The organism is Microbacterium sp. GXS0129, from assembly GCF_044769785.1.
In the GTDB taxonomy this organism is placed as follows: Bacteria; Actinomycetota; Actinomycetes; order Actinomycetales; family Microbacteriaceae; genus Microbacterium; species Microbacterium nymphoidis.
This window is the reverse complement of the sequence record NZ_JBIZVZ010000005.1, coordinates 1-55,738: the sequence shown is the minus strand read 5'-3', so window position 1 is coordinate 55,738 and position 55,738 is coordinate 1. Positions and strand designations below refer to the sequence as shown.

57 protein-coding genes (1 of these 57 cut by a window edge) are annotated in these 55,738 nt (G+C 69.0%); 36 read left to right on the top strand and 21 right to left on the bottom strand.

Going from position 1 to position 55,738, the window contains the following annotated elements:
• The 19 genes from ACIQJ5_RS14590 to ACIQJ5_RS14500 form a co-directional block, all read left to right on the top strand.
• A protein-coding gene (locus tag ACIQJ5_RS14590; protein WP_402844972.1) for a hypothetical protein crosses the window boundary here: on the top strand, positions 1–257 show its 3' portion. 157 nt of this gene lie to the left of the window's left edge; 257 of the gene's 414 nt are visible here — the last part of the coding sequence; its start codon lies off the left edge, out of view; it ends in the stop codon at positions 255–257.
• A gap of 166 nt (positions 258–423) precedes the next feature.
• A complete protein-coding gene (locus ACIQJ5_RS14585) occupies positions 424–2,052 on the top strand; it encodes a DUF5979 domain-containing protein (protein ID WP_402844970.1) in 1,629 nt (542 codons plus the stop codon).
• A 211-nt stretch (positions 2,053–2,263) separates the two neighbouring features.
• On the top strand, positions 2,264–3,883 hold the full coding sequence (locus ACIQJ5_RS14580; protein WP_402844968.1) for a radical SAM protein: 1,620 nt from the start codon (positions 2,264–2,266) through the stop codon (positions 3,881–3,883).
• A 1-nt stretch (position 3,884) separates the two neighbouring features.
• A complete protein-coding gene (locus ACIQJ5_RS14575; RefSeq protein ID WP_231092827.1) occupies positions 3,885–4,202 on the top strand; it encodes a hypothetical protein in 318 nt (105 codons plus the stop codon).
• A 1-nt stretch (position 4,203) separates the two neighbouring features.
• On the top strand, positions 4,204–5,004 hold the full coding sequence (locus ACIQJ5_RS14570; protein ID WP_231092828.1) for a prolipoprotein diacylglyceryl transferase: 801 nt from the start codon (positions 4,204–4,206) through the stop codon (positions 5,002–5,004).
• Positions 4,988–5,602, top strand: a complete 615-nt coding sequence (locus tag ACIQJ5_RS14565; protein WP_231092829.1) for a hypothetical protein — start codon at positions 4,988–4,990, stop codon at positions 5,600–5,602. Before ACIQJ5_RS14570 ends, ACIQJ5_RS14565 begins: the two co-directional genes overlap by 17 nt.
• Before the next feature lie 107 nt (positions 5,603–5,709).
• Positions 5,710–6,774 (top strand): metal ABC transporter solute-binding protein, Zn/Mn family, encoded by a 1,065-nt coding sequence (locus ACIQJ5_RS14560; RefSeq protein ID WP_402844965.1) that lies wholly within the window; start codon positions 5,710–5,712, stop codon positions 6,772–6,774.
• A gap of 50 nt (positions 6,775–6,824) precedes the next feature.
• On the top strand, positions 6,825–7,598 hold the full coding sequence (locus ACIQJ5_RS14555) for a metal ABC transporter ATP-binding protein (protein WP_402845281.1): 774 nt from the start codon (positions 6,825–6,827) through the stop codon (positions 7,596–7,598).
• Complete coding sequence (locus tag ACIQJ5_RS14550) at positions 7,595–8,488, top strand: metal ABC transporter permease (protein WP_231092831.1); 894 nt, start codon at positions 7,595–7,597, stop codon at positions 8,486–8,488. Before ACIQJ5_RS14555 ends, ACIQJ5_RS14550 begins: the two co-directional genes overlap by 4 nt.
• Before the next feature lie 10 nt (positions 8,489–8,498).
• Positions 8,499–9,548: a permease gene (locus tag ACIQJ5_RS14545; protein ID WP_402844963.1), complete on the top strand. Its 1,050-nt coding sequence runs from the start codon at positions 8,499–8,501 to the stop codon at positions 9,546–9,548.
• A complete protein-coding gene (locus ACIQJ5_RS14540; RefSeq protein WP_231092833.1) occupies positions 9,538–10,452 on the top strand; it encodes a TIGR03943 family putative permease subunit in 915 nt (304 codons plus the stop codon). The genes ACIQJ5_RS14545 and ACIQJ5_RS14540 overlap by 11 nt, the downstream gene beginning before the upstream one ends.
• Positions 10,442–11,815: a hypothetical protein gene (locus ACIQJ5_RS14535; protein ID WP_402844960.1), complete on the top strand. Its 1,374-nt coding sequence runs from the start codon at positions 10,442–10,444 to the stop codon at positions 11,813–11,815. The genes ACIQJ5_RS14540 and ACIQJ5_RS14535 overlap by 11 nt, the downstream gene beginning before the upstream one ends.
• 156 nt (positions 11,816–11,971) lie before the next feature.
• Complete coding sequence (locus tag ACIQJ5_RS14530; RefSeq protein ID WP_231092835.1) at positions 11,972–12,409, top strand: Fur family transcriptional regulator; 438 nt, start codon at positions 11,972–11,974, stop codon at positions 12,407–12,409.
• Positions 12,393–13,100, top strand: coding sequence for a DNA-3-methyladenine glycosylase (locus ACIQJ5_RS14525; protein WP_402844958.1), 708 nt, complete (start codon positions 12,393–12,395; stop codon positions 13,098–13,100). The genes ACIQJ5_RS14530 and ACIQJ5_RS14525 overlap by 17 nt, the downstream gene beginning before the upstream one ends.
• Before the next feature lie 105 nt (positions 13,101–13,205).
• Positions 13,206–15,470, top strand: coding sequence for a bifunctional metallophosphatase/5'-nucleotidase (locus tag ACIQJ5_RS14520; protein ID WP_402844956.1), 2,265 nt, complete (start codon positions 13,206–13,208; stop codon positions 15,468–15,470).
• A 230-nt stretch (positions 15,471–15,700) separates the two neighbouring features.
• On the top strand, positions 15,701–15,937 hold the full coding sequence (gene rpmB / locus ACIQJ5_RS14515; protein WP_018187658.1) for a 50S ribosomal protein L28: 237 nt from the start codon (positions 15,701–15,703) through the stop codon (positions 15,935–15,937).
• The gene (gene rpmG / locus ACIQJ5_RS14510) at positions 15,937–16,107 is read left to right on the top strand and encodes a 50S ribosomal protein L33 (protein WP_005051772.1); all 171 of its coding nucleotides are present in this window, start codon (positions 15,937–15,939) and stop codon (positions 16,105–16,107) included. The genes rpmB and rpmG overlap by 1 nt, the downstream gene beginning before the upstream one ends.
• A gap of 3 nt (positions 16,108–16,110) precedes the next feature.
• On the top strand, positions 16,111–16,416 hold the full coding sequence (gene rpsN / locus ACIQJ5_RS14505; RefSeq protein ID WP_231092838.1) for a 30S ribosomal protein S14: 306 nt from the start codon (positions 16,111–16,113) through the stop codon (positions 16,414–16,416).
• A 277-nt stretch (positions 16,417–16,693) separates the two neighbouring features.
• Entirely contained in the window at positions 16,694–17,470 is a 777-nt protein-coding gene (locus tag ACIQJ5_RS14500) for a hypothetical protein (RefSeq protein WP_402844953.1), read from the top strand.
• Positions 17,471–17,482: 12 nt separating this feature from the next.
• Here ACIQJ5_RS14500 and ACIQJ5_RS14495 read toward each other — a convergent pair whose 3' ends face one another.
• Together ACIQJ5_RS14495 and ACIQJ5_RS14490 are read right to left on the bottom strand one after the other, a co-directional pair.
• A complete protein-coding gene (locus ACIQJ5_RS14495; protein WP_402844951.1) occupies positions 17,483–18,529 on the bottom strand; it encodes a hypothetical protein in 1,047 nt (348 codons plus the stop codon).
• Complete coding sequence (locus ACIQJ5_RS14490) at positions 18,517–19,386, bottom strand: DUF1266 domain-containing protein (RefSeq protein WP_402844949.1); 870 nt, start codon at positions 19,384–19,386, stop codon at positions 18,517–18,519. The genes ACIQJ5_RS14495 and ACIQJ5_RS14490 overlap by 13 nt, the downstream gene beginning before the upstream one ends.
• Before the next feature lie 105 nt (positions 19,387–19,491).
• On the opposite strand from ACIQJ5_RS14490, the gene ACIQJ5_RS14485 reads away from it, so the two are divergent.
• Together ACIQJ5_RS14485 and ACIQJ5_RS14480 are read left to right on the top strand one after the other, a co-directional pair.
• Positions 19,492–20,145: a TetR family transcriptional regulator gene (locus tag ACIQJ5_RS14485; RefSeq protein WP_402844947.1), complete on the top strand. Its 654-nt coding sequence runs from the start codon at positions 19,492–19,494 to the stop codon at positions 20,143–20,145.
• 135 nt (positions 20,146–20,280) lie between these two features.
• On the top strand, positions 20,281–21,705 hold the full coding sequence (locus ACIQJ5_RS14480; RefSeq protein ID WP_402844945.1) for a dicarboxylate/amino acid:cation symporter: 1,425 nt from the start codon (positions 20,281–20,283) through the stop codon (positions 21,703–21,705).
• A gap of 61 nt (positions 21,706–21,766) precedes the next feature.
• Here the strand turns inward: ACIQJ5_RS14480 and ACIQJ5_RS14475 are convergent, their stop codons facing one another.
• The 8 genes from ACIQJ5_RS14475 to purL all read right to left on the bottom strand — a co-directional run bounded on the left by ACIQJ5_RS14475 (position 21,767) and on the right by purL (position 29,760).
• Positions 21,767–22,618, bottom strand: a complete 852-nt coding sequence (locus ACIQJ5_RS14475) for a hypothetical protein (RefSeq protein WP_402844943.1) — start codon at positions 22,616–22,618, stop codon at positions 21,767–21,769.
• A 48-nt stretch (positions 22,619–22,666) separates the two neighbouring features.
• On the bottom strand, positions 22,667–23,365 hold the full coding sequence (locus ACIQJ5_RS14470) for a hypothetical protein (RefSeq protein ID WP_402844941.1): 699 nt from the start codon (positions 23,363–23,365) through the stop codon (positions 22,667–22,669).
• The gene (locus ACIQJ5_RS14465; protein ID WP_402844939.1) at positions 23,365–24,243 is read right to left on the bottom strand and encodes an ABC transporter ATP-binding protein; all 879 of its coding nucleotides are present in this window, start codon (positions 24,241–24,243) and stop codon (positions 23,365–23,367) included. Before ACIQJ5_RS14465 ends, ACIQJ5_RS14470 begins: the two co-directional genes overlap by 1 nt.
• Entirely contained in the window at positions 24,240–24,632 is a 393-nt protein-coding gene (locus ACIQJ5_RS14460) for a GntR family transcriptional regulator (RefSeq protein ID WP_231092878.1), read from the bottom strand. The genes ACIQJ5_RS14465 and ACIQJ5_RS14460 overlap by 4 nt, the downstream gene beginning before the upstream one ends.
• Positions 24,633–24,847: 215 nt before the next feature.
• Positions 24,848–25,945, bottom strand: a complete 1,098-nt coding sequence (locus ACIQJ5_RS14455; protein ID WP_402844937.1) for an ROK family protein — start codon at positions 25,943–25,945, stop codon at positions 24,848–24,850.
• 442 nt (positions 25,946–26,387) lie between these two features.
• On the bottom strand, positions 26,388–27,191 hold the full coding sequence (locus ACIQJ5_RS14450; protein ID WP_402844935.1) for an alpha/beta fold hydrolase: 804 nt from the start codon (positions 27,189–27,191) through the stop codon (positions 26,388–26,390).
• A gap of 80 nt (positions 27,192–27,271) precedes the next feature.
• Positions 27,272–27,436 (bottom strand): hypothetical protein, encoded by a 165-nt coding sequence (locus ACIQJ5_RS14445; protein ID WP_231092883.1) that lies wholly within the window; start codon positions 27,434–27,436, stop codon positions 27,272–27,274.
• Complete coding sequence (purL, locus tag ACIQJ5_RS14440) at positions 27,436–29,760, bottom strand: phosphoribosylformylglycinamidine synthase subunit PurL (protein WP_402844933.1); 2,325 nt, start codon at positions 29,758–29,760, stop codon at positions 27,436–27,438. Before purL ends, ACIQJ5_RS14445 begins: the two co-directional genes overlap by 1 nt.
• 143 nt (positions 29,761–29,903) lie before the next feature.
• On the opposite strand from purL, the gene ACIQJ5_RS14435 reads away from it, so the two are divergent.
• Positions 29,904–30,731, top strand: a complete 828-nt coding sequence (locus tag ACIQJ5_RS14435; RefSeq protein ID WP_402844931.1) for a class I SAM-dependent methyltransferase — start codon at positions 29,904–29,906, stop codon at positions 30,729–30,731.
• 9 nt (positions 30,732–30,740) lie between these two features.
• On the opposite strand, the gene ACIQJ5_RS14430 is transcribed toward ACIQJ5_RS14435, so the two are convergent.
• Genes ACIQJ5_RS14430 through ACIQJ5_RS14420 form a run of 3 tightly spaced genes read right to left on the bottom strand, consistent with a single transcriptional unit; the run spans position 30,741 to position 33,297 of the window.
• The gene (locus tag ACIQJ5_RS14430; RefSeq protein WP_402844929.1) at positions 30,741–31,358 is read right to left on the bottom strand and encodes a hypothetical protein; all 618 of its coding nucleotides are present in this window, start codon (positions 31,356–31,358) and stop codon (positions 30,741–30,743) included.
• A 32-nt stretch (positions 31,359–31,390) separates the two neighbouring features.
• Complete coding sequence (locus tag ACIQJ5_RS14425; RefSeq protein ID WP_402844927.1) at positions 31,391–32,542, bottom strand: N-acetylglucosamine-6-phosphate deacetylase; 1,152 nt, start codon at positions 32,540–32,542, stop codon at positions 31,391–31,393.
• Positions 32,539–33,297, bottom strand: coding sequence for a 6-phosphogluconolactonase (locus ACIQJ5_RS14420; protein ID WP_402844925.1), 759 nt, complete (start codon positions 33,295–33,297; stop codon positions 32,539–32,541). The genes ACIQJ5_RS14425 and ACIQJ5_RS14420 overlap by 4 nt, the downstream gene beginning before the upstream one ends.
• 71 nt (positions 33,298–33,368) lie before the next feature.
• Between ACIQJ5_RS14420 and ACIQJ5_RS14415 the strand changes: the two genes are divergently transcribed.
• From ACIQJ5_RS14415 to ACIQJ5_RS14390, 6 genes are all read left to right on the top strand, one after another.
• Entirely contained in the window at positions 33,369–34,379 is a 1,011-nt protein-coding gene (locus ACIQJ5_RS14415; protein WP_231092854.1) for a LacI family DNA-binding transcriptional regulator, read from the top strand.
• A 32-nt stretch (positions 34,380–34,411) separates the two neighbouring features.
• On the top strand, positions 34,412–35,410 hold the full coding sequence (locus tag ACIQJ5_RS14410; RefSeq protein WP_402844923.1) for a Gfo/Idh/MocA family protein: 999 nt from the start codon (positions 34,412–34,414) through the stop codon (positions 35,408–35,410).
• Entirely contained in the window at positions 35,407–36,408 is a 1,002-nt protein-coding gene (locus ACIQJ5_RS14405) for a Gfo/Idh/MocA family protein (protein ID WP_231092856.1), read from the top strand. The genes ACIQJ5_RS14410 and ACIQJ5_RS14405 overlap by 4 nt, the downstream gene beginning before the upstream one ends.
• 70 nt (positions 36,409–36,478) lie before the next feature.
• Entirely contained in the window at positions 36,479–37,786 is a 1,308-nt protein-coding gene (locus tag ACIQJ5_RS14400) for an ABC transporter substrate-binding protein (RefSeq protein WP_231092857.1), read from the top strand.
• Between the two features lie 10 nt (positions 37,787–37,796).
• Entirely contained in the window at positions 37,797–38,720 is a 924-nt protein-coding gene (locus ACIQJ5_RS14395) for a carbohydrate ABC transporter permease (RefSeq protein WP_231092858.1), read from the top strand.
• Positions 38,710–39,636, top strand: a complete 927-nt coding sequence (locus ACIQJ5_RS14390) for a carbohydrate ABC transporter permease (protein WP_402844920.1) — start codon at positions 38,710–38,712, stop codon at positions 39,634–39,636. The genes ACIQJ5_RS14395 and ACIQJ5_RS14390 overlap by 11 nt, the downstream gene beginning before the upstream one ends.
• 19 nt (positions 39,637–39,655) lie before the next feature.
• Here ACIQJ5_RS14390 and ACIQJ5_RS14385 read toward each other — a convergent pair whose 3' ends face one another.
• On the bottom strand, positions 39,656–39,847 hold the full coding sequence (locus ACIQJ5_RS14385; protein WP_402844918.1) for a hypothetical protein: 192 nt from the start codon (positions 39,845–39,847) through the stop codon (positions 39,656–39,658).
• 139 nt (positions 39,848–39,986) lie between these two features.
• Here ACIQJ5_RS14385 and ACIQJ5_RS14380 point away from each other — a divergent pair, with 139 nt between their 5' ends.
• Complete coding sequence (locus ACIQJ5_RS14380) at positions 39,987–41,207, top strand: ATP-binding protein (RefSeq protein ID WP_231092861.1); 1,221 nt, start codon at positions 39,987–39,989, stop codon at positions 41,205–41,207.
• A gap of 69 nt (positions 41,208–41,276) precedes the next feature.
• Here ACIQJ5_RS14380 and ACIQJ5_RS14375 read toward each other — a convergent pair whose 3' ends face one another.
• Genes ACIQJ5_RS14375 through ACIQJ5_RS14355 form a run of 5 tightly spaced genes read right to left on the bottom strand, consistent with a single transcriptional unit; the run spans position 41,277 to position 46,160 of the window.
• Positions 41,277–42,209, bottom strand: coding sequence for a siderophore-interacting protein (locus tag ACIQJ5_RS14375; RefSeq protein WP_402844916.1), 933 nt, complete (start codon positions 42,207–42,209; stop codon positions 41,277–41,279).
• Entirely contained in the window at positions 42,199–42,999 is an 801-nt protein-coding gene (locus ACIQJ5_RS14370; protein WP_231092863.1) for an ABC transporter ATP-binding protein, read from the bottom strand. Before ACIQJ5_RS14370 ends, ACIQJ5_RS14375 begins: the two co-directional genes overlap by 11 nt.
• Complete coding sequence (locus ACIQJ5_RS14365) at positions 42,996–44,054, bottom strand: FecCD family ABC transporter permease (protein ID WP_402845278.1); 1,059 nt, start codon at positions 44,052–44,054, stop codon at positions 42,996–42,998. The genes ACIQJ5_RS14370 and ACIQJ5_RS14365 overlap by 4 nt, the downstream gene beginning before the upstream one ends.
• A 5-nt stretch (positions 44,055–44,059) precedes the next feature.
• Positions 44,060–45,103 (bottom strand): FecCD family ABC transporter permease, encoded by a 1,044-nt coding sequence (locus tag ACIQJ5_RS14360; RefSeq protein WP_372459819.1) that lies wholly within the window; start codon positions 45,101–45,103, stop codon positions 44,060–44,062.
• A gap of 19 nt (positions 45,104–45,122) precedes the next feature.
• Positions 45,123–46,160, bottom strand: a complete 1,038-nt coding sequence (locus tag ACIQJ5_RS14355) for an iron-siderophore ABC transporter substrate-binding protein (RefSeq protein WP_402844914.1) — start codon at positions 46,158–46,160, stop codon at positions 45,123–45,125.
• Positions 46,161–46,307: 147 nt separating this feature from the next.
• Here ACIQJ5_RS14355 and ACIQJ5_RS14350 point away from each other — a divergent pair, with 147 nt between their 5' ends.
• From ACIQJ5_RS14350 to ACIQJ5_RS14340, 3 genes are all read left to right on the top strand, one after another.
• Entirely contained in the window at positions 46,308–46,691 is a 384-nt protein-coding gene (locus ACIQJ5_RS14350) for a hypothetical protein (RefSeq protein WP_402844912.1), read from the top strand.
• A gap of 74 nt (positions 46,692–46,765) precedes the next feature.
• Positions 46,766–48,469, top strand: coding sequence for an ABC-F family ATP-binding cassette domain-containing protein (locus tag ACIQJ5_RS14345; protein WP_231092866.1), 1,704 nt, complete (start codon positions 46,766–46,768; stop codon positions 48,467–48,469).
• 106 nt (positions 48,470–48,575) lie between these two features.
• Entirely contained in the window at positions 48,576–48,854 is a 279-nt protein-coding gene (locus ACIQJ5_RS14340) for a DUF2277 domain-containing protein (RefSeq protein ID WP_402844910.1), read from the top strand.
• Between the two features lie 6 nt (positions 48,855–48,860).
• Here the strand turns inward: ACIQJ5_RS14340 and ACIQJ5_RS14335 are convergent, their stop codons facing one another.
• Positions 48,861–49,508, bottom strand: a complete 648-nt coding sequence (locus ACIQJ5_RS14335; RefSeq protein WP_231092868.1) for a response regulator transcription factor — start codon at positions 49,506–49,508, stop codon at positions 48,861–48,863.
• Positions 49,489–50,793 (bottom strand): sensor histidine kinase, encoded by a 1,305-nt coding sequence (locus ACIQJ5_RS14330; protein ID WP_402844907.1) that lies wholly within the window; start codon positions 50,791–50,793, stop codon positions 49,489–49,491. The genes ACIQJ5_RS14335 and ACIQJ5_RS14330 overlap by 20 nt, the downstream gene beginning before the upstream one ends.
• A 124-nt stretch (positions 50,794–50,917) precedes the next feature.
• Here ACIQJ5_RS14330 and ACIQJ5_RS14325 point away from each other — a divergent pair, with 124 nt between their 5' ends.
• The 4 genes from ACIQJ5_RS14325 (at position 50,918) to ACIQJ5_RS14310 (ending at position 55,386) form a co-directional block, all read left to right on the top strand.
• Entirely contained in the window at positions 50,918–53,014 is a 2,097-nt protein-coding gene (locus ACIQJ5_RS14325; protein ID WP_402844905.1) for an ATP-binding cassette domain-containing protein, read from the top strand.
• A gap of 39 nt (positions 53,015–53,053) precedes the next feature.
• Positions 53,054–54,172 (top strand): GuaB3 family IMP dehydrogenase-related protein, encoded by a 1,119-nt coding sequence (locus ACIQJ5_RS14320; RefSeq protein ID WP_231092881.1) that lies wholly within the window; start codon positions 53,054–53,056, stop codon positions 54,170–54,172.
• A gap of 94 nt (positions 54,173–54,266) precedes the next feature.
• Positions 54,267–55,004, top strand: coding sequence for an SURF1 family cytochrome oxidase biogenesis protein (locus ACIQJ5_RS14315; protein ID WP_402845276.1), 738 nt, complete (start codon positions 54,267–54,269; stop codon positions 55,002–55,004).
• 19 nt (positions 55,005–55,023) lie between these two features.
• The gene (locus ACIQJ5_RS14310) at positions 55,024–55,386 is read left to right on the top strand and encodes a hypothetical protein (RefSeq protein ID WP_402844903.1); all 363 of its coding nucleotides are present in this window, start codon (positions 55,024–55,026) and stop codon (positions 55,384–55,386) included.
• The last annotated feature ends 352 nt before the right edge of the window (positions 55,387–55,738 follow it).

The window sequence follows — 55,738 nt, the reverse complement described above, 5'->3', positions numbered from 1 at the left end:
CGCTCACCGCCCACGCGGTACTCGTCGGCTCCGGATTCTGGTGGTTCGACTCCTACGGTTTCGTGCCTCACGCGCCCGGGACCGCCGGCTGGGAGGGCCACACGCTCGTGCTGGATCGTCACTCCCCGAGAGGCCGCACGGTGATGCGTCTGCGTCCCGAGGGCACCATGCTCGTGGTGGAGCTGGACACGGCCGCGCCGGCCGATGCCGCGTTGGCCCCCGTGATGCGCGCGCGATACTCCCGCGCAGCCGGCTGACGAGCCCGCGTCCTGAGAGACCGGCAGGCGGAGCGGATTCCTTCGCTGACCTGCGGCGGAGCAAAGTCCGGTTAGCATGGGAGCAGCGTTCCGACAACGCGGAAGCAATGCTCATTACAGCGTCGCGGTCCGCGGGCTGCGACGTGAGGACCTTTGGGGGGAACTCGTGTCGAAAACGAAAATCACACATTGGGGGAAAAAGGGGGTAGCGGCGATCATCGCCGCGGGACTGGCGGTTCTGGGCATCAGTGCCACAGCAGCCGCTGCTCCGCCGTACGCGACCACCGGCGTCGTGGAGGACGTGCAGTTCTCGCAGACCACGGTGGAATCAGGCGCGCGCGCCGCGCTGGAGGCGTCATGGTCTCTGCCGGACAACCCGCAGACGCCGGCGGGCTTCAGCATCGCGCTTCCGGAGGGGCTGCGTGGACTCACCGACTCCTTCCCGCTGCTCGCCCCGGACGGGAGCGCCATGGGGCAGTGCACGGTCACGGAGACTCAGCTCTTCTGTGACATCGACCCGGCGTACATCGCCAGTCACCCGCTCAACCTGCACGGAACATTCGAGTTCTGGGTGGAGGTCACGACGACCGTCACGGAGGAGACCGTCGTCGAGTTCGACTTCGGTGAGGTGACCGCCGACGTGCGCGTTACGCCACCTCCCGGTCCCTGCACGGTGAACTGCGAGTTCTCCGGTCGGGACAGTGGCAAGTGGGGCTACTACGACCGCGAGAGCAACCTCATCTACTGGACGGTCGCCGTCAGTGCGCCCCGCGAGGGAATGGCCGGCGGGGAGCAGGTGGTCGTCACCGACATCCCGGGAGCGGGGCAGGAGATCCTGCTGACCGGTGGCGAGACGGGTGACGTCTACCAGACCAACGAGCTGGTGATGATGGACAACGGCGTGGAGTGGCCGGGCAACTGGTCCCTGAAGCCCGCGTCGGAGGTGACCGTCTCCGCCGATGGCTCCACGGTCTCGTTCGTGGCCGAGAAGGGCTACTTCTACGAGGTGAAGTTCACCACCCGTGTCATCGACGGCGGTGCTCAGGAGACCTACGACAACCGCGCCACCGTGGCCATCGGCTCCGAGCGCACCGAGACCGTGAGCTCCACCGTCACGCGTCAGGGCGGCGGCGGGACGGGTCAGGGCGAGAACGCCGGCCGATTCAGCGTCGTGAAGCAGATTTCGGGCAACGGCGCGGAGCTCGTTGCGTCCACGGCCACCTTCGTCATCGACTACTCGTATCCGGCAGGTGATGGCTTCCCCGCGGGGACAGGGTCGCTGACCGTCGCGGCGGACGGCACGGTCGTCACCAGCCCGGACCTTCCGGTGGGCGCCGTACTGACTCTGAGTGAGCGGACTCCGGCGCCGGTCGACGGGGCGACATGGGGTACTCCCGTGATCTCTCCGTCCACCGTTGTGGTGGGTGCCGGAACGACCGTTGCGGTCGTCGTGACGAACCCGCTGGTGACGCCGGCGCCGACGCCGACGCCGACTCCGACTCCGACACCCACGCCCACGCCGACTCCGACGATCACGCCTACGCCTACGCCTACGCCGACTCCGACTCCGACGGTGACGCCGGCGCCGACGACCACGCCGACGACCACTCCCACCGTGACGCCGGCGCCGACGGGTACGCCGACGCACCCTGCACCGTCGTCCACACCGACGACGGCCCCCGGCGGACGGCTCCCCGCCACCGGCGCTGACGTGCCGTTGGGTGCGCTCGTGCTGGGAGGAGTGATCATCGCGCTCGGCGTGACCGTGATGAGACGACGCAGCCGACGGAGCTGATTCCTCGGACGCTCGAGGAATCAGCGATGAGCTGAGTGTGGCCCCGCCCTCCGGACGGGGCCACACTCAGCTGCCGCCGTTCCGCTCCGCTTCGGCCCACGCGCTCGGACCCGCCGGAATCCGAAACCGCCCACAGCCCGTGGCCCTCCTCGCCGGGGCGCTGATAGCGTGCTCGCAGGGCGCTGGCGTGCCCGGCGTAAGGGGGTCATTCATGGCAGAACAGGTTGCCGGACAGCTGCGGGACTATCGCGTCCACCGCTACGTCAATGCGTTCTGCCCGCTGTGCCACGAGGAAGATCCGGACCGCGACCTCGCCGAGGTGAAACGCCTCACCGGCTGGCTCGCCGCATACGAGGACGACTCCGTCTGGCTGGAGCGCGGCTGCGAGGTGCACGGCCTGGTGCGCACGCTCTACGACGAGTCGGCCGAGATGCTCACCTACCTCGAGCAGTGGACTGCTCCCACCAAATGGCACGCCCCCGACACGACGGCCAACTTCAAGCCCGTGCCCAGCGCGTACCTCGACGGAATGCCCGCGATGCAGACGCAGCACACGTGCATCCTGCTGGAGGACCTCACCGACCACTGCAACCTGCGCTGTCCCACGTGTTTCGCCGAATCCGGACCCGCCGCCACGGCGACGGCGCCGCTGGAGGAGGTGCTCGCATCGGTGGACGACCGCCTCGCCAAGGAGAACGGGCGCATCGACGTGCTCATGCTCTCCGGCGGCGAGCCCACCCTCTACCCGTGGCTGGAACAGCTGATCGAGCAGCTCGTCTCCCGCCCCATCGTCCGCGTGCTGCTGAACTCCAACGGCCTGCGGATCGCGAACGACGATGAGTTCGTCGCCTTCCTCAAGAAGCACCGCGAGCGGGTGGAGGTGTACCTGCAGTACGACGGAGAGAAGCCGGAGTCTTCCAAGTTCCATCGGGGCGCCGACATCCGCCGCTTCAAACAGCGCGCCGTTGAGCGTCTGAGCAATGCCGGTGTCTTCATGACGCTGACGATGACGGCCGCAAAGGGCGTGAACGACGACGAGATCGGAGCGGTGATCGCCACCGCGATGAAGACGCCCTACGTGGGCGGAGTGACGATCCAGCCCGTCTTCGGCTCGGGCCGCAACTCCGGGATCGATCCGAACGACCGGCTCACGCACGGTGGCGTGCTGCGCCGGCTGGGTCCGCAGACCGACGGACGGATCACCTGGCGCGACCTCACCGCGCTCCCCTGCTCGCATCCGCACTGCTGCTCGGTCGGCTACTTCCTGCGTGACGATTCGCAGCAGTGGAAGTCGCTCACCGGCATCATGGGCCATGACCGGCTGAAGACTTTCCTGGACCTGAACCCCGACATGCTCGCCAACCGCATCGCGGACAGCGAGATCAACGTGAAGATGAAGGACGCGGTCAAGAACTCGCTGCTGGACCTCTTCAGCGAGCAGTCCAGCCTCACGCACCCGTCGATGGCGAACATCTGGCGGGACATCTGCATGAACTGCGACATCGGCATCGGTACGTTGACACAGCTGACCACGTCGGTGCTCCCCGGTCAGCACAAGCGGCTGCGCAAGATGCTCGCCGAGCGTGTGCTGCGCATCACGGTGAAGCCGTTCATGGACATCAACACGATGATCGAGGAGCGGCTCACCCAGTGCTGCGTGCACGTGGCCACGGTCAATGATGAGACACGCGCGCACCAGTGTGCCCCGTTCTGTGCGCTGCAGGCCTGGGCGCCGCTCGGACGGCAGCGCATCTCGACGGCGACCGCGCGAAACGCGGCGCCGGTGGGGCTCGGACCGGTGATTCCCGTGGGCGCACCGGTGACGGGGTGACATGAGCGCCTCGCCTCCGCTTCGTCAGTACGACGAGAAGGTCGGACTCCCGTTCGATCCCCTTCGGCTCTGTGTGTTCACCACCATCGCGCTGCTGACGTGCGTGTTCGGACCGATCTCCCTCCTCGTCTTCGCCGTCGTCGCGATCCGTGGCTACGACCGGGCCCGGCGGGCGGGGCTCACCCGCTCGCGCTGCAAGCTGGGGGACACCCGCGTGGTGCTCGCCTATTTGATCGCCGTCGCCGTGCTCGCCGTCGTGGCCACCCCGTTCTGGATCTGGGGCTGGATCACCGTGATCCGATCGATGCTCGGCGGCTGAGATGTTCCCCACTCTCGACCAGCTCCTCGGATTCGGGCCCGCGATCGATACGCATGTCGTGTTCGAGGGGATCGGCATGCTCGTGGGCGGGGGCGTCTTCCTGCTGCAGCTGCGCCGGCACAACGTTCGCGATCCGCGGATCTGGGCCCTCGTCGCCGGGGCGATGATGGGAGCGGCCGTCCTCTCGCGATTGGGCACCTGGGCCCAGCACCTGGACCCGTCGCAGAATCTGAGCCTCGTCGAGCAGCTGATGCGCGGAAACGCGTCGATTCTCTCGTCGCTGGTGGGCGCCTGGCTCGGCGTGCACATCGCCAAGCGCCTCGTGCGCTATCCGGACCGCACCGGGGATCTCTTCGCTCCGGCGGTGGCACTCGCCCTCGTGATCGGACGCTTCGGGTGCTTCTTCACCGAACGTCCCGGCACTCCCACCGGCGGGGACTGGGGCATCGTGCTGGACGCCGAGACCGCGGCGAGGCTGGGATCGCCGGCCGGGGTGGGGCTGCACCCGAGCTTCCTGTACGAGATTGCCTTCCATCTCGTCGCCTTCGCGGTGCTGTGGTTCTGGCTCCGCCGCGGCGTGCTGGCACCCGGCGAGATGCTCACGGTGTACATCGGCTCCTACGCCGTCTTCCGGTTCTTCGTGGAGTTCGTACGGGGAAACGACGTGGCGTTCGCCGGGCTCACCCGTCCCCAGCTGTTCCTGCTGTTCACCATTCCCCTGTTCGTGGCGCGCGTCGTGTGGCTCGCCCGCCGCGGACGTCTGTTCCGATCCGTGGAGGTGCGTGATGTCGTCACCGTCTGATCCGTCCGACCCGTCCCGCGAGCCCGATCCGTCCGGGCAGCCGGGACCGCCCGACCCCTCCCCGGCGGAGGTGAGGCCGCCGGATCCGAGCGCGCCGTCCGGACCCGCGCCGTCCTGGCCCGGGGGACAGCCGGCCGCCCCGTATCCGGGTCAGGCCCCGCCCCCTCAGGTCCCGCCGCAGCAGGGCCCACCCCCTCAGGTCGCGCCGCAGCAGCAGGTCCCGCCGCAGCAGGGCTATCCGCCACAGGGCTTCCCGCCGCCGGGGTCGTACGCGCCGCCCGCCGCGGGACCGAATCCGTACATCCAGAACACTCCGTTCACGCCGCCGTACGGTCCGCAGAAGTCCTCGATCACGTCGGGAGGTGTGTTCATCGGCGTCGGCATCTCGGTGCTGGTGATCCTCATCGCGTTCCTGATCCACGACATCCCCGGCGGAACCGGTCCGTTGCGCCTGCTCGTCACCGGTCTGCTGCCCATCGTCGGATGCCTGCTGACGATCAGTCGCAGGACGCGATCAATCGGCTTGGGAATGGTGATCATCGGCGGGGCGTTCTGGGTGACGCTGATCGGACCCTGTTTCGCGCTGTTCATGCCCTAGCCGCGGGGGAGACGGAAACACACCCGCCAGCGGCGCCGCAGGTGCGTTTCCATCTCCCATCGGGCTCGCGAGTTGAGAACGATTCTCATTAGCGATAGTGTGAGGACATGACCTCCCGTCGCGTCCTCCTCATCGCCCCGCTCGCCCTCTCGATCGTCGCCCTCGCGGGCTGCTCGAGTGCCGCCGGATCGGCGGTGTCGACCGACGACGCGACGAACGATCCGCGTCCCCACGTGCTGGCCACCACGAACGTCTACGCCGACATCGTCACCGCGATCGGCGCAGACGACGTGGTGGTCGACGCGATCATCACCAATGCCGCGCAGGATCCCCACGAGTACGAGGTCGCGGTGGGTGACAAGCTGCTGGCCAGCCACGCCGACCTGTTCGTGATGAACGGCGGTGGCTACGACTCCTACATGCCGAGCCTGATCCCCGAGGGTGCGCCGGTGATCGTCGCGGCGGAGTCCGCGTCCGACGCTCCCGATGTGCTCGAGAACGAGCACGACCACTCGGACCACGCCGCCGAGGAGGATCACGATCACGCCACGGAGTCGGCGGACGAGCACGACCACGACCACGCCACCGAGTCCGCGGACGACCACGACCACGCCACGGAAGGCGCGGACGGCGAGGAGACCGCGTTCAACGAGCACGTCTGGTACGACCCGGACATCATGCGTACGGTCGCCGACCAGATCGCCGCGGAGCTCGGCAAGCTCGACCCCGCGCACGCCTCCGACTTCGAGAAGCGGGCCGCGGAGTTCGGTGCCGGCATCGACGAGCTCGACACGCAGCTCGCCGAGGCCCAGGCCCAATACGCGGGCAAGAGCATCTTCGTCACGGAGCCGGTGCCGCTGCGTCTCACCGATCGGATGGGGCTCGTCAACGAGACACCCAGCGCATTCTCCGAGGCCGTCGAGGAAGGGCAGGACGTCCCGCCCGCCACGCTGCTCGCCTCACTGAAGATCATCCAGTCCGGTACTCTCGGCGCTGTTATCGTGAACGCGCAGACCGGCGGATCCGAGACCACCCAGGTGTCGCAGGAAGCCGAGAAGGAGGGCGTCCCCGTGGTGGAGTTCGCCGAGCTGCTGCCGGAAGGGCAGAGCTACCTCACCTGGATGAAGGCCAACATCACCGCCCTCACCACCGACCTGGCCCGCGGCGCGTGAGCGCTGCGTCACCATCGGCGAGCGCACCGCTGCGGATCACCGGCGGCGCGATGCACCGCGCCGGCCGCGAGCTGTGGTCGGGTCTGGATCTCACGGTCGAGCGAGGAGAACTCGTCGCCGTCCTCGGCCCGAGCGGGGCGGGCAAGACCAGCCTGCTGCGAGCCGTGCTCGGCCTCGACGCGCTGAGCCGCGGCACCGTGGAGGTGCTGGGCGAGCGCGTCGTCCGTCACGGCAACCGCAAGGTCGGCTACATCCCGCAGCAGCGACCGCTGCCGGCGGACACGTCGCTGCGGGGCCGCGACCTGGTGGCGCTCGGCGTCAACGGTCATCGCTTCGGCATTCCGCTCCCACGACGCGCCGACCGCCAGCGCGTCGACCGGCTGATCGAGGCCGTGGGGGCGGCGACGTTCGCCGATCGCCCGGTGGGCCTGCTCTCCGGCGGTGAGCAGCAGCGACTGCGGGCGGGTCAGGCGCTCGCGGACGATCCCGGGCTGCTGCTGTGCGACGAACCGCTCACCAGCCTCGATCTGGCCAATCAGCAGGCCGTCGTGTCGCTGATCGACAGTTATCGGCGCGCGCATCAGGCCGGAGTGCTGCTCGTCACCCATGACATCAACCCGGTGCTGGAGCACGTTGATCGCATCCTGTATCTGACGCACGGCGGATTCGTGCTGGGAACGCCGTCGGAGGTGCTCACCTCGCGCACACTGTCGGAGCTCTATGGGGCGCCGGTCACGGTTCTGAACTCGGGCGGCCGCCTGGTGGTCCTCGGGGCGCCGGATGCGGCCGAGGCCGCGCATCATCATCACGAGGACCACGAATGAATTGGGACGACATCAGCGAAGCCCTCTGGGGCGGACTGCCCTTCTACGGTGAGATCCTCGGGCTCGTGGGGAACTCCCTCTGGGCCGGTGCCATCCTCGGCCTCGTGGGTGGCCTCATCGGCATCTTCGTGATGCAGCGCGACATGGCCTTCGCCGTTCACGGCATCAGCGAGCTCTCCTTCGCCGGCGCCGCAGCGGCCCTCCTCATCGGCGCGGATGTGGTCACCGGATCGATCATCGGCTCGGTGGTGGCAGCGGCCATCATCGGTCTGCTGGGGTCGAAGGCGCGCGATCGCAATTCGATCATCGGTGTGCTCATGCCGTTCGGTCTGGGCCTCGGCATCCTGTTCCTCTCGCTGTACAACGGGCGAAGCGCCACCCGGTTCAGCCTCCTCACCGGTCAGATCGTGTCGGTGGATCAGGGGCAGGTGGTGTGGCTGTCGGCCATCGGGCTCGTCGTCCTGGCCGGCCTGGTCCTGATCTGGCGTCCGCTGCGTTTCGACTCCCTGGATCCGCAGTCCGCTGCGGCGCGCGGCGTCCCCACCACCGCGGTGTCCCTCGTCTTCATGCTGCTGCTCGGACTCATCGTCGCCGTCAGCGTGCACATCATCGGGGCGCTGCTCGTGATGGCTCTCGTGGTCACGCCGGCAGCGGCGGCGATGCGCGTGGCCACGGGCCCCATCCTCGTGCCCGTGCTGGCCGCCGGCTTCGGCGTGGTCTCCGCGGTCGGGGGAATCCTCCTCGCCGTGGCCGGAACGCTGCCGGTGAGCCCCTACATCACCACGGTCTCCTTCCTCATCTACCTGGTGTGCCGGATCATCGGCCGCCCCGCTGAGCGACGGGCGCGAATCAGGGCGAACTCCCGAGAGATTGTCGGGGCGGCCGCTTAGGCTCGTCTTCATGACCTCTGCCCCCGTCGGCACCGCGCGTTCCACGGATCGCGCGGTGCGCGATCGTGCGCCGCAGAGCCGCGGGGGAGCCGGATACGCCCTGATCATCGGGCTCGGTGCGGTGGCGGCGCTCCTCATCGTCAACCTGCTCGTGCCGCAGTTCTTCGCCTTTCCGGTGGAACGACGCCTGCAGGACGGACTCACGTTGTCGCTCAGCGTGCTCATCGAGTCGATGCCGTTCGTGCTGCTGGGCGTGCTGTTCTCGATCGTCGTGCAGGTGTGGCTGCCTCCCGGGGCGCTGGAGCGCGTCCTGCCACGGCGGGCGTGGGCCCGGCGGCTCGCTCTGTCGCTGCTCGGCATGATCATCCCGGTGTGCGAGTGCGGCAACGTGCCGTTCGCCCGCGGCCTCCTGCGGCGGGGCTTCGCGCCCGCCGAGACGCTGACGTTCCTGGTGGCTGCGCCCATCGTGAACCCGATCGTCATCATCACCACCCACGCGGCATTCGGCTGGGACGGCGGCATCCTGGTGATGCGCGTGATCGGCGGGTTCGTCATCGCCAACCTCATCGGCTGGCTCTACTCGCGACAGGACGACCCGGACAAGCTGCTCACCGAGCGTTTCCGCCTCGACCAGCGTGCCGAGGAAGCCGTCACCGGGAGCCGGGGCCGCCGCTCCCTCGCGCAGCTGGTGATCGAGCTGCGGGCGGTGATGCCAGCCCTGGTCATCGGCTCCGCCATCGCCGGGGCGGTGCAGGTGCTCATCCCGCGCGACGTGCTGGTTGCCATCGGCTCCAACCCGGTGCTGTCGATCGTGACGATGATCGTGCTGGCCCTCACGGTGGCGCTGTGCTCCAACGTGGATGCGTTCTTCGCACTGTCCATGGCATCGACCTTCTCCACCGGCTCGATCATCGCCTTCCTGCTCGTCGGCCCGATCGTGGACGTCAAGATGCTCGCGCTGATGCGCACCACGTTCACGGTCCGCGCGCTGGCGGGCATCGTGGTGATCGTCATCCTCAGTGCGTTCACGATCGCCCTGGGGGTGAATCTTGTCGGCTGAGCGCTCCCGCGTGCTGCATGCGATCGACTCCCGGTGGCTGGGGGTCGGACTGGCGTCGCTGGTGTGCGTCATCACCGTGGGGCTCGCGGTCACCGGCCGCCTGGCGATGTACGTGAATCCCGACGGCGCGTGGTTCACCGTGGGCATGGCGGTGCTGGGCCTCCTGGCCGCGGCGGGATCCTTCGCCCTGCCGTTGGGCGCCGAGGCGGAACACGGTCACGACCACGGCGACGGGGCTGATCACCATGCGCATGATCACGATCACTCTCACGGCGAGGCTGAACTGCCGGAGCAGGCCGGGGTTCTGACGCGTGCGCAACTGCGCGCGCGACAGCCGCAGTCCGCTCCCCGCCCCGCGCCGTCACCGACCCTGCGTCGCCGCGTATCCGGGGTCGCCGCAGCGACCGGGGGCGTGCTCGCGACGGCCGTGATGGTTCCGGCTCTGCTGCTTCCGCCGGCGGCCCTGTCGGCGGAACTGGCGATGGAGCGCGACCTCGGCGCACCACCGCTGTTCGGCGGCGCCGACGTGGTGGCGCTGGCCACCACCGCGGACGCTGCGAACTTCGGGGTGGGAGACTGGGCCGCCGCCTTCGCCGCCACCTCCAACCCCGCCTCGCTCGCGGGAACACCGGTCAACCTCGTGGGCTTCGTCGCGCCGGCCGCCGACGGCAGCGACGACATCCGGCTCACGCGACTGGTGGTCACGCACTGCGTGATCGATGCCCAGCCCGCCGCGGTCACGGTCGCCGTCTCGGCTGCCACGGCGAGCATCGATGCGGACCTCGCCACCGGACAGTGGGTGGAGGTCACCGGGACGGTGGAGCAGAGCGGCAACGGCGTGCTTCTCGTCCAGCCCACGGCCGTCACCCCGATCGACCAGCCGGCGGACCCGTATGAGTACTGAACGCAGGTCGCGCGGCCGGTTCCTCGTCGCGTTCGCGGGAGTCGTGGTGCTGCTGTCGGTGCTCGTGGCGGCGGGCTCCGTCGTGGCACTCGGACAGGGGCCGCGACAGACCGGCGTCAGCGCCGATCCCGCCGCCGCGATCGACACGGCGGGAGCCCGCGTCATCTTCACGACCGATCAGGCGGTCGCGCCCGTCGATCCCGCCCAGGTGAGCGTGTCGCCGGCCGCGGACTTCACCGTGGACACCTCGGGTCGCAGCATCGGCGTGCGATTCACGGTGCCCCTGGACCAGAACACCGACTACCGCATCACCGTGTCCGACGTCCGCGGCATCGGTGGCGGGCCCACCGCGACGCTCGACACCACGGTCAGCACTCCGAAGGCGCAGATCTACGTCCTCCAGCGCACCACCGGTGCGGACACCATCACGCGCTCGGATGTCGACGGCGAGAACGCGGAGATCGTCTTCCTGCACCCCGCCATCGAGGACTTCCGTGAGCTGGACGGTCAGCTGGTGGTGTCGGTGATGGAGAACGACCGGGCCGCGCTCCTGGTCGTGGACCCTGCCACCGGCGACACGCGTCGCATCACGCTCCCGGGCATCGGCTACCTCGGCCAGCTCCAGGTCTCGGAGCGTTCGGGGCGCATCGGCTTCACATACTCCGATCGCGAGCTCACCGAGACCACGGGTATCAAGAGCCAGCTGTTCCTGACCTCGCTCACCGACGACACCGTCACTGCGGTGGCGGCAGGCGGCGAGGCTCCGAGCGTGGACAACTGGGCGTTCGTGCCGGACTCGGATGCGGTGCTGATGGTTCCCTTCAGCGGCGACCTCATGCTCGTGGATCCGGCGGGGAGATCGGAGCCCGTCCGCTTCGGCACGGCGATCAAGCTCCAGGGGCTGTCCCGAGGCACGTATCAGGCCATCGTCGACAAGGTGGACGGCTGGGTGGCGCTCGACCTTCGCGCCGGCACCGAGGAGCCGCTCAGCCTGCCCGACCTGTCGGGGACGGTGGATGCGATCCTGCCGTTGACTCCCGCCACCACGCTGTGGCACCACACTGAGCGCGACGCCGCCGGCATGCCGACAGCGGGAGTGATTTCGGTATCGGATGCGTCGGGCCAGCTGCGAGAGCTGTACCGCCGGGCGACCGGAGACCCGATCCTGCAGGCCTGCGCATCACCGAGCGGCTCGCAGGTGGCTGCGCTCGTCGCACCGGATTATGCCCGCAATCCGCTGGACGGCGCGTATCGTCCGCTGCCCAGCACCCTGCGCACCGTCATCATCGACGTGGCCAGCGGTGAGGTGGTCGGCAACCTCGCCGGATTCGATCTGTCCTGGTGCGAGCGTGGTCCGTTCTGAGGCCCGTGCGGACGGCAGGGAAGAGGGCGATCGCACGTCCGGTCGCGCTCCGCGGTGCTCTTTCGCTCTTCCCGGAGAGGTCTGCGGCGGCAGCGACGGATTGCGCCGTGGGGGAACGCCGAGCCCACGGGTGACCGGCGGCGATAGGATCTGAGCATGGCTCAGCGGAACACCTGGCAGCGCGAGAGGGTGCGCGAGGCCCTCGGCGATGCGCGGGGGTTCGTCAGCGCTCAGGCCCTGCATGCCACGCTGCGCGATGAGAACACGGGCATCGGCCTGGCCACGGTGTACCGCACACTGGCGGGCCTGGCCACAGCGGGTGAAGCCGATTCCCTGCAGAGCCCCGAGGGTGAGTCGCTCTACCGAGCCTGCTCCTCCTCCGGCCATCACCATCACCTCATCTGCCGCTCCTGCGGTCTCACCGTCGAGATCGCCGCAACCGACGTGGAGCAGTGGGCGAAGAACGTCGCGGCCTCGCACGGGTTTGAGCAGGCCGAGCACGTCGTCGACATCTTCGGCCTGTGCGCGGAGTGCGCCGCTGCGGCGCGAGCAGCAGGGACATCTGCCGACGGGACCGATGACAGCGGTCGCTGACGGCCTGCACCTCGCCACCCGCGAGGAGCTGTCGGGACTGCCGCCGGAGGTTGCCCCCCGGCTCCTCGGCGGCATTCTGCGCGTGGAGACGGCGGAGGGCGCCGTGGCGATCCGCCTCACCGAGGTGGAGGCGTACCACGGCCAGGGCACCGGCGACATCCCGGATCCGGGATCTCACGCCCGCATGGGCCGGACGGATCGCAACGCGACGATGTGGGGCGAGCCGGGTCACCTCTACGTGTACCTCAGTCACGGAATCCACTCCTGCGTCAACGTGGTGTGCGGCCCGGACGGGCTGGCCGGTGGTGTGCTGCTTCGCGGCGGCGAGGTGGTGGAGGGGGCCGACCTGGCACGACATCGCCGCCAGCAGCGCAAACCCGGTCCGGACGGTGCTGTGCGATGCACGCCCGCCATCGCCGATCGCGATCTCGCGCGGGGGCCTGGTCGCTTCGGCCAGGCCATCGGGCTTCGCCATCCGGCCGACGACGGGGTCGATGCCGTGGGCGGCGGACCCGTGTCCCTGCACCTGCGCAATGCCCTGGCCCCGGGGATCGCCGCCGGGCCGCGCGTGGGGGTGGCGGGCATCGCCGGCACCTCGGCGTTCCCGTGGCGGTTCTTCCTGGCCGGCGACCCGACGGTGTCGGTCTTCCGCGCCGGGCGAGGAGCCGTGGAGGCGGCGTCCGCGGGCTGAAATCGGCGGCCTGTGGACAGCCGTTCACAGGAGCGCGCTACGGGGTGCGGGATCGGCTCGGATCTGCAAGAGTGGACCCGTCCGTGCGATTGCTGAGGAGTTCCCGTGAAGAAATCCATCGTCCGTGCGACCGCGATCTCGGCATCAGCCGCCGTCGCCCTCGCCCTCGCTCTGCCTGCGGCTGCATCGGCGAGCGTTGACACGCCGGAGTTGATCACCCCCACCTCGGGAACCACGCAGATCAACCTGATCGGGTTCAACGACTTCCACGGCCGCATCCTGGACGCCGAGCGCTTCGCCGCCACCGTGCTGCAGGCGCAGCAGGGGTTCGGCGAGGACAACTCCCTGGTGCTGTCCAACGGCGACGCGGTGAGCGCCTCCGTCTTCGAGTCGGCCATCCAGAAGGACGCCCCCACCATCGACGCGCTGAACGCGCTCGGGGTCGACAGCTTCACGGTGGGAAACCACGAGTTCGATCACGGCTATGACGACGCCATCGGTCGCATCCAGAACGCCACGAACGGTCCCGACCTGGCTGCCAACGTGACGGACTCGACCGGCGCGCACCCGTTCGAAGAGTACGCGGTCTTCGACGTGAACGGCACGAGCGTGGCCGTGATCGGCGCGGTCACCCAGGAGACGCCCGCGTTGTCCGCCCCCGATTCCGTGGCAGGGCTCACTTTCGGCGACCCTGTGGAGGCGGTGAACCGTGTCGCGGCCCAGCTGACGGACGGTGACCCGGCCAACGGCGAGGCTGATGTCCTCATTGCGTCGTACCACGAGGGCGGTCCGCAGTCCGATGTGCCGCTCGACGAGAACGAGAAGAGTGCGGTGTTCGCTCACATCGTGAACGACACCGACCCCTCGGTCGCGGCCATCTACACGGCCCACACGCACCAGACCTACGCGTACGATGCGCCGATCCCCGGTCAGAGCGGCACCCGCCCCGTCGTGCAGGCGGGCTCGTACGCGGGCTTCATCGGGCAGGTCGTGCTCACCCTCGACGCCGACAAGAAGGTCACCGCTTCCTCGTCGTCCGTCGTGCCGACCCTCGCCGCTGACGCCATCCCCGACGACCTGAAGTCCGACCCGCGCGTTCAGCAGGTGGCACAGATCGTGGCCGACGCCGTGGCGAAGGCCGATGTGCTCGGCAGCGAGGTCGTCGGAACCCAGACGGGTGACATCACGCGAGCCAAGCAGTACGAGGACGGATCGATCACGGTCGACCCGGCTACGGGCGTCACGTCGGGCACCGTCTCGGTTCCTGACGACCGGGCGAACGCGTCCAATCTGAGCGACCTCGTCGCGCAGTCGATGGTCGACGTCATCAACGCCCGCGGAAACGCCCATGCGGATCTCGCCCTCATGAACCCGGGTGGTGTGCGGGCGGACCTGCTCGACGACGACGGCAAGATCACCTACAAGGAAGCCGCCACCGTGGTGCCCTTCGCCAACGACCTCAACGTCGTGACGGTCACCACGGAGACGCTCAAGGCCACCCTTGAGCAGCAGTGGCAGCGCAACGTCGACGGCTCGATCCCCTCACGCCCCTACCTGCAGCTGGGACTGTCGGACGGCTTCACCTACACCTACGACTCCACGCGCCCCGAGGGCGACCGCATCACCGGCATGGCCCTCAACGGGATGCCGCTGGATCCGGGCCTCACCTGGAACGTGGCGATGAGCTCCTTCCTGGCTGCCGGCGGCGACAACTTCCGGGCGCTGCTGGACAACGTGGGCAACCAGAGCGTGGGAATCATCGACACCGATGCCTTCCCCGCGTGGTTCCGCATGGTCTCGGGCGAGACCGGCACCGCGATCGTTCCGGACAACCGTCGTAACGGCATCGAGGTGCAGGGACTCGCCTACCGCGAGCCGCTGGCTTGCATCGGTCAGAGCATCACGGTTGCCGGCTTCGATCTGGCATCGCTCGGCTACGTGCAGAACCAGGCGGTCGACGTGGACCTGTATTACGGGACCACCACGACTGAGCCCACGCAGATCGGGCAGGCGAGCGTCGACCCGGCCGCACCGAACACGGTCGTCGTGCCGCTTACCGTGCCGGCGGGGGCCGTCGGGGCTGCATGGGTGCGCATCACCGTCCAGCCCACGGGCTCCAGCGTGACCATTCCGGTGACCGTGGACTGCCAGGTGGAAGCCACGGTGGCTCCGGAGCCCAGCAACCCGGCGCCCAAGCCCACGCTGGTGGCGACCGGTTCGGACGGCTCGCAGGCTCTGGTGATCGGCATCATCGCCGTCGTGGTGATCGTCGCCGGTGGTGCTGCGCTGCTCGTCGCGCGTCTGCGTCGCGCACGCCGTGAGGCGGACGGCGTGAACGCTGACTCGTCGGGTTCGTCCACCGACGTCTGATCCCGATTCACGCGACGCCGCGAGCCCGGAAGGGGCTCGCGGCGTCGTCGTTTCTCCTGCGGATTCGGCGGGCGTCCGCGCGCATGCTAGGATTGCTCTTTGTCTGCGCGCACTCCAGCACGCAGCTCGTTCCCACTCTTCATTCCGCCCATTCGGGCGGATGCCGGCGTGGGAGCAGACAAGGGATCTTGGGTGAAGCCGTCCGGCTTCACGGTACAGAAGGAGACACCATGGCCGCAGTGTGCCAGGTGACTGGAGCTGTTCCCGGCTTCGGTCACAACATCAGCCACTCGCACCGCCGGACGAAGCGCCGCTTCGACCCGAACGTGCAGAAGAAGACGTACTTCGTCCCGTCGCTGGGTCGTAAGATCACGCTGAACGTGTCCGCCAAGGGCATCAAGGTGATCGACGCCCGTGGCATCGAGTCCGTTGTGAAGGACCTCCTCGCGAAGGGTGTGAAGCTCTAATGGCGAAGAAGGCACAGGACGTACGTCCGATCATCAAGCTCCGTTCGACGGCTGGCACGGGTTACACCTACGTGACTCGCAAGAACCGTCGTAACAACCCCGACCGCATCGTTCTCAAGAAGTACGACCCGGTGATCCGCAAGCACGTCGAATTCCGAGAGGAGCGTTGATCCATGGCTAAGAAGAGCATGATCGCGAAGAACGAGCAGCGTAAGGTCATCGTCGCTCGCTACAACGAGAAGCGTCTGGCGCTGAAGGCGGCCCTCGTGTCGCCGTCGTCGACCGACGAAGAGCGCGAGGCCGCTCGCGTGGGCCTGCAGAAGCTGCCCCGCAACGCTTCGCCGGTGCGCGTTCGCAACCGCGACGTCATCGACGGTCGCCCCCGTGGCCACCTGTCGAAGTTCGGCATCTCGCGTGTTCGCTTCCGCGACATGGCACACCGTGGCGAGCTGCCCGGTGTCACCAAGTCCAGCTGGTAAGCACCCGCAAACGCACGAAGGGCGAGTCCGTCAGGACTCGCCCTTCGTCGTTTCCGCCCGAGGGGCTTTCGTCGTCGTGTGTGAGGAGCTCGTCGATGTGCGTGAGGGGATCCGTCGTCGCCGTGCGGGGACGTCGTTCCGCGCGATGGGTTCGCGACGTGGGCGGCGTCGAATGCGTGCGGTGCACGTCGTTCGCGTAGGGTGGTTCGGCGACGCCCTCATCGGCGGGCGGCGCGAAAGGGGACCGATCTTGAACGCTGTCTGCCCTCCCGGGTTCATGAGCAATCCGGCATTTCCGCTTCTCGTGGGCGTGGCCGCCGTGATCATCGTTCTCGGCATTGTGCTCGCGGTGGTGTCCAAGCGCCGCCGAGGCGGTGCGGGCACCCTGGCGATCGGAGTGCTCCTCCTCGCCGGCGGCAGCATGTTCGCCTCGCCGGCTCCCGCGGCAGCCGCCGATTGCCCGCCGTCGGCCGCGGCCACGGCGCAGCCGAGTGCGGAGGCGACTGAGACGGGCCCCACGGGAACTCTCGCGGTCGACCTCGGCAGCATCCACGACCTGTACAACGCGTATCTGACCGTTCCCACGCAGGTCAAGCTCATCGAGGACAGCGGCAACATCGAACAGGACGTGCCGCTGCAGGACGCGCTGGCCAGCTGCCAGACCGACTACTCCGCCCCCGAGCCCATCACGATCGCTCTGGTGGACGCTGCGACCGGACGGGTCGGCTGGGCCGCGCAGATTCCCGCGGACGGTGAGGATGTCGTGGGTCTGGAAGGTGTTCCGCTCGGCGCGTACACGGTGATCCTGCTGCAGCAGCGCAGCGGCCCCGGCGACCCCGTTCCTGCGGGTGCCTCCACGAGCGTGAGCTTCCAGTGGCAGCGCACGTTCCATGAGTGCACTGTGACCGCGGAGCGCGGGCAGACGCTGACGCATGGGATCTACACCGGCGGAAACCCGGGCACTCTGGTCGCCACAGTCGACGGGACAGGAGCCACGGCCACCTTCACCGAGGCCTCGCCCCAGCAGGTCGTCCGCCTGTCGCTCGGCAGCTGACGGGCGCTCGCGTCAGCCCGTGAAGGTGCGGAGGATGTCGCCGCCGAACAGCGAGAACGCCGTCACTCCCGCCGAGAGCAGCAGTACGCCCACCGTGGCCGCGACCGCCATCACCGACACACCGCTCCCGCCGAGGCGCTGACCGCGCAGACCCACGGCGACCCCCGCCCGTGCAGCCAGCTCGCCGGCCTGATCGTCGCGGTACGACTCGGTGCGCGCCGCGAAACGGCGGTGGAACTCCTCGGCGAGCGTGACCGCCGTGGCCATCGTCTCAGCGCGATCGAAGCGCGTGTTCGCCGGCAGGTAGACGTAGAGGCGATCGGAGACCAGCTCGATCTCCGCGCCGGAGCCGAGATCGATCACCCGGGCCATGAGGTCGGGCGTGAAGATGTAGAGCGCATCGCGCTGGTACCCCTCCGGCACGATGAGCTGGAACACCGACGCGAAGTCGCCCTCCAGGTCCATCCGCGCAGCGCCTCGTCCCAGGCCCAGTGTGGGAATGATGCTGCGTCGACGATTCGCCAGCACGATGTGCGGCACCGGTGCCGGTAGCGGCACCTCGATGAAGCCGAATGGGCGCTGGATCGTGGCGGCTCCCTGGCCGCGCGCCACGGAGTGGTGGATGCCGAGCTCGAACGGCAGGCGCGGATCTGCGCAGGCCACGACCGCGCGTTCCTGACTGTGGGCCACGCGGGCGAACGCGGCCCCGGGCCGGCGGTTGTCCTCCAGTGCGTCGGCGTAGGCCCAGCCATTGGCCCACGCGAAGGCGGCGATCTTCACGCGCCGTGCGAGCAGCACGGTGTGCCAGACGAAGGACAGTGCGGCCAGCACCGTGTAGCCGATGACGAAGAGCCCGAGGATGGGCGCCACCATCAGGAACTCGGAGCGCACCAGCCACCACAAGGCCACGAGCATCGCCGCGGCGAACAGCAGCACTGTGACGAGCAGCACGAGGAACCGGCGATACAGCGGGGTGCGGCAGATCCTCTCGTAGGTGAGGATGTCCCGCAGCCCCGCGCCGTGCCGCAGTGGCTCGAGGTCGACGCTTACAGGCGCCACGGCAGCGTGGCCCACGGCCCGTTGCGCTTCGCGGTGGCCGCAGCCTGGAAGTCGTTGCATCCCTCGAACTTCTCGAAGGCCTTCTCGTCGACGTTTCCGTCGCTCCAGTGCATGACACGGCCCACGTTGTAGCTCAGGCCGAAGTCCGCCCAGGACGAGAACGCAGGACGCGCCTCTTCGTTGATCCGGTGGATGATCTGGCGGGCCTCGGGGATGTCGCCGTGTCCGAGCGCCACTCCCCACGTGGTCATGCCGACCGCCTGACCGATCGCGTAGCCGTCGAGGGTCTTCACGTACAGATCGGGGGTGACGATGTCCTTGCCGACGCGCTTGCGGACCTGAGCCTCGGTGTACTCGATCGCCGTGACGAAGGCGCGTGCATCACGCTTGTCGCCGCCCTCCGCGACGATCGCGTTCAGCCATTCCTTCGCCTTGGGTGCCCGGCCGAGCCGCTCACCCAGCTGTGCGCGCACGGCCAGGTAGAGCACCCACATCTCCCGGCGGCGGCGGACGGTGACCAGGCGCTCGATGTTGTCGAGCCAGTCCTGGCGGCTGTAGACGCCCCACTGCTCGACGAGGACCTTCTTCTCGCGGTCGCCCAGGGCCGAAGCCGTGGGGTCGTTCCAGTGGCCGGACGGCAGGTTCACGATCTGCAGGAAGCCGAGTGCCAGCTCGTTCGCTTCGCGGTCGGTGGTCGAGAAACGCTCGTCCGCCTTGACCTTCGAGGCCGGCAGGATCCAGATCACGATGAAGAACAGCACCACGGCACCGACGATCGCCCACACCCACCACTGGGCGACGAGCCATTCCAGGAGCGAACCGAGATCGTTGAGGTCGAGGCGGGCGGCAGGGCGCATGAATGTCTCCGGAAAGTTTTAGCTTGAACGACTGTTCAGTGATTAATGTATACGGCAGACGTCCGACTGGGAAGTTCGACGCTCGCGTGCAGAGGAGGAGGCCCCATGGCGCGCTCCGAAGAGCACAACCGGCAGGCGCGTGAGCGTGCGCGGGAGGCGCTTCTCGATGCCGCCATCACCCTGTTCGCCGAACGCGGTGTCGCGGGGGCGAGCATCGCCGAGATCACCCGTCTCGCGGGGGTCGCGCAGGGCCTGGTGAGCTATCACTTCGGTGGCAAGGACCAGCTGATCTCCGCCGTGATCGACCGCTGGTTCGAGACGGTGATCGGCATCTCGCGGGTCGAGGGCACCCCCGACGACGCACTCGCCGCCATCATCGACGGCGCCCTGCTCGCCACCGCGTTCGCCGTGCCGCTGCAGCGGGCGGTGCTGGCGATGCAGCTGCAGCCGGCCACGCATCGCCTGTTCGCGGAGTCGGAGCAGCGCCATGCGGCCGGCGTCACCGCGGCTGAGGACGCCGTCCGCGCGCTGTTTCGCGCCCGCGGCGCTGCCGATCCAGGGCTGGAGGAGGTGATGCTGCGCAGCACCCTCGAGGGCGTGTTCGTGAAGTCCGCGGTCTTCGGCGACACGTACCCGCTGGAGGACGCGCGGCGCTGGGTGCGCCGCCTCTACGGCCTTCCGGAACCTCGGGAACCGCTCCCGCTCAGCGGTTCACCGAGCGGCATGGAGCCGAGACCCCGCGCATCGGCTGGCGGCTGATCGAGGCCTCGTGTTTCGGCGGGTGTGACGTGCCGTGACGCCGTGTTGCGCCTCGGCAGACAGGGGTGGCTCGACACTCCTACCGTGGCTGATGCCGCACTTTTCTGCGGCCAGCTCCAGCCGAGAAGGACCCCCATGAGCCAGACCACAGCTCGAACGAAGGCGCCCGATACCCGCGGGCCGGTACGCAAGCTCCTCACGTCGTTCGGATTCCAGATCCTCGTCGCCCTGATCCTCGGCGTCGTCGCCGGACTCATCGGCAAGCAGCTGGGGCCGGATGAGGCGGGCGGCGCGAACGGGCTGGCGGCGACGCTGGCCACGATCGGCTCCTCCTACGTCACCCTCCTGAAAGCAGCGGTCATCCCGCTGGTGTTCACGGCGATCGTGGCGAGCATCTCCAACCTGCGCCGTGTGCAGAACGCCGCACGCCTGGCGGGCCAGACGCTGCTGTGGTTCGCGATCACCGCGTTCATCGCCGTGATCATCGGCATCGTGCTCGGCGTCACCGTGCAGCCGGGAGCTCGGGCCGGCGACGGACTCACCCCGTCCGATCCTTACGCCGTTGGCACCTGGTGGAACTTCCTCACGGGCCTCATCCCGCAGAACTTCCTCGGCCTCACCGCCTCGACGGCGGTGGACTTCGAAGCGCAGAAGGCGACCACCAGCATCGGCTTCAACGTACTGCAGATCATCGTGGTGGCCGTGGCCGTCGGAATCGCGGCGATCAAGGTGGGCCGACGTGCCGAGCCGTTCCTGGCGTTCACCGAGTCGCTGCTGAAGGTGATCCAGCGCGTGCTGTGGTGGATCATCCGCATCGCGCCGATCGGAACCTTCGGCCTCATCGGAAACGCGGTCATCCAGTACGGCTGGGACAAGCTCACCTCCCTCGCCTGGTTCGCCGGTGCCATCTACATCGGCCTCGCCATCGTGCTGTTCGTGGTCTACCCGGTGCTGATCAAGACGCACGGGCTTTCCATCAAGCAGTACTTCACGGGCGTGTGGCCCGCGGTCACGGTCGCGTTCTTCTCCCGCTCGTCCATCGGTACCCTGCCCGTCACCGAGCGTGTGACGGAGCGAAACCTGGGCGTGCCGAGCTCCTACGCCTCCTTCGCCGTGCCCCTCGGCGCGACCACGAAGATGGACGGCTGCGCGGCGATCTATCCGGCCATCGCAGCGATCTTCGTGGCGCAGTTCTACGGCATCGAGCTGTCGTTCGTGCAGTACCTGCTGATCGTGCTGGTGTCGGTGGTCGGCTCCGCAGCGACTGCCGGCACCACCGGCGCCGTCGTCATGCTGACGCTGACCCTGTCGACCCTCGGACTGCCGCTGGACGGCGTGGGCCTGCTGCTGGCGATCGATCCGATCCTCGACATGGGTCGTACCGCGGTGAACGTCGCCGGCCAGGCGCTCGTTCCCACGATCGTCGCGAAGCGGGAGGGCATCCTCGACGTCGACCTGTACAACGCCCAGCGGGAGGGGCTGCCGTTCGCAGACGACAGCGCCGACGAGGAGCCCGAGGCGACGGCGGATGCCGCAGAGGGAGAAGCGGCCCGCGTCTGACGCGGAGGGATATGACGAAGGCCGGGGCAGTGACGCCCCGGCCTTCGTCATGCGGCGCTGCTCACAGCGCGCCGGGCGCAGCCGGTGGCTGGAGCGGGACACGGGTGTGAGTCGCGTTGGCGGTTCCGGTGGCTCCGCTTCCGGTTCCGCTGGCTCCGGTTCCGGTTCCGGCTCCGGTGGTTCCGGTTCCGCTCGTTCCCGCCGCGTCCGGGCCGCTCGTGATCTCCTTGCCCACCCGCGTCTCCAGGATGCTGACCGCGTCGTCCGAGAGCACCAGGAGCCCGTCGAGTTCCTCGCGCACGCGGCGGTACGCCACCTGTCGCTCGGCGGCGGTGGCCGACTTGTCCACCGCGGTTTTTAGCAGCTGCTGAGCGCGCTCCAGACGACGGCGCTCCTCCTCGGTGAAGCCGGTGTCCCGCACACGCCGGGCGTTCTGCTCGGCGACGTCGAACTTCACCGCGAAGTCGGTGACGGCCTCGCGATACTCGGCGAACTGCTCCGGTGTGAGGCGAACATCCGCGGTCACCGGGCGGAGGCGGTCCGCCACCCGCTTGGCTCGCAGGAAGGCCGCCGTCAGGGGCTCTCGACCGTCGCTCATCGCGGGGAAGGCGATGGTCTTCGCCACATCGAGCTCGTAGTCCAGCCACCGGCCGGTGACCTCGTCGTGCTCGTCGATCAGTCGCTGCACGTTCTCACGAGTGGCGTCTTCCGCCGGGCGTGGGGCCGTGGTGCGTGACTCCAGGAACCCGGGCGGGAACTCACCCCGCTTCGCCGCCATGAGCTCGAGTTTGCGCTGATGACGCTCCCGCTCCACCTTCTTGCCTCCGCCGAACGTGTAGTAGACCGCGGTGGCCAGTCCGAACGCCGGGAACGCCATCCACCAGTATTCGGAGATGAAGTCGAACACGTTCATGTGGTCAGCCTAGGTCTCTCTGCTCGGCGGACAAGGGGCAGTGCGATCTCAGGCGATCGAGCGCCGCAGCGGAAGGTAGGACAGCAGGGCCAGCACGGCGGTGACGCCGATGCCGATGAGGGTCCATCCCCAGAGGCCGATCCCCGCGATGGCCTCGAACATCGGTACCCAGAAGCCGAGCTTGATGGCGGCGAATCCGAGCAGGAGAAGTGCGGCGACAATGGCGAAGATCACGATGAGCATCACTGTCCGTCCCCACCGGCGGTAGATGACGGCGAACACGAATCCCAGCGTGAACAACAGCATCATGGCGGTGAAGTAGGTGAGCGTCTGCAGCCAGGGGCTCTCGTCCCAGAGGCCGGGGATGCGGAAGAACCGTCCGTTCAGCCCCCAGCCGTCGAAGGCCTGCTCGAGGTATCCGCCCACCGTGAAGATCAGGGCCATGCCGATGCTGGCGAGCGCGGCGGTGGCCATCGTCCCCAGGTAGAACTCCCGGCGCGTGACGCTCATCGCCTGCGAGAACGGGAACGTCAGCGTGAGGGCGTAGATGCCTGCGCCCATGAAGTACCACATCGGCGCCACGGGCGCGCCGCCGGCGAACTTGTAGCCGAGCGAGGGCGTCACCGGGACCAGCGCGAAGATCAGCAGCGACAGCACGAATGCGCCGCCCAGGATGATCAGCGGGATGCCGATGAAGGTCATCTTGTTGAGGTTCTGCAGGCGCACGACCTTGAGGATGCGATCCATCAGCGCACCTCCTCCTTCTGCGTGAGGCGGACCACGAGCTGCTGCAGCGACACCGGAGCGATGTCGAGCCCTGCAGCGGTGAGGCGATCGCGTTCGGCGGCATCGATCGTGCCGAGTACGGTCGCGGAGGTGACACGTCCGAGGCTCTCGGTGTGCAGCACCTCCCGTCCGCTGGTGAAGCCGGATACGGCGGAGGCGTCGCCCACGACCGTGACGGCGCGGCCGCGAAGATCGTCGGCGGAGGCGTCGATCAGCACGCGACCCTGATCCAGCACGATCACATGTTCGAGGAGGTTCGCGACCTCGTCGATCAGGTGGCTGGACAGCACGATCGTTCGCGGGTGTTCGGCGTAGTCCTCCAGCAGCCGGTCATAGAAGATCTGACGGGCGACGGCGTCCAGGCCGAGGTACGGCTCGTCGAAGAAGGTGATCTCCGCGCGAGCGGCCAGGCCGATGATGACGCCGACCGCGGACAGCTGGCCGCGCGAGAGCTTCTTGATGCGGCGGTTCATGGGAAGCAGGAACGCCTTCACCAGGTCGTCCGCGAGGTCCTGATCCCAGTTCGGGAAGAACATCCGGGCGGCGGCGAAAGCCTGCCCGGGCTTGAAATCGTCGGGGTACTTCTGGCTCTCGCGGACGAAGCACATCCGGCCGAGCACCGCGGCATTCTCGTACGGATCCTCACCGAAGACCCGGACCTCGCCGGTACTGGCGAAGTTCTGAGCGGTGATGATCGACATGAGGGTGGACTTGCCGGCGCCGTTGCGGCCGAGCAGTCCGTAGATCGTGTCCTTCTCGAGGGAGAGGGTGACGTCGGCCAGCGCGACGGTCTCGCGGTAGGTCTTGCCGAGGCCCCGGGTCTCGATGACGACGGTCATCGGGCGGTCCTTTCGTCTGTGCCGGAGGTGTGCTCTCCGGCGCGGGAACGGATGAGTGCGGCCACGTCTGCCGCCGTGAGGCCGAGCTTGTCGGCCTCGGCCAGCAGCGGGCCGATGAATCGGTCGGCGAACGCCGTGCGGCGCTCGGTGAGGAGGGCGTCGCGAGCGCCCTCTGCCACGAACATCCCGACACCGCGGCGCTTGAGGAGCACACCCTTGTCGACGAGCATGTTCACTCCTTTTGCGGCCGTGGCCGGGTTGATCCGGTGGAAGGCGGCGAGTTCGTTCGTCGACGGAGCCTGACTGCCTTCGGGCAGGCTGCCGTCGACGATCGAGTCCTCGACCATCTCGGCGATCTGCACGAAGATCGGCTTCCCGTCGTCGATCACGTCCACCTCCGGTGTGTTGGTTAGTTACTCGACTAATGAACCATGGAAGCCGGGCAATGTCAACACCGGCGTGGGGTGCTCACGAATCACCGGCCTGGTGGAGGAAGTTCAGCGCCCAGCGGCAGAGGAGGAGCGTGATGCGTGAGCGCGACGTCGCGCCCCTCCGGCTCCCAGCAAGCGCAGCGGGACGAGAAGGGTCCCCAGCGAGGCGCGCGTCAGCTGCGCACGATGCCGAGGCGCTCGCGCACCGCATGCTGTGCGGCACCGCGGAAGCGGTCCTCGGGGCTGATCCGCGCGTAGTCCAGCGCGATCGTCGTGGCGCCCACGGGGCTCAGCGACTCGGCGGCGCGACGGACCTTCTCCAGCACCTCGTCACCGAGGCGCGGCAGGGCGCCGCCGAGGACCACCGTCTCGATGTCGAGCACCGCGGAGAGCAGCCGCACATTGTTGGCCAGGCGCAGCGCCATGCGCTCCACGGACCGGGCGTGTGCCGGCTCCTTCGCCAGATCCTCCAGATCGACGGCGTCGAGGTCTTCCTCCAGGGGCAGATCGAACACGAATCTCAGTCCGACGTATCGTTCCAGGCATCCGACCTGACCGCACGGGCACGGCAGGGCGTCGTCGCCGAAGTCCACGCGCACGTGACCGAGCTCGCCGGCGCGGGCGTGTTCGCCGCGGTACAGCGCGCCATCGATCACCATGCCTGCGCCCACGCCATCGCCCACGTTCAGGCACAGCACGTTCGGGGCGTCGATGCTGCGGAACGCGTACTCGCGCAGAGCGTCGGCGTCTGCGTCGTTGATGAGGTACGTCGGCGCGGAGGTGACCCCCGCCGCGATCGCACGCACATCCACGTCCTCCAGTCCCAGCTGGACGCACTGCAGGATGTGGTCGTTGTCCACCGCGCCGGGGACCTCGATGCCGATCGCGAGGAGGTCGGCACCGCCGTCGGCGGCGACCTCCGCGAGCACGGCCCGGAGATCATCGGGAGATCCGACAGCCGGCAGGGACACCGGTTCCGTGAGCGTCTCGCCGATGAGGTTGCTGAACACGAACCTCGACGCGTGACGGGTCAGCACGACGGCGGCGACACGGTGCTGTGCACCGTCCAGCGCCAGGCGCATCGCGGGCTTGCCGCCGGTGCTCTCGGCGAGCCCCGCCTCACGCACGTAGCCCGTCTCGATCAGATCGGCGACGATCGAGGAGACGGTGGCTGCGGTGAGCCCGCTGCGGCGGGACAGGCCCGCGCGGGTCTGCTGTCCGGCGCCGTCGGCGATGAGCTGGAACAGGCGCCGCGTGTTGGCGCGGCGCATCTCCTCGTGGTTGGAGTGCCCGATGATCGCTTCACCTCCGTGACGGCTTGCGTTGATCGGTCGACCTGTCTATCGTAGGGCGCAGACTTTCGTTGTTTAACAAAGAAAGCCGCTGAGCAATCAGCAACGGACGGCCGCGCAGCCGTCCGTCCGAAGGGGAGCGAGCATCACACCCGGTGGGGGTGTGATGCGAGAGCCCCGGGGGAATGATGCGGGGCCGGGGATGAACTCCCGGCCCCGCATTTCTGCTCTTCCCCGTGTGGTCGCCCGGTTGCCCGGCGGACTCGCAGCGGTGTGGTCTCACTTGCTGCTGTGTCGGTCGCCGCCCACCGCACCCTCTGAGACCGCCGAATGGGGGCCGGGGTGCTGAGCACGGGGGCGGGGTCCTCAGGAGGGCCGGAGTGCGCAGGAGCGGGCGGGCCGGCGACGGATGGAGGTGCGCTCAGAGGCCGGAGCGCGCGGCGAGGAACGCCGAACCCTCGGTGCGGAACACCCGCGCACCCGGAGCATGGACATGATCCCGGTCGGGAATCTCCAGGAACGACCCCCGCGGCAGCACGCCGGCGAGGGTGCGCGAGTCGGCCAGGATCGGGTCATCCGTGCCGGTGGCGATGAGCGTGGGCTGCTGGGGCGGACGATCCATCGGCGGCACGTCCTCGTGCAGGCGCAGTCCTTCGGCGAGCGCCAGCAGGGCACGGATGTCGTTGCTCGGCAGACGCTGCGCGAGCGTGACGTAGCGGCGGGTGATGTCGTCGGGAATCGGCGACCCGCTTTCCACGTGAGCGCGGGCCTCATCCAGCTGCAGTCTGCCCAGCGGCCGGCCATCGGGGATGCCGCCGAGCACGCCGTGGGTGATCATCTCAGCGTGGGCGGTCATGAACTGCCAGCCCACGCGCCCTCCGAGGGAGTAGCCGAGGTACGCGGCCTCATCCACCAGGTAGGTGTCGAGGGCGATGAACAGGTCCGCCACCATCGCCGCCATGCTGTACTGATCCGCGTCATGCGGCTTGTCGCTGGCGCCGTGGCCGCGCAGATCCACCCCGATCACGCGGAAGCCGCGGCGCAGGAGCTCTCGGACCCACCCGGTGTCCACCCACGTGTCCCGCATCGACGACGCGAATCCGTGCACGGCGAGCACGGTGGGGCTGGTGTCCTCGCCCCACGAGTAGGTCGCGATGCGATGGCCCTCCCCGCTCATCACGTACTGGGGTGCGGGCATGGGGGTCAGCGGTGCGGGAGTTGTCACCCCTCCATCCTCCACCCGCGCGCACCGGGTACAGCGAAACGGTGGGCCGGGACGAATCCCGACCCACCGTTCTCGGCGTGTCAGCCGAAGATGAGTGCCAGCACCGTGGCGCCGCCACCCGTGAGGATCAGTGCGCCGATGACGATCCACGCCACCAGCCGCGTGCGGTTGAGGCGGCGGTCGCGCTGTCGCATGTCGTCGTCCTCGGCGAACTCCAGCTCCGGTGGGATGGTGTTGTCCGTCATCAGACGCCCTGCGGGATGACCGCGCCGAACGCGTTCGGCAGTGTGGCGCCGTTGGCGGAGCGCAGCTCGTCGACGGAGAAGGTGGCGATGTCCTGGATCTCCAGCGTGGCCTCGGTGTCGGTCACGCCGATGCGCAGCACCGGGTAGCCGCGACCCTCGCAGAGGCCGCGGAACTTCACGTCCTCCTCACGGGGGACGGAGACGATCACGCGGCCGGTGGACTCGGAGAACAGGGCGGTGACGGCATCGACGCCATCGCGCTCCATGATCTCGCTCAGCCAGACCCGCGCTCCCACACCGAAGCGGGTGACCGCGTCGATGAGGGCCTGCGCGAGGCCGCCCTCGGAGAGGTCGTGAGCGGAGGAGACCAGCCCCTGCTCGGCTCCGGCGCGCAGCGTCTCGGCCAGGCGCTTCTCGCCCGCGAGGTCCACCGCCGGCGGGCGTCCGCCGAGGTGCTGGTGGATGGTGGCCGCCCACTCGGAGCCGGACAGCTCATCGCTGGTCACGCCCAGCAGGTACAGGTTCTCGCCCGCATCCTGCCAGCCCGACGGAATGCGGCGGGCGACGTCGTCGATGATGCCCATCACGCCGACCACGGGGGTCGGGAAGATCGGGGTGTCGCCGGTCTGGTTGTAGAAGGACACGTTGCCGCCGGTGACCGGGATGCCCAGCTCCACGCAGCCGTCGGCGAGGCCGTCGGTGGCCTGGCCGAACTGCCACATGACCTCCGGGTTCTCCGGGGACCCGAAGTTGAGGCAGTCGGTGACGGCGGCGGGGACCGCGCCGGTCACGGCCACGTTGCGGAAGGCCTCGGCGAGGGCGAGCTTCGCGCCCTGGTACGGGTCCAGCTGGCAGTAGCGGCCGTTGGCGTCGGTGGCGATGGCGAAGCCCAGGCCCGACTCCTCGTCCACACGGATCATGCCGGCGTCGTCGGGGAAGCTGAGCGCGGTGTTTCCCAGCACGTAATAGTCGTACTGATTGGTGATCCAGCTGGGGTCGGCGAGGTTCGGGGCCGAGGTGACCCGGAGGATCTGCTCGCGGATGGCCTCGGGGGCGTTGTCGCGCGGGAGTGCCGAGGCCGAATCGGCCTGCAGCGCGTCGATCCAGGTGGGGTATGCCACCGGACGCTCGTAGACCGGACCGTCGACGGCCACCGTGGACGGGTCGACGTTGACGATCTCCTCGCCATGCCAGAAGATCTGCAGGCGCCCGTCTCCGGTCACCTCGCCGAGCACCGAGTACTCCACGTTCCACTTGTCGAGCACCGCGACGAACGCGTCGAGCTTGGCCGGGTCGACGATCGCCATCATGCGCTCCTGCGACTCCGACATCAGGATCTCCTCCGGGGTGAGGGAGGAGTCGCGAAGCAGCACGTCGTCGAGGTCCACGCGCATGCCGGATCCGCCGTTGGCGGCCAGCTCGCTGGTGGCGCAGGAGATGCCCGCGGCGCCGAGGTCCTGGATGGCCTCGACCAGCTCGCCCTTGTAGAGCTCGAGGCACGCCTCGATGAGCACCTTCTCGGCGAACGGGTCGCCGACCTGGACGGCGGGGCGCTTGGTGGGCCCGCCATCGGCGAAGGTGTCGGAGGCGAGGATCGACGCGCCACCGATGCCGTCACCACCGGTGCGTGCGCCGAACAGCACCACCTTGTTGCCGGCGCCCGTGGCGTTGGCGAGCTTCAGGTCCTCGTGGCGGAGCACGCCCACGGCCAGGGCGTTCACCAGCGGGTTGCCCTGGTAGACGGCGTCGAAGACGGTCTCGCCGCCGATGTTCGGCAGGCCGAGGCAGTTGCCGTAGAAGGAGATGCCCGACACCACGCCGTGCACGACGCGCGCCGTATCGGGGTTGTCGATGGCGCCGAAGCGGAGCTGATCCATCACCGCGACCGGGCGCGCGCCCATGGAGATGATGTCGCGGACGATGCCGCCGACGCCGGTGGCCGCGCCCTGGAACGGCTCGATGTAGGAGGGGTGGTTGTGCGATTCCACCTTGAAGGTGACCGCCCAGCCCTCGCCGATGTCCACCACGCCGGCGTTCTGTCCCATGCCCACCATGAGACGTTCCTTCATCTCGGGCGTGACCTTCTGACCGAACTTCTTCAGGTAGATCTTCGAGCTCTTGTAGGAGCAGTGCTCCGACCACATCACCGAGTACATGGCCAGCTCACCCGAGGTGGGGCGGCGGCCGAGGATCTCGCGGATCTGGGCGTACTCATCGGGCTTCAGCCCGAGCGCCGCGTACGGCTGTTCCTTCTCCGGCGTCGCGATGGCGTTCTCGACGGTGTCGGCGACGGGGCGGGCGGTGGATTCTGCGGCGGAAGTCACGCGGCTGCACTCCAGATTTCGAGGGTGGGCGAGCAGGTTCAGTCTATCTGGCGTGTCCCGCCTCGTCGGACGGCCCTCGTGCGTCGCTGCGGGCGCGGCTGATAGCCTGATCGGCTCGGCGTGCGCCGGGCGGAAGGACGCACATGAACGAGCTTTTCGACGCGAATCGCGCCAACTGGGACGACCGTGCCGTGCTGCACGCCGCACGCGACGGCAGCGGCTACGGGGTGGGCCGCTTCATCGAGGATCGCGCGCTGCTGAGCGACGTCGTCCGGTTCGACATCCCCCTGCTCCCCGATGTCGACGGACGTCGCGGTGTACATCTGCAGTGCCACATCGGCACCGACACCCTCTCGCTCGCCCGTCGCGGCGCGCGCATGACCGGGCTCGACTTTTCCGGAGAGGCCGTGGACGCGGCCCGCCGCCTGGTGGCGGAGACCGGAGATGACGTCCGCTACGTCGAGGGCAACGTCTACGACGCCGCCACGATCCTCAACGGCGAGAAGTTCGACTTCGTGTTCACCGGTATCGGCGCGCTGGGGTGGCTGCCCGATGTCCGTGGATGGGCTCGTGTCGTGGCGTCGGTGCTCGAACCGGGGGGATTCCTGTTCATCCGCGAAGGGCACCCGGTGCTGTTCGCCGCCGACGAGACCCGCGACGACGACGTGCACTTGCACTATCCGTACTGGGAGCATGACGAGCCGCTGGTGTGGGACGACGCGACCACCTACGTGGACGTCACCGCGCCGATTGCACACACCCGCACCTACGAGTGGAATCACTCGATGGGAGAGATCGTGACTGCTCTCATCGAGGCGGGCATGCGCATCGACCTCCTCGTGGAGCATGACAGCGTGCCGTGGGAGGCGCTCCCCGGACAGATGATCGAGCGCGACAACGGTGAGTTCGCGCTCGCGGACCGGCCGGAGCGGATGCCGCTCAGCTACACCCTCCGGGCCACGCGGACGTGATCACGACGCTCACGCCGCGGTGATCGCGAGCGCGTAGACGATGCTCATCGCGGCACCGAGCGCGGCGCCGGCGGCCAGCTCGCCGAGCGTGTGGGCGCGCAGATGAAAGCGTGCCCACACCACGGCCGCGGGGATCACGAGCGAGACCAGGCCGATCGCGCCGTACAGGCAGACCTGCAGCCCGGCGAAGAACACCGCGAGCGTCGCATGGATGGAGAGCTTCCAGCGCAGGGTCACGATCGAGACGACCGCGAGGGTCACCACCGCCAGGACGGCCAGCGCAAGCAACGGCCGCGGTGCGCCGATGAGTGCCGTGACGACGGCACCCACGACCACGACCACCAGAGTGCCGAGAAGGATCGGGATGCGCTGACGGCGGTTGGATACGAACCTGCCGCTCAGCCTGCCCGCCCGTGCCAGCCAGATGGTCGACGCGTACGGCAGGATCGCCATCGTCACGACCGACACGATGGTCGCGGCGACCGCTCCGCTGGGAAGTCCCACCTGCAGCAGCCCGATCAGCAGCAGCGGGGCGGGACCTGCGATCTCGGAGATGACCTCGGCAAGGCGCGTGAAGCGGGGCCGCGCCGGCTCATCCGCGGTCTGTCCAGGCGAGGAGATCTCCACGCACCCAGTCTGCCGCGGGAGGGCGGACGACGTCAGACCTCCCGCCCGGCGATGTGCACCGATACCGCCCGGATGCGGTCGTCGCCGGGCTTCCACGTGAATCGCAGGACGTCCGCGCGCGCCCCGACACGCCAGGGCGCGGCGCCGTCGAGCACCCGTGCGGGCGCGTCCGCCGCGAGGTCCATCGCCTGCGCGAGGGATGCGGTCAGGCGTGCGATGGTGCCGACTCCCACGTCGAGCGTCTGGATCGAGCCGGCGAGGAACCCGGTGGCGCGATGGCGCAGCGCGCCGTCCGCCGCGATCTCCACGCCGCCGCCGACCGTGGAGACGCCGCCGTCGCGAAGAGCTGCGGGGGTGGCGACCGCATCGCTCACCAGGAACGCGCCGTGTTCGCCGTCGGGACCCGGACGCTTCGCCGCGATCATCGTGCGCAGCGTCGCATCGGGAAGGTGGTGCCCGTCGGCGATGAGTCCCGCTGTCAGACGAGGCTCCGCCAGCTGGCTCCAGAGGTAGTTGGGGTGACGGGGCAGCACCCCGTGCGCTCCGTTTCCGAGGTGGGTGGACAGTGACGCGCCCGCGTCCACCACGGCGCGGATCTGGTCGTCGTCGGCGTGCGTGTGGCCGATGGAGACGCGGACACCGTGCGACACCAGGAAGCGTGTCGCCCCCACGGCGCCCGCGTGGTGGGGTGACAGCGTCACGATGCGGAGGAGGCCGGGTGCCGCATCCAGCCACGACTGCAGTTCATCGATCGTCGGCGGGCGGATGTGCTCGATCGGATGGACGCCCCGGGGGCCGTCCTCGGGTGAGAGGCTGGGGCCCTCCACGTGGATGCCCGCCACCATGTCGGCGGCGAGCGGATCGTCGGTTGCCGCGACCACCGCGTTGATGCGCGCCAGCATGTCCGACGCTGATGCGGTGATGATCGTCGGCAAGAACCGCGTCACACCCACGGCGGCGAGGCTGCGCGCCATCGCTATGATCTGCTCCGGGTCCGGGACGGAGGCGTTGGCGTCCCCCTCGCCGTGTCCGTTCACTTGCAGGTCCACCAGGCCTGGCGCGATCCACGGGCTGTCCGCATCCACGTCACATGCGGTGAGCGCGGCGATGCGATCGCCGACCACCGTCACTGCGACTCCGGCGCCGTCTCGCGGGTCGCGGCCGCGCAGGATCAGCGAGGTCATCCCGCCACCGGGAGGAGAGCCGCGGCGTCCGCATCGACGTGAACCTCGCAGCGGGAATGACGCCGCAGCACGGTGCAGGGCCACGCCGGGTCCACCGGCTCCTCCATCAGCGCACGAACAGCGTCCGCCTTCCGTCGATCCGGCACCGCGCACACGAGGTGGGCACCCGCGAGGAGCGCCGGGATCGTGAGGGTGAGTGCGTGGGTGGGCACATCGCTCAGGGTATCGAAGCACTCGTCGTCGACCTGCTGGATGCGGCTGGCCTCGTCGAGACGGACGGAGCGCACCGCGGCAGGGTCATCGAAGCGCGCCTCCGGCGGGTCGTTGAAGGCGATGTGGCCGTTGACGCCGATGCCGAGGCAGACCAGGTCGATGGGTCCGTCCGCGAGAAGGGCGCTGTAGCTGTCGATGGCCTCGGCCACACCCAGCTCGGGGCGCAGCGGCAGGAAACGGGCATCGCCCACCGCGTCGACGAGATGGGTCCGCAGCCACACGCTGAAGCGCTGCGGCGCCTCCGGGTCCAGCGCCACGTACTCGTCCATGTGCAGGATCGTCACCGCACTCCAGTCGATCCCCGGCTCCGCGGCGAGCGCGCGATAGACGTCCAGCTGGCTGGGCGCGGCGGCGGCGATCATGCGGGCAGACCCGCGTTCGGCGATGGCGGCGCGGAGGGTCGCGGCGGCGGCGGAGGCGGCGGCGGCACCCATGGCGATGCGATCGGGATGGGTGTGCAGGGCGAACGAGGGCGTGCTCATGTCGAGCAAGATTAATGCAACCGCTTGCAAAGTCAAGCCGGGTTTCGTGGGGTCGCCGGTATCGTTGAGCCATGACCTCGAAGCGAAAGGGCCGCGTGACGCTTGCCGACGTCGCGCACGCCGCGGGCGTGTCAGAGTCGACCGCCTCGCGCGCGTTCACCCGACCCGAACTGATCAAGGCCGACAACGTCGATCGCATCCGGCGGATCGCGGCCGAACTCGGCTACTCGGCGGATCCTCGCGCGCGGGCCCTCTCCACGGGGCGCACCTCGAACATCGCCCTGATCGTGCCGGACATCGCGAATCCGTTCTTCCCCCCGCTCGTGCGCGCCGTGGAGAACGGTGCCGAACAGGCCGAGTTCGCGGTCTTCCTCGGCGACTCCGACGAGCGGGCCGAGCGCGAGGGCGTGCTCATCGATCGGTTGGAGCCGCAAGTCGACGGATTTATCCTCGCCTCGTCGCGGCTCGCCGATGAGCGGATCCTCGAACTCTCCGAGCACACGCCCACCGTGCTGATCAATCGCGACGTCCCCGGCGTCCGCCGCGTGCTGGTCGATGCGGCCACCGGCGCGAGGGAGGCGGTGGAACTGCTTGCCGCGATGGGGCACTCCGACATCGCGTACCTCGCGGGCCCACCCGCCACCTGGGCGGATGCGCAGCGCCGCGGCGCGGTGCTGGCGGCGGCCGAGGCCGCGGGATTGAGCGTCTCCGTTCTGGAGCTCGGGCGGCCGAGCTACGAGGCGGGACGCGAGTGCGTGGGATCGCTGATCGCCACGGGCGCCACGGCCGCGGTGGCCTTCGACGACGTGGTGGCGCACGGGGTGCTCGCGGGCTTCACGCTCGTCGGCCTCGAGGTTCCGGCCGACTTCAGCGTCATCGGCTGCGATGACGTGCTGGCTGCCACCACGCTGCCCGCCCTCACCACCATCGCCGGCGGGAGCGCGGCGAGCGGGGCGGTCGCCCTCGAGGCACTGCTCGCGCTGATCCGCGGCGATGCGGACGACGTGGACGAGCGGACCGCGATCGCCGGTCACCTGGTCCACCGTGCCAGCGTCGCACCTGTTCGCTCACGTCATCGTTGACACTGCAAGCGGTTGCATGATTCAATGCCCACATGACAGGCATTGTGATCGCCGGCGTGGCGCACTCCCATGTCGACTACGTGACCGCGGAGATCCGCGAACGGGCCGACATCGAGCTGCGGGGTGTCTTCGACCCCGACGCTGAGGCCGCGCGGCGCATCGCCGCGGAGTTCGGCGCCCCGGTGGCCGAATCACTGGACGAGCTCCCCGGCCTCGGCGCCGACATCGTCGCCTGCGCCGGGGTGTACGCCCAGCGCGCCGACATCGTCCTGGCCGCACTGCACAGCGGCGCGGACGTGCTGTGCGACAAGCCGCTCTGCATCACCCTCGACCAGCTCGAGCGCATCGCGGCGGCTCAGGCCGAGAGCGGTCGGAACATCTCCCTGATGCTGGAGAAGCGCACCTACCCCGAGACGCTGGCCACCGTCGCCGCGGCAGAGGAGCTCGGTCGCCCGGTGGCACTGGCCTCCTGGGCGCCGCACAAGCTGTTGCGGGGCATCCGCGCACCCTGGTTCCTCGACCCCGCCACCTACGGCGGCATCCTCGCCGACCTGCTCGTGCACGACGTGGACATCGCCCTCACCCTCACCGGGGCCACGAGCGGTTCGGTACGGGGATGGACCGGTGCCGAGCTGGAGAGCGGTTTCGCTCTGAACGGCGGAGCCGTCGTCACCCTCGACACCCCGGGCGCATCGTCCGCCGTCCTCACCGCGGAGGTCGATTGGCTGACGCCGAGCGGTTCCGAGATCCACGGCGACTACCGGATGCGCGTCGTCGGCACGCAAGGCACGGCGGAACTGTACTGGGGTCGCGGCGTGCTCGAGCTCACCGCCGTGGACGCGCCGCGCCGCACGGTCGAGCTGGCCCCCGGACGACGACCCGCCGAAGACGCCCTGAACGCGCTGCTGGCGGGCGGATCCGATGCGGCGGGGGCGACCGCCGACGCACTCCTGGTCACTCGCATCGCCCTCCTCGCCGAGGAGAGCGCACGCCGGGGTGGCATCGAGCTCTCCTGGAAGGCATCCGCATGACAGACATCGCCATCGTCGGGGCCGGATTCATCGGCGGCGTGCACGCGCGGCTCATCGATTCGCTCGACGGCGCTCGCGTGAGCGCCGTGGTCGACACGGACGTCGAGAAGGCCGCCCTGCTGGCCGGGCCTCGCGGAGCACGGGTCGCCGGCTCCCTCGACGAGCTCGCCGCCGCCGGGGCTCTTCCCGCCGTCGTCAGCGTCTGCACCGTGAGCGCCGGACATGCCGACCTGGCCGTGCGCGCCCTCGAACTCGGGTGCGACGTGCTGGTGGAGAAGCCGATCGACATCACGCTCGACGCGGCCGCACGGGTGGCCGAGGCCGCGGAACGCACCGGACGGACGGTGGGCGTGGTGAGCCAGCGTCGATTCCTCGACAGTTCCGCCGCGCTCCGGCAGGCCATCGACGCGGGTCGTCTGGGCCACCTCACCGGCGGCACCGTGGAATCCCCCTTCTTCCGTCCGCAGTCCTACTACGACTCCGGCGACTGGCGCGGGACGCGGGACCGCGACGGCGGCGGCGCGCTGATGAACCAGGGCATTCACGCCCTCGATCTGCTCCTCTGGTTCCTGGGCGAGGCGGCTACGGTCACGGCGGCGGCATCCTGCGTCGCGCACGAGCGAATCGAGGTGGAGGACGTCGTCGGCGCCGCCATCGGCTTCGCCTCGGGTGCCGTCGGCACGGTGTTCGCCTCGACCGCGGCGTTCCCCGAGAGCGGCGTTCGCCTGTCGGTCTTCGGAACGGAAGGCTCGGCCACCGTCGCCGACGGCCGCCTCACCCTGCGATTCGCGGATGGTGAGGAGATCGTCGATGACAGCGCACCGGAGGGATGGACCAGCATCGACTGGGCCCATCGCGCCCAGTACGCCGACCTGCTCGATGCCCGCGCCGCCGGTCGCGCCCCCGCGATCGGCCTGCCCGACGGCCGGCGCGCCCTGGCTGCCGTGCTCGGCATCTACGAATCCGCGCGCACCGCTCGGACCGTATCGCTCACCTGATCCACCCCATCGCACACCCGATCCGCGCAACCGACCCCCTCGGGAGCGCGGCTACCAACGGAGGTAGTCCATGAATCGCACCACTCGACTCGCTGCGGCCCTCGCCGCGGCGACCGTCAGCGCCCTCGCGCTCTCGGCCTGCGCGCCCGCCGGTGCTCCCACCGGTGACGGCTCGGCGGCCGCGGGAGATGTCACCATCCGGTTCGCCTGGTGGGGCTCCGATGCTCGGCAGAAGAACACCCAGGCGGCCATCGACGCCTTCGAAGCCGCCAACCCCGGCATCACCGTCGAAGCGGAGTTCGGGGACTGGGCGGGATACTGGGACCGCCTGGCGACGCAGACGGCCGGCGGGAACACGCCCGACGTCATGCAGATGAGCGACGCCTACCTCGCCGAGTACGCGGGGCGAGGAGTCCTCCTGCCGCTCGACGACCAGTCGGGGATCGACCAGTCGCACCTCGACGCGGGTGGCGTGGCGGCCGGAGAGGTCGACGGCACGCTGTACGCGTTGCAGGCGGGCGCGAACTATCCCGCCGTGCTCGCGAACCCCGCGCTGTTCGAGGCGGCGGGCGTCGAGATGCCCGACGACAAGACCTGGACCTGGGACGACTACCTGGCCACGGCGGAGAAGCTCAGCAAGGCCGGCGTGGGCGCGGTGGGAACCGATTCGATCATCGGCGACCCGGTGACCAACGCGTGGCTGGCACAGCACGGCAAGTCGCTCTTCACCGCCGACGGCAAGGTCGGCTTCGGCGAGGGAGATCTGACCGGCTACTTCCAGCTGGTCTCCGACCTCAGCACCTCCGGCGCCGCGCCGGCTGCATCGGTGATCACCGAGCAGATGGTGCTCTCGCCCGACCAGTGGGGAATCGCGACAGGCAAGAGCGCCATGGGCTTCGCCTGGTCGAACCTGCTCACCACGATCGAGGGCACGCTCGGCTCTCCGCTGACCCTGTTGCGCCTGCCCGCCGACAAGGACGCGAAGGCCACGGGTGAGTACCTGCGCGGCGCGATGTACTACTCGGTCGCGAGCACCTCGAAGCATCCGGCCGAAGCCGCCAAGCTGGTGGACTTCCTGCTCAACGACCCGGCCGCGGGGGATGCTCTGCTGGCCGAGCGCGGACTCCCGCTGAACACGGAGATCCGCGAGGGAATCGCTTCGAAGGTGAGTGAGCCCGAACAGCGCCTCATCGCGTTCACCACCGACAACGCCGACGCGTTCGGTGCGGCACCGCCGGTGCCGGCCGTCGGCGGAGGAACCTACGACCAGGTCATCCAGCGCGGGATCTCCGACGTGCTCTTCGGCAAGGCCGACCCGGCGACGGCATCGGCGAACGTGCACCAGGAACTCACCGATCTGCTGGCCGCAGCCGGCTGAGAGACGCACCGTGACCGCTCCGACCCTCACCCGGATCCCCAGCCGCCCGCGCGGGCGGAAGGGGATCCGGGAATCCCTCGCCGCCTACGGCTTCCTCGCGCCCTGGATGATCGGCATGCTCGCCTTCACCCTCGGCCCGGTCGTCGCGTCGTTCTTCCTGTCCTTCACGAAGTACAACCTGCTCCAGCCGCCGACCTGGATCGGCACTCAGAACTACGAGAAGATGCTCACCGACGAGCGGCTGCAGCACGCGCTCGGTGTCACCGTCACCTACGTGGTGGTGGCCGTGCCGTTCCAGCTGGTGGTGGCGCTGGGCCTGGCGATGCTGCTGGATCGCGGCATGCGGGGGATGTCCTTCTACCGCTCCGCCTTCTACCTGCCGTCGATGCTCGGCTCGTCGGTGGCCATCGCCGTGCTGTGGCGCCAGATGTTCGGCGCCGACGGACTCGTCAACCAGGTGCTGGCGATGTTCGGGGTCGAGGGAGCGAGCTGGATCGCGGATCCGGACACGGCGCTCGGCACGCTGATCCTGCTGCACGTGTGGACTTTCGGGTCGCCGCTGGTGATCTTCCTCGCAGGCCTGCGAAACATCCCGCGGATGTACTACGAGGCGGCGCAGGTGGACGGCGCGGGTCCCGTGCGCCGATTCCTCTCGATCACCCTCCCGCTGCTGTCACCGATCATCTTCTTCAACCTCGTGCTCCAGGTGATCGGTGCGTTCCAGACGTTCACCCAGGCGTTCGTCGTCTCCAACGGCACCGGAGGACCGTCCGACGCGACGCTCTTCTTCACCCTGTACCTGTACCAGAAGGCCTTCCCGGGCTTCCAGATGGGGTACGCCTCGGCAATGGCGTGGCTGCTGCTGATCATCATTGCGGCCGTGACCGCGCTCAACTTCTGGCTCTCGAAATGGTGGGTGTTCTATGAGGACTGATCTCGTCGACACGACCGCTGACTCCTCGGTCACCGAGGCGATCATCACCGGCCGCCCTGCGGCGCGGCGTCCTCGCGCAAGCGCATCCCCTGCCGGACGCGTGCGCTCCGTCCTCAAGCACGTGGGCCTGGCCCTGCTCGCCCTGCTCATGCTGTACCCGCTTGTGTGGATGCTCGTCGCCTCCTTCCGCCCGAGCGAGGACGTGTTCACTCCCGGGCTATCGCTGGAAGGCATGACCCTGGAGAACTACACCCTCGGGTGGGATGCGCTCTCGCAGCCGTTCGGGCGGTATTTGCTGAACTCCGCGCTGGTGGTGCTCGGCGCCATCGTCGGAAACCTGGTGTCGTGCTCGTTGGCCGCCTACGCCTTCGCGCGGCTCACCTTCCGCGGCAGCAAGTGGATGTTCGGCCTCATGCTGCTGACCATCATGCTGCCGTTGCAGGTGATCATCGTGCCGCAGTACATCATGTTCAACTCGGTCGGCTGGGTGAACACGGTGCTGCCGCTCATCGTGCCGAAGTTCTTCGCGACGGACGGCTTCTTCATCTTCCTGATGATCCAGTTCATCCGAAGCCTGCCCCGAGAGCTGGATGAGGCGGCGCGCATCGACGGCTGCGGACACTTCCGCACGTTCTCGCAGATCATCCTGCCGCTCATGACACCGGCGCTGGCGACCACGGCGATCTTCACGTTCATCTGGACGTGGAACGACTTCTTCAGCCAGGTCATCTACCTGACCTCGCCGGAGGCCTACACGGTGCAGCCCGCGCTGCGGGCCTTCATCGACTCACAGGGCCAGAGCTCGTGGGGGCCGCTGTTCGCGATGTCGATCATCTCGATCCTGCCGGTCTTCCTGGCATTCCTCTTTGGTCAGAAGTACCTGGTTCGCGGCGTCGCCACCACGGGCCTCAAGTGAGGCCCCGGCGGGCGGCGGCCTACTCGGCGTCGCCCGCCTCGACCTCCACCGTGTAGGCGGACAACTCGATGCCGATGGAGCTCGCGGTCCCGTCGAGCAGCAGCTCGGTGCCGACCGCGGGCTCCAGGTCGGTGTCGTCGCGGCGGACCGGCTCGGAGGGCAGCCCCGCCCACTCGGCGGGCTCCTCCGGCTTCTGCGTGAACATTCCCATGCACACAGTCTGCGCCCTGACGGTGCGGAGGAGGCTTGCGGTGGTCCTGACCCGTGTGGAGTTTTCCCACCTTAGATAACTTTATTGAAAGCTAATAAAGCTCTGATACTGTCATAAACTCACCGAGTAAGAGGTCGACATGGACAGCGTCAGCAACCCGTACACCCCGAACGCCGGTGCTTCCCCGGAGACGATCGCTGGCAGAGACGAGCAGCGGGACGCCTTCACCGCTCTTCTGAAACGCCTCGCTCGTGGCAAGACCAACCAGTCGCTGATCATCACCGGATTGCGCGGCGTGGGTAAGACTGTACTGCTCAACGAGTTCCGCGAGATCGCGGAGGCTGAGCGCTGGGAAGTTCTGGAGATCGAGGCGAGCAAGCACGACGACACCCGATTCCGGCAGAACCTGGCGGGGTTGCTGAAGGCTGCGGTCCTGCGCCTGTCGCCGCGTGCCCGGTGGACGGATCGCGCGCGCCGTGCCGCGTCCGTGATCACCGCCTTCGCCGTCGCGGTTGACCACCAGGGAACATGGTCGCTCTCCTGGGATGTCGAGGCAGCTGAGGGCGCCGCGGACCATGGCGATCTGGCGATGGACCTCACGGATGTCCTGGTCGCCGTGGGCGAGTTCGCGCGCGAGCAGCAACGAGGTGTTGCGATTCTCGTCGATGAGGTCCAGTTCCTCACGAGTCCTCAACTCGAAGCGCTCATTCAAGCGATTCACAAGACGGTGCAGCGGAAGCTGCCGGTGACGTTCGTCGGCGCAGGTCTGCCGCAGATCGCGGAGCTCGCGGGAGACGCAAAGTCATATGCCGAGCGTTTGTTCCAGTTTCCCAAGATCGACTCGCTCAGAGAAGCGGATGCCCGGAAAGCCCTTGTCGAGCCGGCGCTCGCGGAGGGCGTGTCCTACGAGGACGACGCGGTGCGGCTCGCCCTGCAGATCACGCGGGGATATCCATACTTCATCCAAGAGCTGGGGTCTCAGGTATGGGCAATCTCCGAGGGATCGCCGATCCTTCGTCGTGACGTGGAGGCCGCGCGGGAGGCCTACGAGGCGAAACTAGACAGCTCGTTCTTCAGAGTTCGCCTCGATCGCGCCACTCCGTTGCAGACGGCGTACATGCGAGCGATGGCAGAGCTTGGTCCGGAAGCTCAAAAGGCTGCCGATGTGGCCAGGGTTATGGGGCGGGAATCCACCCAACTCGGCCCGACGAGGGCGGAACTCATCAACATGGGGCTTCTCTACACCCCGGAGCATGGCTACGCCGCGTTTACTGTTCCCGACTTCGACAAGTTCATGTTGCGCGCGGTGCCGAAACTGGTGGTACCCGACGTTGAGAAGCGTCGCAAGAAGAGTCGATGAGATGACGCGCTGCCCGGCGAAGCAGAGCCGGCTCGCAGCTGCGGCCACGCTGAGCGTCGGTGCGGGCTCTCAGCCCTTCATCGCCACACCGCGGCGCCAGTAGCCCATGAAAGCCACCTGTGCGCGGTCGATGCCGACGTCCTTGACGAGATGACGACGCAGAGTGGTGACCACGCCGCTCTCGCCCGCGATCCAGAAGTAGCGGTCGGCATGCGGAGCGGACGTATCGAGCTCCTCACCGAGTCCGGAGAAGGTGGGAGTCTCCCACACCGGGTTCTCGGTCTCTACGTCGGTCACCTCCGCGGTGGGCGCGGCGCCGAGGTGGCCGAGCACCGTGGGCAGCAGGAGTGTGCCGTGCGGAGCATCGCCGCGCGGGAGCCAGCACACCTGCACGCCATCCGGCGCGGCGATCGGCAGGGCATCGGCCGGGTCGGGCACCTCGATGAACGCGATGCCGCGGAGGTCCGCGGGGGCGTCCTCCAGGACGCGCGCGATCGCCGGAGCCGCGGTCTCGTCGCCGGCCAGCAGGACCGATGTCGCGTCACCGGGTGCGTACTCGATGCCGCCCCAGTCGTGACCGCGCCGCGGACCCGCGATGATCAGCTCATCGCCCGGTGAGGCCTGGTTCGCCCAGGATGACGCCGGGCCGGTGAGGCCGGGAGCGAGGTGCAGGACGAAGTCCACGTCCATCTCCGTGCCGGCATCGGTCACCCGCAGATCACGGATCGAGTACGTCCGCATGGAGCCGCGCTCGGCCTCATCGACGGCCAGCCACGCCTGATACCAGCCGTCTCGCCCATCCAGCTCGGGCAGCACGCCCGACGCCGGCGGGAAGATCAGCTTGATGCGCAGGTCGAACACCGCGCCGGGGGTGGCGAAGTCGTCGAGGGCCGCGCCGCCGAACGTCACGCGGACGAAGTTCGGCGAGACGCGCTGCACCGCGCGCACCTCGGCCCGGATCACGACGAAGGGCGTCGCCTCGGTGGTGGTCTCAACGGACATGGTGCCTCCCGATGGGCGTGACCATCGGCTTGCCCGAGACGGGGTCGATGGTGATCTGATTGGGCAGCCCGAACACGTCCTCGACGAGTTCGGAGGTGAGGATGTCGGCGGGGGCGCCGGCGGCGTGGACGCGCCCGTCTCGGATGGCGACGAGCTCGTCCGAGTAGCGCGCCGCAAGGTTGAGGTCGTGCAGCACCATGACGATGGTGGTTCCCCGTTCGACCGACAGATCGGTCAGCAAGTCCAGCACCTCCACCTGGTGCGCCACGTCGAGATAGGTGGTCGGCTCGTCGAGCAGCAGGATGTCGGTCTCCTGTGCCAGCGCCATCGCGATCCAGACACGTTGGCGCTGACCGCCGGAGAGCTCGTCCACCGACCGATCCGCCAGGTCCGTGGTGCCCGTCGCCTCCAGAGCGTCGGCCACCACGTCGTAGTCGTGCGCGCTCCACCGGGCCAGCGCTCGCTGGTGGGGGTGTCGGCCACGGCCCACCAGGTCGGCCACGGCGATCCCCTCGGGGGCGGTGGGGCTCTGCGGCAACAGGCCCAGCACGCGCGCCACTTCGCGCGTGGAACGCGTGTGAAGGGCCGCGCCGTCGAGCACCACCTGTCCGCTGACGGGGGAGAGCAGCCGGGACAGCGCGCGCAGCAGGGTCGACTTCCCGCAGCCGTTGGCGCCCACGATCGAGGTCACCCGTCCCGGGGCGATCTGCAGATCCAGGGCGTCGACGATCGTGCGGTCGCCATAGGAGAGGGTGAGTGCGTCTGCGGACAGCGAGTGAGAGACGGTCACAGGGAGCCTCCGGCGCGGTTGGTGCGGATGAGGAGCAGGATCAGATACGGCGCGCCGAGCACTCCGGTCACCACGCCGACGGGGTAGCGCGTGCCGAAGGCGAACTGCCCGATCAGATCGGCGACGATCACGAGGACCGCGCCCACCAGGGCACTGGGCAGCAGCGGAGAGCCTCCGGCGGGCACCAGCCGGGCCGCGATGGGACCCGCCATGAACGCGACGAACGCGACGGGGCCGACGGCGGCGGTCGCGAAGGCGAGCAGCGCCACCGCCCCGAGGATCAGCACGATGCGTGTCGGCTGCACCCGCACGCCGAGGCCGGCCGCCGAGTCGTCGCCGAGTTGCAGGATGCGCAGCGAGCGTCCGGTGGCCAGCATCGTCGGCGCCAGGACCACCCATGCGATCAGAAGCGGGACGACACGCTCCCACGAGGCGCCGTTGAGGCTTCCGGTCAGCCACTGCATCGCCGTCTGGATGTCCCACGACGCGGCGCGGGAGAGCACGAAGGAGACCACCGCGTTGAGCATCGCCGCCAGGCCGATCCCGATGAGGATCAGTCGGGTTCCGGAGAAACCGCCGCGGTGGGACAGCAGATAGATCGCCAGAGCGGTGAGCAGGGCACCGCCCAGGGCGAACAGCGAGACGCCGGTGTCGCTCATACCCAGCAGCACGATGGCGATCACTGCGGCTGCACTCGCGCCGGAGGAGATGCCGATGATGTCCGGTGAGGCGAGAGGGTTGCGCAGCATCGTCTGGAACGTGGCGCCGGCGAGGCCGAATGCGGTCCCGGCGAGAACCGCGGTCACCGTACGGGGAAGGCGCAGCTCGCCCACGGTGAAGGACGCGCCCGGCACGGTCTCGCCGAGGATCACCCGGATCACCTGGGAGGGGGAGTAGAAGGTCTGCCCGATCATCAGGCTCGCGGCCACGGCTGCGACGAGCGCGAGCGCGAGGATGCCGATCACCACGATGCGCCGTCGGTTGCGCGACCGGCGGCCCGCGATGATCGCGGCCCGTGCCGTCGCCGCAGACGAGGTACGGGGCGGGGTCTGCATGACGCTCACAGTTCACGCACCTTCTGACGACGCACGATCCAGATGAAGAACGGCGCTCCGATCACCGCGGTGACCACTCCCACCTGGATCTCGTCGGGGCGGGCGATTACTCGGCCGAGCACATCGCCCGCGACGAGCAGGCACGCACCGGTGAGGGCGGAGAACGGGACGAGCCAGCGATGATCGGTGCCCACGAGCATGCGGCAGACATGGGGAACGACCAGGCCGACGAAGGCGATCGGTCCGGCGATGGCGGTGGCCGCGCCCGCCAGGATGACCGCGCCGACGGTGGTGATGAGCCGGGTCCGGGCGACGCGCACGCCGAGACCGGTGGCCAGATCGTCGCCGAGGGCGAGCGAGTTCATGCCGCGCGAGCTGACCACGCAGATGAGCGCGCCCACGAGGAGCACCGGGGCCAGGATCGCGATGCGATCCCACGTGGCGCCGCCGACCCCGCCGATCTGCCAGGACTGCACCGACTGCAGGATGTCCACGCGCGGTAGCAGGATGGCGCTCACCAGAGAGGTGAGTGCGGCGGTGGTCGCGGCTCCGGCGAGGGCAAGCTTGAGCGGGGTCGCGCCGCCGCGACCGAGTGAGCCGACCACGTAGACGAACGTCGCAGCGAGGGCGGCGCCGATGACGGCCAGCACGATGGAGGCGACCGGATCGGTCGTGCCGGCGAACGCGATGCCGCAGACGACCGCCAGGGCTGCACCGCTGGTGACACCGAGGATTCCGGGATCGGCCACCGGGTTCCGCGTGACCGCTTGCATCCCGGTTCCGGAGATCGCGAGGGCGGCGCCCACCAGGATCGCCAGCACCGTGCGAGGCATGCGCTTGATGACCGCCGCCTGGGCGAGGGTGTCCGACTGGCCCGAGAGCGCGCCGGCGATGTCATTGAGTGTGACCTCGGCCGCGCCGAAGGCCACCGATGCCACGCACAGCAGGGCCAGCAGCACAATGCCGGCGCCGAATGCGAGCAGGCGCACCCGCATCGGTCGCCGGAGCACGTCGGCGACCGATGCGGGTGGCATCAGGGTGGAGGTCACGAGAGCGCAGACTCCCGGATTACTTCTTCAGCGCGTCCGCGAGCAGCGTGAAGTAGTCGTCGATGCCCCACGGGATCGACAGCGGGGAGGGGTTCGCCGACGCCGCGAGGGGGGTGTCGCTCTCCAGCACGGCGACCGCGCCGGCAGCCACCGCGGGGATCTTGCCGATGAGGGGATCGGCCTGCAGCTGCGTGACGAAGTCGGATCCGGCGGCGCCGTAGGTCACGAAGAGATCCACGTCGTCGAACTTCTGCGCCTGCTCGGAGCTGACGGTGAGGTAGAACTGGTCGCTGTCCGCGGACTCCTCCACGATGCCGGGCACGGGAAGACCCAGATCCGCGAGGAATCCGGGGCGGGTGTCGGCCTTCGTGTAGTAGCCGACCTGGCTCATGTCGGCGGCGTCGATGTAGCTGAAGAGGACCTTCTTGTCGCGCAGCGCGGGGTGGGCATCGAGTGAGGTCTGCACCTGCTGCTCGAGGTCGGCGATCAGGGCGTCGCCCTCGGCGGCCAGCCCCAGCGCCTTCGAGTCGAGACGGATCATGTCCTGGTAAGAGGTGCCCCAGGCCACGTCGGGGTAGGCCACCACGGGCGCGATCTTCGACAGGGTGTCGTAGTCCTCCTGGGTCAGGCCGGAGTACGCGGCAAGGATGACGTCGGGCTGCGTGTCCGCCACGGCCTCGAAGTCGATTCCGTCGGTCTCGTCCCACAGCGCCGGGGTCTCGGCACCGAGCTCGGTCAGCTTGTCCTCCACCCAGGGCAGCACGCCGTCCTTGTCGTCGTCACCCCAGGTCACCTTGGCCATCCCCACGGGCACGACGCCGAGCGCGAGCGGCACCTCGGCGTTGCCCCACGCGACCGTCGCCACGCGTTCGGGCTTCTTCTCGATCGTGGTGGTGCCGTACACGTGGTCGATGGTGACCGGGAAGGTGTCCGCGCTCGCGGTACCGGCGGCCGGTGATTCCTCGGACGGGGCGGCGGTGGACGTGGAGCAGGCCGCGAGACTGGCGGTGAGCAGCGCTGCAGTGACGGTGAGGCCGAGTAGACGTGACAGGCGCACGGTTGGTTCCTTCGAGGTGGGAGGGATGCCTTCATATGATGTAGGTGAGGCTTGCCTAAATTAGCATGCCTGCCGCGCTCCGGCGAGCGTCCTCCGGTCACGATGCGACATACTGGGCGGCGGGATTCACGTGGTTCGGAGGTGCGCATGACCCACCGGGACGACTCCCTCCCCGGGGGGCTCGCGTTCGAGACACCGGCAACCTCGCCCCAGCCGGTCGCTCCCCAGACCACGACCGATTCCGGCACGATCCTCGGCATCATCGCACTGGTGCTGAGCGTGACGGTTGCCCCTGCTGGCCTGGTGATGGGCATCGTCGGTGCTGTGCTGTCCCGGCGACGTGGTGTCGGCAACGTCCCCGCGGTGGTGGCCATCGCGCTCGGCGCCGTCATCACGCTGGTGTGGATCGGGCTGATTGCGTTCCTCGTGTTCGGTGTGGCGATCCCGCTCCTGTCCGCGTGCGCGGAATACGGCCCCGGTGTGCACACTCTCGACAACGGCTCCACCCTCTCGTGCTCCGCCCCGGGGTGACCCTCCCGCATTAGGCGACACGCCCGGGTATCGCATAGCCTGGAAGGCTCGGTACACGGGCAGAAGGGTTTCCCGTGGGTTACATCGATATCAATGCCGTCTCGCTCACGCTGCCGGATGGACGTCCGCTGCTCGACGAGGTCACCTTCCGCGTGGGCGAAGGGACCACGACCGCGCTCATCGGCGAGAATGGCGCCGGCAAGTCGACCCTGCTGCGCATCATCCGCGGCGAGCAGAAGCCCGATTCGGGCGCCGTCACCATGGCCGGCGGGCTGGGGGTGATGGATCAGTTCATCGGGCACTCGCGGGAGGCGGATCCGGCCAGTTCCCCGACAGTGCACACGCTGCTCGTCGACGTCGCCCCCGCCGCCATCCGCGCCACGGCGCAGGCCCTCATCGCCGCGGAGCTGGCGCTCATCGAGCACGACACCACCGACACGCAGATGCGCTATGCCACCGCCATCGCGGAGTACGCCGATGCCGGCGGCTACGAGTACGAGACGGTGTGGGATCGTGTCACGATGGCGGCGATGGGGCTGCCGTTCGAACGGGCCCAGTACCGGGAACTCGCCACGCTCTCCGGCGGGGAGCAGAAGCGTCTCGCGCTGGAGGCGCTGCTGGCTGGTCCGGACGAAGTCCTCCTGCTCGACGAGCCCGACAACTACCTTGATGTGCCCGGCAAGCGCTGGCTGGAGGAGCAGCTGCGCGAGACGCGCAAGACCGTGCTGCTGGTCTCGCACGACCGCGAGCTGCTGGCCCGCGCGGCGGATCGCATCGCCACGCTGGAGGTCAGTCCGTCGGGCGCCTCGGTGTGGGTCCATGGCGGATCGTTCGCCACGTATCACGAGGCGCGTGAGGCGCGAATGGACCGGCTCGACGAACTGCGCAGACGCTGGGACGAGCAGCACGAGAAGCTCAAGAAGCTGGTCGCGACGCTGAAGGTCCAGGCGGCGAACAACGCCGACATGGCCTCCCGCTACCACGCGGCCCAGACACGCCTCGCGCGATTCCTGGACGCCGGCCCACCGCAGGAGCGGCCGCGTGATCAGAACCTCGACATGCGTCTGCGGGGTGCCCGCACGGGCAAGCGTTCGGTCATTGCGTCGGATCTGGAGCTCACCGGGCTCATGAAGGCGTTCGACACGGAGATCTGGTTCGGCGACCGCGTGGGCGTGCTCGGCTCCAACGGGTCGGGCAAGAGCCACTTCCTGCGACTGCTGGCACGCGGCGGCACCGACCCCGACGGCACGCTCGGGCACATCACCACAGCGGGGCAGAAGGCGGCTCCCGTCGACCACACCGGCCGCGCGATCCTCGGCGCTCGTGTGGTTCCGGGATGGTTCGCGCAGACGCACGCCCACCCGGAGTGGACGGGGCGCACGCTGCTGGAGATCCTGCATCGCGGCGAGGACGACCGTGAGGGCATGCCGCGGGAGGCTGCCAGCGCCGCGCTGGACCGATACGGGCTGGTGCTGCAGGCCGAGCAGCACTTCGACCGGCTCTCGGGCGGCCAGCAGGCGCGGTTCCAGATCCTGCTCCTGGAGCTGAGCGGTGCCACGCTCCTGCTGCTGGACGAGCCGACCGACAACCTCGATCTGGTCTCGGCGGAGGAGCTGGAAGACGCCCTCCGCCGTTTCGACGGAACCGTCCTCGCGGTGACGCACGATCGCTGGTTCGCCCGCGGCTTCGATCGCTTCCTGGTGTTCGGCTCGGACGGATCGGTCTACGAGACCGAGACGCCGGTGTGGGATGAGGCGCGCGTGGTGCGGGCGCGCTGACCGTTCATCGTGCGCCTGGCTCCTTCGCCGCGGCGTCGGGAGCCCGGTGCGCACGATGAAGCCACACCTCTGGTCAGCGTCGGCAGTCGCGCGTATCGTGCCGGGCATGTGCCGCAACATCCACACCCTTCACAACTTCGAGCCCGCCGCCTCCTCGGAGGAGGTGCACGCCGCCGCGCTGCAGTATGTGCGCAAGATCGCCGGAACGACGAAGCCGTCCCGTGCCAACCAGGAGGCGTTCGATCATGCTGTCGCCGAGATCGCGCACATCACGCAGCATCTGCTGGACGATCTGGTCACCAGTGCGCCGCCGAAGAACCGCGAGGAGGAAGCGGCGAAGGCGCGCGCGCGTGCCGTCGCATCGGGCCGGTACCAGACCGCCTGACGGCGCTCAGCGCGCCTGCAGGTAGGCCAGCACCGCCCGGACCCGGCGGTTCTCCTCCACCGGCGACAGGCCGAGTTTCAGGAAGATGTTGCCGACGTGTTTGCTGACTGCCGCGTCGGAGAGCACGAGCGCCGTGGCGATGTCGGAGTTGGACATCCCGTCGGCCATGAGCGCCAGCACCTGGCGCTCCCGCGGTGTGAGGCCCTCCAGCGGACCCGGCGCTGACCGGGCGAGGAGTGTGCGGACCACCTCGGGATCGATCACCGTCCCGCCGGCGACGATGCCGGAGAGCGCCCGTTCGAAATCGCGCACATGGGCGATGCGGTCCTTGAGCAGGTAGCCGAGCGCACCACCGGGCAGCGTGAGCAGATCCTGGGCGTAGCTCTCCGCGATGTACTGCGACAGCACCAGGACTGGCTGCTCCGGCACCTGTCGACGCAGCTCGATCGCCGCCCGCAGCCCGTCGTCGGTGAGATCGGGCGGCATCCGCACGTCGGTGATCACCAGATCCGGGGCGGGATCCAGCGCGTCGAAGGTGGTGAGGAGCTCCGGTGCCGAGGCGGCGCGCCCGACGATCTGATGGCCCAGTCGCTCCAGTAGCGCGATCAGGGCCTCACGCATCAGAGCCGAGTCCTCAGCCAGCAGGATTCGCATCCCGGCTCCTCTCTGCGTATCCGGGCACCGGGACGCGCATGGACAGCAGCACTCCGGACCGGCGCCCGCTCGTCGTCGACACCGTCAGCGTGCCACCCAGACTCGCGGCCCGCTCACGCAGTCCCGCGACGCCCGTCCCCCGCCCTTCGCTCACCGCGCCGCCGCCGTCGTCGAACACCGTCACCACCAGCTCCTCGAGCTCCACGCGGGCATCCACGGTGACGAGGGATGCCGCAGAGTGCTTCGCAGCATTGCTCAGGGCCTCGGTGACCAGGTAGTACGCGGCGGTCTCGGCGGGGGCGGGCAACCGGGGCACATCGACGTCCAGGTGCAGGGGCACGGGGGCGCGTCCACCGAGCTCCTGCAGTGCAGCCGCCAGTCCCCGATCACTCAGCACCGCCGGATGCAGCCCGCGGACGGTGCGACGCAGCGAATCCAGGGCGGCATCGGCGGCACCCCGAGCCGTGCCGACGGCGTGCAGCAGGGCGGAACCGTCCGGATCGACAGGTCCGGCACCAGCCGTGACGAGAGCGTCTGCCTCGAGCTCGATGATCGCCAGCCGCGCACCCAGGGCCACCAGTTCCTGCTGCACGCCGTCGTGGAGGTCGCGTTCGATGCGCCGTCGTTCCTCATCCAGCGCGCGCACCAGCGTGGCGCGCGCCGCTGTGAGCTGCTCGACGCGTGCCTGCAGCTCGGCATCGCGAGGGGCACAGAGCAGGCGCAGCAGCGACGCCTGCGCGCCGGCGAGCACGGCGTTGGCGTAGGCGCCCACCACCAGTGTCGCGATGAACGCGATCACGAGAATCGGTGTCTTCTCGGGAGTGAGAGCCCAGCTCACGTCACCCCACAGCGTCACCACTCGCCCGGTCTCGGTGAGGGAGAGCCAGACGAAGGTGACGCACAACACCAGGATGGTGATCTCGGTGCCCACGAGGAGAAGAGCGAGAAGGCCGAAGACGAGGTTCGAGAACAACGCCCCCACCTCTCGCCAGGTGGCGGGCTCCAGCAGCCAGATGCTGAGCCAGTGCCGCCGCTCCGAGCGCGGGACCCGCACATGCGGGGACTGCTGGGGAGGAAAGCCCAGCCAGCGTGTCCGTCGTCGCTCGATCGTTCCCACCACCAGAGCCCACAGTGGGATCAGGAGAAGCGTCGTCACCAACAGGAGGAGCCAGAACAGCGCCCACACCACGCTGAACACGAGGTATCCGAGCGAGCGCCACGGCATCGCGCCGAACAGGAACCGGTGCGGCGGCCGCCGCAGCTCGTCCCAGACGGTTGCGCTCATCACTCCACGATAGGGAAGGGGGCGGGCCTCCCATCCGCACGGGGCGAAAGAGTGGAGCCAGCTCTACCTCCGATGGCGACCCCGCCCGCTGTCGCGTGATGCGTTCCAGCGATGAAGTGGAGCAATGTCTTCTGCTGCGCCCGCTCCGGCCCCTGTCGTCGTCGCCCGCGATCTCGTGAAGTCCTACGCGCCTGCTCGCCGCGGCGGCGCCGAGACCGTGGTCCTCACCGGCGTCGACCTGACGGTGGACCCGGGTGAGTTCGTTGCGATCGTCGGGCCCAGCGGATCGGGGAAGTCCACGCTCCTCTACTGTCTCGCCGGCCTCGAGCCGCCGACCCGCGGTCAGGTGCTGCTGCTCGGCGAGGATCCCGCGAGGCTCTCGCGAGGGCGCCTGGCCCGGCTGCGCCGTCGTGATGTGGGCTTCGTCTTCCAGTCGTTCAACCTCATCCCTTCGCTGTCGGCACGCCAGAACGTCGCATTGCCGGCTCGGCTGTCCGGACGCCGTGTGCACTCGGCGGATGTCACCGCAGCGCTGGCAGCGGTCGGCTTGGAGGACCGGGGCTCCCACCGCCCGGGCGAGCTCTCGGGAGGGCAGCAGCAGCGCGTGGCCATCGCTCGTGTGCTTGCGGCGCGTCCGCGTATCGTGTTCGCCGATGAGCCCACCGGGGCGCTCGATGGTGCCCACGGGTGCCGCCGTCCTCGGCCTGCTGAGCGAGGCGGCGCGCTCCGGCAGCGCGGTCATCCTCGTCACGCACGACCTGGACGCCGCCGCTCGTGCGGACCGCGTGATCGTGCTGCGCGACGGGGCGATCCACGGGCAGCTTCACTCTCCGACACCGGCGGACGTGTTCGCTGCGGTCCACGCTCACGCGGCGTCCGTTGGTGCGCAGCGGTGATCCGGCTGATCGTCGCCGATCTCGCCCGCGGGTTCCGGCTGTGGCTCGGCCTGGCTGCGGTGAGCGCCGCGGTCGGCGCCGCTCTCACCTTCGCGTTCGGGCTCGCCGCGCAGCCACGTCCGGTCGAGGGTGATCTGGATCAGCTGTTCTCCAGCCTGTCCGGCACCATCCTGATCTTCACAGGAATCGTCGTCCTGATCGTCGCAAGTTCCGCGTCGGTGCTGGTGATGAACCTGCGTCGTCGCTCGCTCGCGCTCTGGCAGATCGTCGGTATCCTGCCCGGCCAGGTGTTCGTGGTGAGCGTCATGCAGGTGATGCTCACCGCCCTCGTGGGTGCGGTGGCAGGCGGGCTGCTCGGGTTGAGCATGTACGTGCCCCTGTACGACTACGGCCTGGCGAGCATGAGCGAAGGGCTGCCGCAGCCTGCGATCCGGCTGTCGTCGCTCGCCTGGGCGGTCGTGACCAGCGTCGCCGTCATCGTGCTGGCGGGTCTCCGGGGCGCTCGCAGCGCCTCCCGGACCTCGCCGGTGCGCATCCTGCGCGAGCCCGAGCCGGTGTCCACGGGCTGGGGGCGCTGGGTGCGTGCAGCCGCCTGTGCGCTGGCCGTCGCCGGCACGGTCGCGCTTCCGCTCAGCATGCGAGGCGAGGGGCACCAGAGCATCACGGGCATCGCGCCCCTCCTTCCCGTGCTGTTCGCGGCTGCGCTCGCGGTGGGCGGACCGCTCGTCTATGCGGGTGTGCTCCGAGCGTGGACCGCGGTGGTCCCCGCACGATTCACGGCCTGGTACCTGGCGCGCAACAGCGCCGCGGCGCGGGCGAGTGCGTCCACCGCGGCGATCGGTCCGGTCATGGCGGCGATCGCGATGGTCGGCGGACTGTACGCCGCTGGCATGACCCTCGCGGTGGCACCGTCGAACTCGTGGGGCGATTTCTCCATCGACCCCTCCCAGCTCGTCCTCCTCTTCGGCGCGCCTCTGCTCGTGGCGATCGTGGGCGCTGCGGGAGCCGTCTACACCACCGGCAGCGACCGCCAGCGCGAACGCGCGTTGCTCACCGCGGCCGGGGCGGCGCCCGGAACGCTGCTGCGCGTGGCCGTCTGCGAAGCGGTGATCCTCGTCGTCACCTCCGTTCTGCTGGCCATGGCCGTGATCGTGCTGTCCGTCGTTCTCATCGCCACCGTCGTCGACGCGTCCGGCATCCGCCTCGCGCCCGCGCCGATCGTGATCATCGGCGGGTCCGCGCTCGACCTCATCGTGGCGGCTACCATGATCCCGGCGTTGGCGGGCCGCCGGATGAGCGTGATGTCCGCCCTCGCTGCGGAGTGATCGGCTCTCAGGCGACCCGGGTAGGCTGAACGGGTGACCATGGAGATCGAGATCGGCCGAGGCAAGCGCGCGCGCCGTGCCTACACGTTCGACGACATCGCGGTGGTGCCGTCCCGGCGCACCCGCAACCCCGAGGACGTGTCGACCGCATGGTCGATCGATGCCTACCACTTCGACATCCCCGTGATGGCAGCGCCGATGGACTCCGTGGTGAGCCCCGAGACGGCGATCCAGCTGGGTCAGCTCGGCGGTCTGGGTGTGCTCGACCTCGAAGGGCTCTGGACTCGCTACGAGAACCCGCAGCAGCACCTCGACGAGATCGCCGGCCTGCCCGACGCCGAAGCCACGCGCCGGATGCAGGAGCTGTACGCGGAGCCGATCAAGGCCGAGCTGATCCGCGACCGCATCGCGCAGATCCGTGCCGCCGGGGTGACCGTCGCAGGCTCTCTCACTCCGCAGCGCACGCAGGAGTTCTACGACACCGTCGCCCGCGCGGGCGTTGACCTCTTCGTCATCCGCGGCACGACGGTATCCGCCGAGCACGTCTCGAGCGTGGCCGAGCCGCTGAACCTCAAGAAGTTCATCAACGACCTCGACGTTCCCGTGATCGTCGGCGGTGTCTCCACCTACACACCCGCGCTGCACCTGATGCGCACCGGCGCGGCCGGTGTGCTCGTCGGCTTCGGCGGCGGAGCGACCAGCACCACGCGCGCGACGCTCGGTGTCCACGCCCCGATGGCCACCGCCATCTCCGATGTGGCCGCAGCCCGCCGCGACTACCTCGACGAATCGGGCGGACGTTACGTGCACGTGATCGCCGACGGCGGCGTGGGCACGTCCGGTGACATCGTGAAGGCCATCGCCATGGGCGCCGACGCCGTCATGCTGGGCGTCGCGCTCGCCCGTGCGGAGGAGGCGCCGGGGCAGGGTTTCCACTGGGGTCCGGAATCGCACCACCCGCAGCTGCCGCGCGGCCGTCGCGCCTCGGTCGGTCAGGTGGCGCCTCTGCAGGAGATCCTCTACGGTCCCTCGTCCGTCTCCGACGGCACCGCGAACCTCATCGGCGCGCTGAAGAAGTCGATGGCCACCACCGGATACTCCGACCTCAAGGAGTTCCAGCGGGTCGAGGTCGTCGTCGCGCCGTACGCCGCCGGCTGAATCGCTCGTAGCGCAGGTCCCTGTGTCCGACACCCCCGTCACGATCTTCCCGCCCACGTTGCGGGAGGTGCTGCTGCGTGCGCGCTGGCTCGGGATGCTCGCGCTCTGCCTCGTGGTGGCCGGTGTGTTCGCCTGGCTCGGGCAGTGGCAGCTGGCGCGGGCGATCGATACGGATCCGATCCCGGAGGGCGCCACCGAGCAGGTGGAGCCCATCGCCGACGTGGTGAAGCCGGGCGAGTACCTGCCCGAGCCGCTGGTCGGCCAGCGGGTCTCCGTCACGGGATCCTTCGCCGCGGAGGACTTCTTCGTCGTCTCCGGTCGCTATGACTCCGGTGAGCCCGGTTTCTGGGTGGCGGGGCAGTTCCGTGTCGCCGATGCGAGTACGCCCACCTCCCTTGCCGTCGCGGTCGGCTTCACGCCCGATCGGAGTGTGGCAGATGCAGCCGCTGTGGCCCTCAACGCCGCTCCGCCCCAGAACGTCGAACTGACCGGGCGTCTCATCTCCGACGAGGGCGCCATGGCTCCGTCGCGCAGTCAGGCCATCACCGAGATGAGCCGGATGTCCACCGCGGCCCTGCTGAACCTCTGGCATGACGCGGACGGCATCGATGTCTACCGGCAGTACCTGACCTCCGCCGAGCCCTTCGGTGATCTGGAACCGATCGTGTCCCCGGCTCCCGAGTCCTCGTCGCCCATCAACTGGCTCAACCTGTTCTACGCCGCCGAGTGGGTCGTCTTCGCCTGTTTCGCCTTCTACCTCTGGTACCGCCTGGGCAAGGATGCATGGGAGAAGGAAGTCGAAGCCATCGAAGAGGCGAACGCCGCGGCGTAGTCGCGGCCGGAGGGGAAGCATGGGAACGCGTCACGGTCGAAGGGTTCTCCCCGCGCTGTTCCTCGCGGCTCTGCTGGCGGGGTGCGCCCCGGCCCCGCAGGTGCTCGGTGGCGGCGGCGAACCCGCGGACATCAGCCGCGACGTTTTCGAGAAGAGTGTCTCGAACGAGTACGTCACGGTGACCGGAAGCACCGAGCAGTGGAGTGCGGACTGCGGCGACTGGGATGTGAAGCCGGCGGATCAGCTCGGGACCATGACGTGCACGCTGACCTCGGCCGGCGGTGCCACCGTGGAGGTGGTCGCGGAGACGGGCAACGTGGACAACTGGGAGTCCTACCGGGTGACGCTGAAGGATGCGGCGGGCGCGGAGATCGCCGGCTGAGGCGACACGCCCGCCGGTGGTGCCGATTTGCCGGGTTGTTCGGTTCCGCGTAGGTTAGTTCTTGTTCGCCCCACAGGGTAGAGCGGAGGGCCTCCGGGTCCGGCTCCCCTCAAGCTGGTGGACGATCCCCCTTCATGATGATGTTGCCTTCGGGTTGGTGTTGTCGTGGGGTGGTTGCCTGGTTCCTGGTTGTCGGGTTGTCTGGTCGCGTGTTGGTGTTCTTCGGAGCGTCGGCGTGTCGGGTTTGACAGTCTGGTTTCGGCCGGTCTAGGCTAGAGAAGTTGCCCCGCAGCTAAGCCCCGTGTGGGTGGTGTGTGGGAGCATCCGATCCTTGAGAACTCAACAGCGTGCA

Coding starts and splice junctions, on each gene's coding strand:
- ACIQJ5_RS14490 (WP_402844949.1), bottom strand. CDS start 19,386: ATGCGCCCTGCCGCCCGCCTCGACCTCAACGATCTCGGTTCGCTCCTG.
- ACIQJ5_RS14330 (WP_402844907.1), bottom strand. CDS start 50,793: ATGAGCGCAACCGTCTGGGACGAGCTGCGGCGGCCGCCGCACCGGTTC.
- ACIQJ5_RS14400 (WP_231092857.1), top strand. CDS start 36,479: ATGAATCGCACCACTCGACTCGCTGCGGCCCTCGCCGCGGCGACCGTC.
- ACIQJ5_RS14405 (WP_231092856.1), top strand. CDS start 35,407: ATGACAGACATCGCCATCGTCGGGGCCGGATTCATCGGCGGCGTGCAC.
- ACIQJ5_RS14535 (WP_402844960.1), top strand. CDS start 10,442: ATGAGTACTGAACGCAGGTCGCGCGGCCGGTTCCTCGTCGCGTTCGCG.
- ACIQJ5_RS14455 (WP_402844937.1), bottom strand. CDS start 25,945: ATGCGCCGCGCCAACACGCGGCGCCTGTTCCAGCTCATCGCCGACGGC.
- ACIQJ5_RS14335 (WP_231092868.1), bottom strand. CDS start 49,508: ATGCGAATCCTGCTGGCTGAGGACTCGGCTCTGATGCGTGAGGCCCTG.
- ACIQJ5_RS14420 (WP_402844925.1), bottom strand. CDS start 33,297: ATGAGCACGCCCTCGTTCGCCCTGCACACCCATCCCGATCGCATCGCC.
- ACIQJ5_RS14475 (WP_402844943.1), bottom strand. CDS start 22,618: ATGAACGTGTTCGACTTCATCTCCGAATACTGGTGGATGGCGTTCCCG.
- ACIQJ5_RS14375 (WP_402844916.1), bottom strand. CDS start 42,209: ATGTCCGTTGAGACCACCACCGAGGCGACGCCCTTCGTCGTGATCCGG.
- ACIQJ5_RS14415 (WP_231092854.1), top strand. CDS start 33,369: ATGACCTCGAAGCGAAAGGGCCGCGTGACGCTTGCCGACGTCGCGCAC.
- ACIQJ5_RS14530 (WP_231092835.1), top strand. CDS start 11,972: ATGGCTCAGCGGAACACCTGGCAGCGCGAGAGGGTGCGCGAGGCCCTC.
- ACIQJ5_RS14310 (WP_402844903.1), top strand. CDS start 55,024: ATGGGAACGCGTCACGGTCGAAGGGTTCTCCCCGCGCTGTTCCTCGCG.
- ACIQJ5_RS14500 (WP_402844953.1), top strand. CDS start 16,694: ATGAGCAATCCGGCATTTCCGCTTCTCGTGGGCGTGGCCGCCGTGATC.
- ACIQJ5_RS14385 (WP_402844918.1), bottom strand. CDS start 39,847: ATGGGAATGTTCACGCAGAAGCCGGAGGAGCCCGCCGAGTGGGCGGGG.
- ACIQJ5_RS14445 (WP_231092883.1), bottom strand. CDS start 27,436: ATGACGGACAACACCATCCCACCGGAGCTGGAGTTCGCCGAGGACGAC.
- ACIQJ5_RS14545 (WP_402844963.1), top strand. CDS start 8,499: ATGACCTCTGCCCCCGTCGGCACCGCGCGTTCCACGGATCGCGCGGTG.
- ACIQJ5_RS14340 (WP_402844910.1), top strand. CDS start 48,576: ATGTGCCGCAACATCCACACCCTTCACAACTTCGAGCCCGCCGCCTCC.
- ACIQJ5_RS14315 (WP_402845276.1), top strand. CDS start 54,267: ATGCTCGCGCTCTGCCTCGTGGTGGCCGGTGTGTTCGCCTGGCTCGGG.
- ACIQJ5_RS14480 (WP_402844945.1), top strand. CDS start 20,281: ATGAGCCAGACCACAGCTCGAACGAAGGCGCCCGATACCCGCGGGCCG.
- ACIQJ5_RS14325 (WP_402844905.1), top strand. CDS start 50,918: ATGTCTTCTGCTGCGCCCGCTCCGGCCCCTGTCGTCGTCGCCCGCGAT.
- ACIQJ5_RS14365 (WP_402845278.1), bottom strand. CDS start 44,054: ATGCAGACCCCGCCCCGTACCTCGTCTGCGGCGACGGCACGGGCCGCG.
- ACIQJ5_RS14435 (WP_402844931.1), top strand. CDS start 29,904: ATGAACGAGCTTTTCGACGCGAATCGCGCCAACTGGGACGACCGTGCC.
- ACIQJ5_RS14485 (WP_402844947.1), top strand. CDS start 19,492: ATGGCGCGCTCCGAAGAGCACAACCGGCAGGCGCGTGAGCGTGCGCGG.
- ACIQJ5_RS14570 (WP_231092828.1), top strand. CDS start 4,204: ATGTTCCCCACTCTCGACCAGCTCCTCGGATTCGGGCCCGCGATCGAT.
- ACIQJ5_RS14525 (WP_402844958.1), top strand. CDS start 12,393: ATGACAGCGGTCGCTGACGGCCTGCACCTCGCCACCCGCGAGGAGCTG.
- ACIQJ5_RS14555 (WP_402845281.1), top strand. CDS start 6,825: ATGCACCGCGCCGGCCGCGAGCTGTGGTCGGGTCTGGATCTCACGGTC.
- ACIQJ5_RS14425 (WP_402844927.1), bottom strand. CDS start 32,542: ATGACCTCGCTGATCCTGCGCGGCCGCGACCCGCGAGACGGCGCCGGA.
- ACIQJ5_RS14350 (WP_402844912.1), top strand. CDS start 46,308: ATGACCCACCGGGACGACTCCCTCCCCGGGGGGCTCGCGTTCGAGACA.
- ACIQJ5_RS14465 (WP_402844939.1), bottom strand. CDS start 24,243: ATGACCGTCGTCATCGAGACCCGGGGCCTCGGCAAGACCTACCGCGAG.
- ACIQJ5_RS14565 (WP_231092829.1), top strand. CDS start 4,988: ATGTCGTCACCGTCTGATCCGTCCGACCCGTCCCGCGAGCCCGATCCG.
- rpmG (WP_005051772.1), top strand. CDS start 15,937: ATGGCGAAGAAGGCACAGGACGTACGTCCGATCATCAAGCTCCGTTCG.
- rpmB (WP_018187658.1), top strand. CDS start 15,701: ATGGCCGCAGTGTGCCAGGTGACTGGAGCTGTTCCCGGCTTCGGTCAC.
- ACIQJ5_RS14380 (WP_231092861.1), top strand. CDS start 39,987: ATGGACAGCGTCAGCAACCCGTACACCCCGAACGCCGGTGCTTCCCCG.
- ACIQJ5_RS14550 (WP_231092831.1), top strand. CDS start 7,595: ATGAATTGGGACGACATCAGCGAAGCCCTCTGGGGCGGACTGCCCTTC.
- rpsN (WP_231092838.1), top strand. CDS start 16,111: ATGGCTAAGAAGAGCATGATCGCGAAGAACGAGCAGCGTAAGGTCATC.
- ACIQJ5_RS14560 (WP_402844965.1), top strand. CDS start 5,710: ATGACCTCCCGTCGCGTCCTCCTCATCGCCCCGCTCGCCCTCTCGATC.
- ACIQJ5_RS14410 (WP_402844923.1), top strand. CDS start 34,412: ATGACAGGCATTGTGATCGCCGGCGTGGCGCACTCCCATGTCGACTAC.
- ACIQJ5_RS14580 (WP_402844968.1), top strand. CDS start 2,264: ATGGCAGAACAGGTTGCCGGACAGCTGCGGGACTATCGCGTCCACCGC.
- ACIQJ5_RS14390 (WP_402844920.1), top strand. CDS start 38,710: ATGAGGACTGATCTCGTCGACACGACCGCTGACTCCTCGGTCACCGAG.
- ACIQJ5_RS14320 (WP_231092881.1), top strand. CDS start 53,054: ATGGAGATCGAGATCGGCCGAGGCAAGCGCGCGCGCCGTGCCTACACG.
- ACIQJ5_RS14470 (WP_402844941.1), bottom strand. CDS start 23,365: ATGGATCGCATCCTCAAGGTCGTGCGCCTGCAGAACCTCAACAAGATG.
- ACIQJ5_RS14575 (WP_231092827.1), top strand. CDS start 3,885: ATGAGCGCCTCGCCTCCGCTTCGTCAGTACGACGAGAAGGTCGGACTC.